The 52213-nt window shown below is 72.5% G+C and carries 42 protein-coding genes and 2 pseudogenes; 12 read left to right on the top strand and 32 right to left on the bottom strand.

Annotated features, from left to right (window positions below):
• A pseudogene (locus tag JHD21_RS01355) lies at positions 1-146 on the top strand (DNA polymerase IV); the annotation flags it as partial.
• Here JHD21_RS01355 and JHD21_RS01350 read toward each other — a convergent pair.
• Positions 145-606: pseudogene (locus tag JHD21_RS01350) on the bottom strand (SigE family RNA polymerase sigma factor); the annotation flags it as partial. The pseudogenes JHD21_RS01355 and JHD21_RS01350 sit on opposite strands and share 2 nt — an antisense overlap.
• Positions 603-1544: a hypothetical protein gene (locus JHD21_RS01345; RefSeq protein WP_292671028.1), complete on the bottom strand. Its 942-nt coding sequence runs from the start codon at positions 1542-1544 to the stop codon at positions 603-605. The gene JHD21_RS01345 and the pseudogene JHD21_RS01350, both read right to left, overlap by 4 nt.
• An 88-nt stretch (positions 1545-1632) precedes the next feature.
• Here JHD21_RS01345 and JHD21_RS01340 point away from each other — a divergent pair, with 88 nt between their 5' ends.
• The gene (locus JHD21_RS01340) at positions 1633-2634 is read left to right on the top strand and encodes a GNAT family N-acetyltransferase (RefSeq protein WP_292671027.1); all 1002 of its coding nucleotides are present in this window, start codon (positions 1633-1635) and stop codon (positions 2632-2634) included.
• Here the strand turns inward: JHD21_RS01340 and JHD21_RS01335 are convergent.
• The 3 genes from JHD21_RS01335 to JHD21_RS01325 form a co-directional block, all read right to left on the bottom strand.
• Positions 2621-3448 (bottom strand): biotin-dependent carboxyltransferase family protein, encoded by an 828-nt coding sequence (locus tag JHD21_RS01335; RefSeq protein ID WP_292671025.1) that lies wholly within the window; start codon positions 3446-3448, stop codon positions 2621-2623. The two genes, JHD21_RS01340 and JHD21_RS01335, sit on opposite strands and share 14 nt — an antisense overlap.
• Positions 3445-4056 (bottom strand): carboxyltransferase domain-containing protein, encoded by a 612-nt coding sequence (locus JHD21_RS01330; protein WP_292671023.1) that lies wholly within the window; start codon positions 4054-4056, stop codon positions 3445-3447. Before JHD21_RS01330 ends, JHD21_RS01335 begins: the two co-directional genes overlap by 4 nt.
• 673 nt (positions 4057-4729) lie before the next feature.
• Complete coding sequence (locus tag JHD21_RS01325) at positions 4730-5413, bottom strand: 5-oxoprolinase subunit PxpA (protein WP_292671021.1); 684 nt, start codon at positions 5411-5413, stop codon at positions 4730-4732.
• A 34-nt stretch (positions 5414-5447) separates the two neighbouring features.
• On the opposite strand from JHD21_RS01325, the gene JHD21_RS01320 reads away from it, so the two are divergent.
• Both JHD21_RS01320 and JHD21_RS01315 read left to right on the top strand, forming a co-directional pair.
• Positions 5448-7643 carry a S9 family peptidase gene (locus JHD21_RS01320; protein WP_292671019.1) on the top strand — a complete coding sequence of 732 codons (2196 nt, stop codon included), beginning with the start codon at positions 5448-5450 and terminating at the stop codon, positions 7641-7643.
• Between the two features lie 229 nt (positions 7644-7872).
• Positions 7873-8850: a sigma-70 family RNA polymerase sigma factor gene (locus tag JHD21_RS01315; RefSeq protein ID WP_292671017.1), complete on the top strand. Its 978-nt coding sequence runs from the start codon at positions 7873-7875 to the stop codon at positions 8848-8850.
• Between the two features lie 63 nt (positions 8851-8913).
• Here the strand turns inward: JHD21_RS01315 and coaE are convergent, their stop codons facing one another.
• The 6 genes from coaE to JHD21_RS01285 all read right to left on the bottom strand — a co-directional run bounded on the left by coaE (position 8914) and on the right by JHD21_RS01285 (position 14441).
• A complete protein-coding gene (gene coaE, locus JHD21_RS01310; RefSeq protein ID WP_292671015.1) occupies positions 8914-9498 on the bottom strand; it encodes a dephospho-CoA kinase in 585 nt (194 codons plus the stop codon).
• Positions 9499-9527: 29 nt separating this feature from the next.
• Positions 9528-10385 carry a hypothetical protein gene (locus JHD21_RS01305; RefSeq protein ID WP_292671013.1) on the bottom strand — a complete coding sequence of 286 codons (858 nt, stop codon included), beginning with the start codon at positions 10383-10385 and terminating at the stop codon, positions 9528-9530.
• The gene (locus tag JHD21_RS01300; RefSeq protein WP_292671011.1) at positions 10382-10930 is read right to left on the bottom strand and encodes an RNA polymerase sigma factor; all 549 of its coding nucleotides are present in this window, start codon (positions 10928-10930) and stop codon (positions 10382-10384) included. Before JHD21_RS01300 ends, JHD21_RS01305 begins: the two co-directional genes overlap by 4 nt.
• Positions 10931-11077: 147 nt before the next feature.
• The gene (locus JHD21_RS01295; protein WP_292671009.1) at positions 11078-11290 is read right to left on the bottom strand and encodes a three-helix bundle dimerization domain-containing protein; all 213 of its coding nucleotides are present in this window, start codon (positions 11288-11290) and stop codon (positions 11078-11080) included.
• 132 nt (positions 11291-11422) lie between these two features.
• Complete coding sequence (locus JHD21_RS01290; RefSeq protein WP_292671008.1) at positions 11423-12637, bottom strand: glycosyltransferase; 1215 nt, start codon at positions 12635-12637, stop codon at positions 11423-11425.
• Positions 12638-12722: 85 nt separating this feature from the next.
• Positions 12723-14441, bottom strand: a complete 1719-nt coding sequence (locus JHD21_RS01285; protein WP_292671006.1) for an alkaline phosphatase D family protein — start codon at positions 14439-14441, stop codon at positions 12723-12725.
• A 116-nt stretch (positions 14442-14557) separates the two neighbouring features.
• Here JHD21_RS01285 and JHD21_RS01280 point away from each other — a divergent pair, with 116 nt between their 5' ends.
• Positions 14558-15820: an AMP-binding protein gene (locus JHD21_RS01280; RefSeq protein WP_292671004.1), complete on the top strand. Its 1263-nt coding sequence runs from the start codon at positions 14558-14560 to the stop codon at positions 15818-15820.
• On the opposite strand, the gene JHD21_RS01275 is transcribed toward JHD21_RS01280, so the two are convergent.
• Both JHD21_RS01275 and JHD21_RS01270 read right to left on the bottom strand, forming a co-directional pair.
• Positions 15811-16623: a hypothetical protein gene (locus tag JHD21_RS01275; protein WP_292671002.1), complete on the bottom strand. Its 813-nt coding sequence runs from the start codon at positions 16621-16623 to the stop codon at positions 15811-15813. The genes JHD21_RS01280 and JHD21_RS01275 overlap by 10 nt on opposite strands.
• Entirely contained in the window at positions 16620-17588 is a 969-nt protein-coding gene (locus tag JHD21_RS01270) for a helix-turn-helix domain-containing protein (protein ID WP_292671000.1), read from the bottom strand. The genes JHD21_RS01275 and JHD21_RS01270 overlap by 4 nt, the downstream gene beginning before the upstream one ends.
• A gap of 75 nt (positions 17589-17663) precedes the next feature.
• Between JHD21_RS01270 and JHD21_RS01265 the strand changes: the two genes are divergently transcribed.
• The gene (locus JHD21_RS01265; protein WP_292670998.1) at positions 17664-17810 is read left to right on the top strand and encodes a hypothetical protein; all 147 of its coding nucleotides are present in this window, start codon (positions 17664-17666) and stop codon (positions 17808-17810) included.
• 13 nt (positions 17811-17823) lie between these two features.
• On the opposite strand, the gene JHD21_RS01260 is transcribed toward JHD21_RS01265, so the two are convergent.
• Both JHD21_RS01260 and rpsA read right to left on the bottom strand, forming a co-directional pair.
• Positions 17824-18867 carry a GDSL-type esterase/lipase family protein gene (locus JHD21_RS01260; protein WP_292670996.1) on the bottom strand — a complete coding sequence of 348 codons (1044 nt, stop codon included), beginning with the start codon at positions 18865-18867 and terminating at the stop codon, positions 17824-17826.
• A gap of 22 nt (positions 18868-18889) precedes the next feature.
• On the bottom strand, positions 18890-20389 hold the full coding sequence (rpsA, locus tag JHD21_RS01255) for a 30S ribosomal protein S1 (RefSeq protein WP_292670994.1): 1500 nt from the start codon (positions 20387-20389) through the stop codon (positions 18890-18892).
• Between the two features lie 289 nt (positions 20390-20678).
• Between rpsA and JHD21_RS21870 the strand changes: the two genes are divergently transcribed.
• Positions 20679-22937 (top strand): esterase-like activity of phytase family protein, encoded by a 2259-nt coding sequence (locus JHD21_RS21870; protein ID WP_365695300.1) that lies wholly within the window; start codon positions 20679-20681, stop codon positions 22935-22937.
• Here JHD21_RS21870 and JHD21_RS01240 read toward each other — a convergent pair.
• Positions 22927-23805 carry a phosphotransferase gene (locus JHD21_RS01240; RefSeq protein WP_292670992.1) on the bottom strand — a complete coding sequence of 293 codons (879 nt, stop codon included), beginning with the start codon at positions 23803-23805 and terminating at the stop codon, positions 22927-22929. The genes JHD21_RS21870 and JHD21_RS01240 overlap by 11 nt on opposite strands.
• A gap of 191 nt (positions 23806-23996) precedes the next feature.
• Here JHD21_RS01240 and JHD21_RS01235 point away from each other — a divergent pair, with 191 nt between their 5' ends.
• The gene (locus JHD21_RS01235) at positions 23997-25784 is read left to right on the top strand and encodes a hypothetical protein (protein ID WP_292670990.1); all 1788 of its coding nucleotides are present in this window, start codon (positions 23997-23999) and stop codon (positions 25782-25784) included.
• On the opposite strand, the gene JHD21_RS01230 is transcribed toward JHD21_RS01235, so the two are convergent.
• The 4 genes from JHD21_RS01230 to JHD21_RS01215 all read right to left on the bottom strand — a co-directional run bounded on the left by JHD21_RS01230 (position 25781) and on the right by JHD21_RS01215 (position 31231).
• Positions 25781-26608, bottom strand: a complete 828-nt coding sequence (locus JHD21_RS01230) for a class I SAM-dependent methyltransferase (protein WP_292670989.1) — start codon at positions 26606-26608, stop codon at positions 25781-25783. The two genes, JHD21_RS01235 and JHD21_RS01230, sit on opposite strands and share 4 nt — an antisense overlap.
• On the bottom strand, positions 26608-28932 hold the full coding sequence (locus JHD21_RS01225) for a transglutaminase domain-containing protein (RefSeq protein ID WP_292670988.1): 2325 nt from the start codon (positions 28930-28932) through the stop codon (positions 26608-26610). Before JHD21_RS01225 ends, JHD21_RS01230 begins: the two co-directional genes overlap by 1 nt.
• Before the next feature lie 7 nt (positions 28933-28939).
• Positions 28940-30094 (bottom strand): DUF58 domain-containing protein, encoded by a 1155-nt coding sequence (locus JHD21_RS01220; RefSeq protein WP_292670987.1) that lies wholly within the window; start codon positions 30092-30094, stop codon positions 28940-28942.
• Between the two features lie 84 nt (positions 30095-30178).
• Positions 30179-31231, bottom strand: coding sequence for a MoxR family ATPase (locus JHD21_RS01215; RefSeq protein ID WP_292670986.1), 1053 nt, complete (start codon positions 31229-31231; stop codon positions 30179-30181).
• Positions 31232-31293: 62 nt separating this feature from the next.
• Here JHD21_RS01215 and JHD21_RS01210 point away from each other — a divergent pair, with 62 nt between their 5' ends.
• A complete protein-coding gene (locus JHD21_RS01210; protein WP_292670984.1) occupies positions 31294-31989 on the top strand; it encodes a class I SAM-dependent methyltransferase in 696 nt (231 codons plus the stop codon).
• A gap of 17 nt (positions 31990-32006) precedes the next feature.
• Here JHD21_RS01210 and JHD21_RS01205 read toward each other — a convergent pair whose 3' ends face one another.
• The 5 genes from JHD21_RS01205 to JHD21_RS01185 are packed head-to-tail and all read right to left on the bottom strand — an operon-like array spanning position 32007 to position 37561.
• A complete protein-coding gene (locus JHD21_RS01205; RefSeq protein WP_292670982.1) occupies positions 32007-32378 on the bottom strand; it encodes a hypothetical protein in 372 nt (123 codons plus the stop codon).
• Positions 32375-33130 carry an ABC transporter ATP-binding protein gene (locus JHD21_RS01200; RefSeq protein ID WP_292670981.1) on the bottom strand — a complete coding sequence of 252 codons (756 nt, stop codon included), beginning with the start codon at positions 33128-33130 and terminating at the stop codon, positions 32375-32377. Before JHD21_RS01200 ends, JHD21_RS01205 begins: the two co-directional genes overlap by 4 nt.
• Positions 33130-33858, bottom strand: coding sequence for an ABC transporter ATP-binding protein (locus JHD21_RS01195; protein WP_292670979.1), 729 nt, complete (start codon positions 33856-33858; stop codon positions 33130-33132). The genes JHD21_RS01200 and JHD21_RS01195 overlap by 1 nt, the downstream gene beginning before the upstream one ends.
• Positions 33845-36154: an ABC transporter permease gene (locus tag JHD21_RS01190; RefSeq protein WP_292670978.1), complete on the bottom strand. Its 2310-nt coding sequence runs from the start codon at positions 36152-36154 to the stop codon at positions 33845-33847. The genes JHD21_RS01195 and JHD21_RS01190 overlap by 14 nt, the downstream gene beginning before the upstream one ends.
• Before the next feature lie 30 nt (positions 36155-36184).
• Positions 36185-37561 (bottom strand): ABC transporter substrate-binding protein, encoded by a 1377-nt coding sequence (locus tag JHD21_RS01185; protein WP_292671029.1) that lies wholly within the window; start codon positions 37559-37561, stop codon positions 36185-36187.
• Positions 37562-37776: 215 nt separating this feature from the next.
• On the opposite strand from JHD21_RS01185, the gene JHD21_RS01180 reads away from it, so the two are divergent.
• Positions 37777-38436: a TetR family transcriptional regulator gene (locus JHD21_RS01180; RefSeq protein WP_292670977.1), complete on the top strand. Its 660-nt coding sequence runs from the start codon at positions 37777-37779 to the stop codon at positions 38434-38436.
• 80 nt (positions 38437-38516) lie between these two features.
• Here JHD21_RS01180 and JHD21_RS01175 read toward each other — a convergent pair whose 3' ends face one another.
• The 6 genes from JHD21_RS01175 to JHD21_RS01150 all read right to left on the bottom strand — a co-directional run bounded on the left by JHD21_RS01175 (position 38517) and on the right by JHD21_RS01150 (position 47547).
• Positions 38517-39467, bottom strand: coding sequence for a DUF3068 domain-containing protein (locus JHD21_RS01175; RefSeq protein ID WP_292670976.1), 951 nt, complete (start codon positions 39465-39467; stop codon positions 38517-38519).
• Between the two features lie 146 nt (positions 39468-39613).
• Positions 39614-40792 carry a glycosyltransferase family 4 protein gene (locus JHD21_RS01170; RefSeq protein WP_292670974.1) on the bottom strand — a complete coding sequence of 393 codons (1179 nt, stop codon included), beginning with the start codon at positions 40790-40792 and terminating at the stop codon, positions 39614-39616.
• A complete protein-coding gene (locus JHD21_RS01165) occupies positions 40789-41580 on the bottom strand; it encodes a glycosyltransferase (protein WP_292670972.1) in 792 nt (263 codons plus the stop codon). Before JHD21_RS01165 ends, JHD21_RS01170 begins: the two co-directional genes overlap by 4 nt.
• A 34-nt stretch (positions 41581-41614) precedes the next feature.
• Positions 41615-41746, bottom strand: coding sequence for a hypothetical protein (locus JHD21_RS01160; RefSeq protein WP_292670970.1), 132 nt, complete (start codon positions 41744-41746; stop codon positions 41615-41617).
• Positions 41747-43501 (bottom strand): hypothetical protein, encoded by a 1755-nt coding sequence (locus JHD21_RS01155; RefSeq protein ID WP_292670969.1) that lies wholly within the window; start codon positions 43499-43501, stop codon positions 41747-41749.
• Positions 43498-47547: an alpha-(1->3)-arabinofuranosyltransferase family protein gene (locus JHD21_RS01150; protein WP_292670967.1), complete on the bottom strand. Its 4050-nt coding sequence runs from the start codon at positions 47545-47547 to the stop codon at positions 43498-43500. Before JHD21_RS01150 ends, JHD21_RS01155 begins: the two co-directional genes overlap by 4 nt.
• Positions 47548-47620: 73 nt before the next feature.
• On the opposite strand from JHD21_RS01150, the gene JHD21_RS01145 reads away from it, so the two are divergent.
• Positions 47621-48805 carry a glycosyltransferase family 4 protein gene (locus JHD21_RS01145; protein WP_292670965.1) on the top strand — a complete coding sequence of 395 codons (1185 nt, stop codon included), beginning with the start codon at positions 47621-47623 and terminating at the stop codon, positions 48803-48805.
• A complete protein-coding gene (locus JHD21_RS01140) occupies positions 48802-50067 on the top strand; it encodes a polysaccharide biosynthesis protein (RefSeq protein ID WP_292670963.1) in 1266 nt (421 codons plus the stop codon). Before JHD21_RS01145 ends, JHD21_RS01140 begins: the two co-directional genes overlap by 4 nt.
• Before the next feature lie 104 nt (positions 50068-50171).
• Here the strand turns inward: JHD21_RS01140 and polA are convergent.
• Positions 50172-52213 (bottom strand): DNA polymerase I (gene polA / locus JHD21_RS01135; protein ID WP_292670961.1); only part of this gene is annotated, 2042 nt, incomplete at its 5' end.

Genomic DNA, 52213 nt, shown 5'->3' with positions numbered 1-52213 from the left:
GGGGCTGGGTATGGGGCTCCGGACGAGGGGTGGTCACGGTGCGCTTCGAGACCGCGGAGACCCCTGCCGGCCCCGTCAGGTCGTACGCCGAGGACGACCCGGACCTGTCGGCCTGGGTTCCTCCAGCACCGCCTGGAGAGCGCTGATCGCCCGCGAGCTGTGGCTCTTGACCGTGCCGCCGCTGATCCGCAGCTCGCCCGCGGTCTCCTCGACGCTCAGACCGAGCCAGTGGCGCAGCACGACCACCTTGCGCTGCATCTCCGGCAGTTGCTGGAGCGCCTCGAAGAGCGCGGAGCGCTCCTCGACCGGCAACCCCGGGTCGACGGCACGGTCGTGGCCGTCCAGACCCGACCGTTCGCGCCGCCACGGGCGTCGCGACTCGTCGATCTGGCTGCGCACGATGATCCGACGGACGTAGGCGTCCGGGCTCCCCTCCCGGTGCACCCTGGGCCACGCGACGTAGAGCTTGGTCAGCGCCGTCTGCAGCAGGTCGTCGGCTCGATGCCAGTCACCGCACACGGCGTACGCGATCCGGCGCAGATGGGCCTGGCGCGCGGCGACGTAGTCGACGTACGCCGCGTCGCGATCGTCGCCGGACCGGCTCACCGCACCCCCTCGCCGGACTCCGTCTGCTGCGCGAGGTAGGCGAGCACGGCCGCCACCGTCGCCTCGGGCAGCACGTCGGCGTCGACCGGGACCGTCTCCGCCCGGGAGCCGTGGCCGCGGATGACGACGAACCAGGTGCGGCCCTCACGCACCACCTCGGCGACCCGGTCACCGGGCGACGTGTAGCCCTCGACGACCTCGATCTCCTGCACGTCCACCAGCGTGCTGCCAGGCCCCGCCACGACCTGGTCATCGGCACCCACGGACACCAGGGCGTCCGGCTGGGCCCCGCCGCTGAGCTCGACCGCGCTCGCCAGCCAGTCCTCGAACCGGCTGTAGCCCTTGCCGGGGTCCTCGGCGCTCGAGCCGCTCGAGAACTGGCCAGGGATCGGGTTGCCCTGCGGATCCACTGCGCGCTCGACCGTGAGGAGCATCCACCGGGTGCGCTCCCCGTCGGTCACCACGACCCCGAGCGAAGCCTCCGGGGGTTCGTATCCGACGGGCTCCTCCACGCGCCGGACGACCTGCCAACCGTCCTTGACCACCAGCTCCCCTCGCTGGTCGAACGCGGCCGGGAAGCTGTTGCTGACCAGGGCCTGGGCCATCTGGTCGGCGCGGGCGCGGGCCTCGGCCGCGAGCTCCGCCAGCGACCGCCGGAGCTGGGTCTCGTCGATCGCGCCCTCGGCGGGGGACGCGCTCGGCGGCGACATCGGCTGGGCGGTCTCCGGCCCACCGCCGCTCGGCCCCAGCACCACGGCGCCGCCGAGGACGAGCGCCACCGCGGCTGCCGACGCGGCGGTGCCCGCCCGGCGGCGGCGTCGCACGGCCGCCCTGCCGGCAGCGAGCCGGTGGGCAGGTGACGGCAGCGGCGGCCCGTCACCGACGCTGTCGTCGATCGCGGCGCGCAGGTGGGCGAGGGCCGGTTCGTCGAGGTGCATGACTCCTCTACGTAGCGTCCGGCGCCGAGGTTGTCCCGGCGCGATAACCAGTGTCGCCGCTCGTGCGTCCTCCCTAGGCTGGTCGCTCGTGGACATCAGGGAGATCGACCTCGCCGACGACGCGCTCATGGAGTCGGTGTACGGCGTCGACGTCCGCTCGTCCCACCTGGGGCGCGAGTCGATGCCGATGTGGACCCACCAGGAGTTCCTCGGTGCCTACCGCACCGGCGACAGCGGAGAGCGCCAGCTGCTCCTCGGTGCCTTCGAGGGCGACACGCTGCTCGGCTACACGGCCCTGTGGTTCCCGCTCCTCGACAACCTCGACAAGGTCTACGTCGAGCTGCACGTGGACCCGCCCGCACGTCGGCGCGGCATCGGTCGGGCCCTGCTCGCCGAGGTCGAGGCCCAGGCCCGCGCCGACGGGCGCAGGCTGCTGCTCGCCGACTCCAAGATGCCGCCGGGGCAGCGCGAGACCCACCCCTACCGCCGGTTCGCCGACGCCACCGGCTTCGAGTTCTCCAACGTCGAGGTCGTCAGGCACCTCCCGCTCCCGGTGCCCGAGGAGCGACTCGAGGCCTGGCTGGCCCGGGCCGCCGAGCGCCACGAGGGCCACACGATCGCGACGTACGTCGACGAGTTCCCCGACGAGCTGGCCAAGTCGCTGTGCACGCTGCTCGGCCAGCTGGCGGTCGACGCCCCCACCGGTCTGGTCGACTTCGAGGAGGAGGACTTCAACGTCGACCGCCTCAAGGAGCGTTACGCGACGACCGCCGCGATGGGCCGCTCGCTCTACGAGACCGTCGCCCTGAGCCCCGACGGCGAGGTGGCGGCCCAGTCGACGCTTGCGGTCGCCAAGGGGGAGGGCACCGACGTCTTCCAGTGGGGCACCTTCGTGCACCGGGACCACCGCGGCCACCGGCTCGGGCTGGCCGTCAAGGTCGCCAACATCAAGGCGGTCCAGGACGCCCATCCCGACAAGCGCCGGATCACGACACAGAACGCGGAGTCCAACGCGTTCATGGTCGACATCAACAAGGAGCTCGGCTTCGAGGCCGTCGAGGACTCCATGGAGTGGATCAAGCGGCTCTGAAGGGGGCGAACCGCACCGGCTCCCCCGGCCGAAGCTGCGCGCACTGCCACAGGTCGTCGGGATGGACGACGGCGACGACCGGGTAGCCGCCGGTCGGTGGGCGGTCGGCGAGCAGCACCACCGGCTGCCCGTCGGGTGGCACCTGGACGGCGCCGAGCACCATGCCCTCGCTGGGGAGCTCCGCGGGCCCAATTCGCGGCACCGCCGGACCGTCCAGGCGCAGACCGACCCGGTTGGACTCCGGCCGGACGACGTACGCCGCCGCGCACAGCCGCTCGAGAGCATCGTCGTCGAAGAAGCCCGGGTGCGGGCCGGCGAACAGCCGGAGCGGCCCGGGAGCCGGCGGCCGGGGCGTGTCCAGCGGCCTGGGCTCCCCCGCCGCCGGGCCGACCGGCAGGACGGTCCCGTCGGCGACCCGAGGTGGACCGACCCACGCCAGGGTGTCGGTGGCGCGCGAGCCCAGGACCGGGTCGACGCTGAACCCGCCGGCGACCGCCAGGTAGGACCGCACCCCGGCAGCCGGCGTACCGATCTCCAGCGTCGTGCCGGCGGCCAGCCACTGGGCGTGCGCGTGCGCGCGGTCGGCGCCGGTCACGGCGACCCACAGTCCTCTGCTGGCCCGCGCCGCGAAGCCGCCCAGCGTGACCTCCAACAGGGCGGCGTCCGGGCGGTTGCCGACGAGCCGGTTGGCGAGCTCCGCGGCCGGCCGGTCCAGCGGTCCGGCGCGCGGGACACCGAGGTGGGCCAGTCCTCGGCGGCCACGGTCCTGCACGGTGGTCAGCGCTCCCGCCGACAGCACCTCGAGATGGGTCATGCCGGCACCAGCCGCACCCGGGTGCCCGGCGCCAGCAGCGCGGGCCGGTCGCTCGCGGGGTCCCACAGCGTCGCCGTCGTGCGCCCGAGCAGGCGCCAGCCCCCCGGTGACGCGGTCGGGTAGATGCCGCACCACCGGTCCGCCACCGCCACGGAGCCGGCCGGCACCTCCGGGCGTGGGGTGCCCAGCCGCGGCACGGCCAGCTCGGCGGGCAGGCCGCTGAGGTAGGCGAAGCCCGGCGCGAACCCGCAGAACGCCGAGAGCAGGTCGGTGTCCGCGAGCCGGGCGGCGACCCCGGCCGCGTCGGTCGCCCACCGGTCCGCGACGTCGTCCAGGTCGGGGCCGTCGAAGACGACCGGCACCTCGACCAGGGGTCCCGGCTCGACCGCGGAGTCGTCCCCGGGCCACGACGTCAGCAGGTCCTCCAGGGACGCGAGGTCCGCGACGCCCTCGAAGAGGACGGTCCGCGCCCCCGGGACCACGTCCGTGGCGGCCACCCGCGCGGCCCGCGCCCAGCCGGCGAGGGCCAGCGCCCGGCGTACGTCGGCGACCTCGGCGCGCAGCGAGGCGGCTCCGACCCGGGTGAGTGTCACGGGTGTGTCAGGCACGTGAACAGTGTGCTGCGAGCCGCGCGCCGACTTGCGGCGCACGGGCGGAGTCGGCACGGTAAGGGCCAGAAAAGGGTGAGGGCCTCTTGATGGTATGAGCATCAAGAGGCCCTCGGCTTTGAGGCGGAAACGGTGACGCCCACCTCGACCGCACTGTCCGTGGGACCCCGCCGACCCCGTCACCGGGCCGACGCCGCGACCGAGGTCGCGGTGCGGGTCTTCGATCCAGCTCGGCCCCGGTCTCCCAGCGGCAAGCCGCTGCTCGACCAGAGTTGTGAGAGTCGCCTGGTGGTATGAGCACCAAGCGGCCCTCGGACCGCGACACCTCCGGCAAGCCGGCGATGCCTCGGGTGAGGAGGAGGTGACGCCCACCTCGACCTGGCCGGCACTGGGACCCCGTCGCCCCCGTCACCGGGCCGACGCCGCGACCGAGGTCGCGGTGTGGATCTTCGTGCCTGTCTGGTCCCCGGGCCCTCTGCGTTCCGGCCTTTCGGCCTTCCCGCTGGTGGCTCGGTGGGAGAGTTCTATGCCCTGCGTTCGACGGCGCGCAAGGGATTGCTCGAAGAAAGTTCGACATTCTTCTGGTCCCACAGACTGGTCCACAGAAGTGCGGCCGGACTCCACAGTTTCCCGGGGTTCTCCACATGTTCGTCCCCCTCCTGTGGAGGAAGGATCAGAGGCCCCGGGGAGTCCAGCCGGAACCCTCGAGCGCCCGCCGGACCGCGCGGGCGTGGGCGACCGCACCGGGGGTGTCGCCGTGCAGGCACAGGGAGTCGACGGTGGCCGCGAGCCGCACCGCGTGGTGGGCGATCTCGTCCGGGTCGTCGAGCACCGCGCCCGGCCGGTCGCGCGGCAGCAGCCGGCCGTCGGCCCCGTAGGCCCGGTCCGGGAACCCCTCGGACCGCACCACCCGTCCCGCCGCGGCGGCGATCCGGGCCAGGACACCCGGCATCGTGAGGACCGGCAGGGACCCGGACCCCTCGAGGACCGCGGCCGCCTGCGCCTCGTCGTCCAGGACCCGGTGGTAGAGGGCCCCGTGCGGCTTGACGTAGCTCACCGTCGTGCCGGCCGCGGCGGCGATCGCCGACAGCGCGCCGACCTGGTCGGCCACCTGGTCCCGGAGCACATGTGGCTCGACGTCCTGTGCCACCCGGCCGAAGTTGGCGCGGTCGTCGTAGGAGACCTGCGCGCCCACCGCCACCCCGAGGGCCGCGGCACGCTCGCACACGCTGGCCATGATGGCGGCGTTGCCGGCGTGGTAGCCGCAGGCGACGTTGGCGCTGGTCACGACGTCCAGCAGGGCGGCGTCGTCGGTGACCTCCTCCCCCAGATCGGCGTTCAGGTCGACGTACCGCACGGCACCCAAGGTAGGCCCGGATAGGTTCGCCAGGGTGCAGCCACCCATCGCCGAACGCCGCCCGGTCACCACGGAGCACCACGGCCGGACCCGCGTCGACGACTACGACTGGCTGCGGGCCAAGGGCTCCGAGGAGGTGACGGCCTACCTCGAGGCGGAGAACGCCTACACCGAGCACCGCACCGCCCACCTGGCCGGGCTGCGCCAGACGATCTTCGAGGAGATCAAGGCGCGCACGCTCGAGACCGACCTCTCGGTGCCGACCCGGAGCCGCGGCCACTGGTACTACGGACGCTCCTTCGAGGGCAAGGAGTACGGCGCCAGCTGCCGGGTCCCCGTGGCGGACCCGGAGGACTGGACGCCGCCCCGCCCCGACGAGGACGCGACACCGGACACGCCCGCACTCCCCGGTGAGGAGGTGCTGCTCGACCTCGACGCGCTCGCGGAGGGCCACGAGTTCTTCTCGCTCGGCGGGTCGAGCGTCAGCCCGGACGGCACGATGCTCGCGTACTCCACGGACGTGGTCGGCGACGAGCGGTACACCATCCGGGTCAAGGACCTCGGTGTCGACGCAGCCGCCGGCGAGCTCCACGACGAGGTCGTCGGGGTCATCGGGGGCGCGACCTGGGACCGGGCGGGCGAGAGCTTCTACTACACGACCGTCGACGACGCCTGGCGGTCCGACAAGGTCTGGCGGCACCGGCTCGGCACCCCCCAGGAGGAGGACGAGCTGGTGCACCACGAGACCGACGAGCGGTTCTTCGTCGGGGTGGGCCGCTCCCGCAGCGACCGCTTCATCGTCGTCGCGAGCGGCTCCAAGACCACCTCGGAGTACCGCTTCCTCGACGCCGACGCCCCGGAGGAGGGCTGGCGGGTCTTCGCCGAGCGCCGGGACGGCCTCGAGTACTCGCTCGACCACGCGGTGCTGGCAGGCGAGGACCGGTTCGTGGTCCTGCACAACGCCACGGGGCCCGACTTCGAGATCGGCACCGCCCCCATCGCGCCGACTCCGCCGGAGGAGTGGCGGCCGCTGGTCCCGCACGACCCGGCGGTCCGGCTCGAGAGCGTCGACGCGTTCGCGGGTCACCTGGTGGTCAGCCAGCGCAGCGCCGGGCTGACCCAGCTCCGGGTCCTCGAGCTCGGCGATGCCCGGTCGACCTCGGGCGGCGCGCCGGTGACCGACGACTACCTCGTCGAGTTCGACCACGAGATCTACACCGTCGGGTCGGGCAGCAACCCGGGCTTCGATCGGCCGACCGTGCGGCTGGGCTACACCACGATGGCGGTCCCCTCCTCGGTCTACGACTACGACGTGCGCACCCGGGAGCTCACGCTGCTCAAGCGGGCCCCGGTGCTCGGCGGCTACGACCCCGCCGACTACGAGGAGCACCGGCTCTGGGCGACGGCCGAGGACGGCGCACGGGTGCCGATCTCGATCGTGGCCCGTCGCGGCTCCCGGGGGGCTGCGTCCGACTCCGAGGCGGGCGGAGGCACCCGGCCGGTCCCGGTCCTGCTCTACGGCTACGGCGCCTACGAGCTGTCCATCGACCCGTACTTCTCGGTCGCGCGGCTGTCCCTGCTCGACCGCGGGGCGGCGTTCGCCATCGCGCACGTCCGCGGCGGCGGCGAGATGGGCAGGCACTGGTACGACGAGGGCAAGATGCTCGCCAAGCAGCACACCTTCTCCGACTTCGTCGCCTGCGCCCGGCACCTCGTCGACACCGGCTGGACGACCCCGGACACCCTGGTCGCCGAGGGTGCCAGCGCCGGCGGGCTCCTGGTGGGCGCCGTGGCCAACCAGGCTCCGGAGCTCTTCGGCGGGATCGTCGCCGGGGTGCCGTTCGTCGACACCCTCACGAGCATGCTCGACGCGAGCCTGCCGCTGACGGTCACCGAGTACGACGAGTGGGGGGACCCGGCCAGCGACCCAGCGGTCTACGACTACCTGGCGTCGTACTCGCCCTACGACAACGTCGCCGCCGTCCGCTACCCCCCGATCCTCGCCGAGACGTCCCTCAACGACACCCGGGTGCTCTACGTCGAGCCCGCCAAGTGGGTGGCCCGGCTGCGCGCGGTCGCGCTGAACGGAGAGGACGTGCTGCTGCGGACCGAGATGGCGGCCGGGCACGGCGGCGTCTCGGGCCGCTACAAGGCGTGGAAGGACCGGGCGTTCACGCTGGCCTGGGTGCTGGACCGGATGGGGCTGGCCGGGTCGCCCGAGCCGCGCTGACCAGCTGCCGACCGGGCATCTCGACCCATCCGCCGGACGCTCGGCTCCGGATCACCCCTGAGAAGTCCCTGAGATTCCTCTCATCAGGCAACTCCGCGGACTGCTCGAGCGTCGATCAAGGCGTAAGCACCCCCCAAGGGCCCGTGTGAGCAGGGAATCTTCGGGTCACCGGGGGCGTTGATGAGGACGTGTGACCTCCAGGGTCCCACGCAGGGCAAGGAGGGACCCCATGGCAACCGCAACGAAGGCGACGGCCACCGGTCGAAGCGTCGGTGCCACCCGCGAGATCGAGGGACGCGACAGCGTCGGCCTCTACCTCGACGAGATCGCGCGCAACCCCCTCCTGGACGCTGAGACCGAGGTCGAGCTGTCCAAGACGATCGAGGCCGGCCTGATGGCCGAGGCGCTCCTGAAGGAGGGCCGCGTCGGCCGCAAGAAGGGCGGCGCGCCGATGTCGGCCACCGAGGAGGAGCTCGAGTGGCTCGCCGAGGAGGGTCGCAAGGCGGTCGACACGTTCATCACCGCCAACCTGCGCCTCGTCGTCTCCATCGCGCGCAAGTACGGCCGCGCCCAGATGCCCATGCTCGACCTGATCCAGGAGGGCAACACCGGGCTGATCCGTGCGGTCGAGAAGTTCGACTACACCAAGGGCTACAAGTTCTCGACCTACGCGACGTGGTGGGTGCGCCAGGCGATCACCCGCGGCATCGCCCAGCAGGCCCGGGTCGTCCGGCTCCCCGTGCACGTCGTGGAGGAGCTCAACCAGGTGGGCGGTGCCCGCCGGACCCTGGAGCGCCAGCTGGGCCGCGACCCCGACCCGTCGGAGATCGCCGCGGAGCTGGGCATGGACCTCGACCGGGTCCTCGACCTGATGGCCTGGGGGCGCGAGCACGTCAGCCTCGACTCCCCCGTCGACGAGGACGGCGACACCTCGCTCGGTGACCTGATGGCCCAGCAGACGACGCCAGGGCCCGACCTCAACGTGCTCGACGTCGAGTCGCGGGAGCGGCTCAACACCCTGGTCGAGCACCTCGACGAGCGCGCCGCGGACATCATCCGGTCCCGCTACGGGCTGGTCGACGGGCGTCAGCACAAGCTCGCCGACATCGGCCTCAAGCACGGCATCTCCGCCGAGCGGGTCCGCCAGCTCGAGCGGGAGGCACTGCAGAAGCTGCGCCGGATCGCCGACCCCGACCTGGCGGCCTGACCACCGACTCGACCCACGAGACACGAGACCCCGGCCGGACGGCCGGGGTCTCGTGCTGTCACGTCACCTGGTGAGCTCGGCGTGGACCTCCCGCACCCGGGCCTCGAGATCGGCCAGCGAGCCGGTGTTGTCGATGACGTGCGTCGCGATCGCGAGCCGGTCCTCCCTGCTGGCCTGCGCCGCGATCCGGGACTCGGCCTCCTCGCGGGTCCAGCCGCGGTCGCGGACCATCCGCTCCACCTGCACCTCGACCGGGACATCGACGACGACCACCGCGTCGAAGGTGTCGGCGCGACCGGACTCCGCCAGCAGCGGGATGTCGTGCACGACCAGCGCGCCGGCCGGTGCCGCGGCCTCGAGAGCGGCGTACCGCTCGAAGATGAGCGGGTGGGTGATCGCCTCGAGCCGGTGCCGGGCGGCCTCGTCGGCGAAGACGATCCGCCCCAGCGCCGGTCGGTCGAGGTCGCCCTCGGGGCTCAGCAGCTCCTCGCCGAACTCGGCCACGACCTGCGCCAGCCCCGGTGTGCCGCGGGCCACCACCTCCCGGGCCAGCGCGTCGCCGTCGATGAGGACCGCGCCCAGGTCCACCAACATCGCCGCGACGGTGCTCTTGCCTGAGGCGATGCCACCTGTGAGTCCGACCCGCATGCGCCGACACTAGGCCGTGCCCCGCTCCCTCAGCAGCCGTGGTTGGCCTGGGCGCAGGTGTCGGTCCCCCACTCCAGCGTGAGCTCCTTGCGGACGCCCGACAGCGACACCGTCACCTCGATCGGCGGCTTCGCCGTCTCGTTGCCGCCCCCGTCGTCGTACTCGTAGACCATCCGCCACCACACCCGGCCCTGGTGATCGGTGATCTTCGTCGCCTGCTCGGTATGGCCGTCGGGGAACGTGTAGCGCACGTCGAGCTCCGCGTCGAGCGCCCCGTCGGGCAGCACGCCCGCCGCCAAGCGGATCGTCCGGTAGCCGCCGCCCTCGGTCGGCTGGTAGCGGCTGCTGACGCGGAACGTGGCGACGTCGTCGAGGTCCGGCGCGATCGGGAGCGGCTGGTGGACCGTGGTGCGCCCGCCCCGCTCGTCGCAGACCGAGAAGCGGCCGCCCTTGACCCAGATCGACGTCGTCCCACCCCCCTCCTCGGGGAAGACCACGGCCTGCTCGGCGTCGCGGAGCACATACTCGAGGGCGGTGACGCAAGCGGCACTGCCCGGCGGGGTCGGCGGGGCCGACGGGACCGGGTCGCCGTCGGTCGGCGTGGGCGTGACGCCGTCGTCGGGGCCGGCGGTGCTCTCGGGCGTCGGGGTGGCGGAGGTGCCGGTGGCCGGCCCGACGCCGTCACCGTCATGGCCGCCGCCGAGCAGACCGGTGGCCCAGCCGGTCAGGGCGGCCACCAGCGCGACCGAGGCGGCGGCCGCCGCCGGAACCACCCAGCGGCGGGCCCGGGCCGAGGGCTCCCGGGTCGCAGCGAGCAGCTCGGCACGGATCCGGGCCCGGGCCTGGTCTCCCAGCGGCTGGTCGGGCGGGGGCGTGGCGTCGGTCATCGTGCCTCTCCTTGCGTGAGTCGGGCGCGGGCCCGGGACAGCCGGGAGCGGACGGTGCCGACGGGGACCTCGAGCGCCACCGCCGCCTGCTCGTAGGACAGGCCGGACCAGGCGACCAACGCGAGCACCTCGCGCTCCCGGTCCGGTAGCGCCTGGACCGCGGTGAGGACCTCGCGCATCCGGGCCGTGGAGCCCAGCCGGTCGGTGACCCGCTCGGCGTGGTCGGGCTCGGCTGCGGGCGGCGGCAGCGACGCCAACGCACGGTGCCGCCTCCGGCGCGAGCGGGTGAGGTTGCGGCACACGTTGGTGGCGACCCCGTAGAGCCACGGCAGCACCGACCCGTCGTGCAGCCGCACCCGGTGCCGGTGCCGCCAGACCTCGAGGAAGACCGCCGAGACGGCGTCCTCGGCCTCGGCCCAGTCACCGGTCGCGCGGAAGCAGTGGTTGTAGATCCGGTCCGCGTGCCGGTCGAACAGCTCCGCGAGCGCGTCGGGGTCGTCGCGGTGCAGCCCGTCGACCAGACCCGCCTCGTCCTCGATGGCCACGGCACCTCCAGGTTCCATGCTCCTTCATGTCCGCTCCGACAGAGGAGTTCCCGGGAACAGCTGCGTCGACGTGGCGTGGCCCGGAGCAGGACGTCGGAGGCGCCGACGACCGGGTCTCCCGACGCGCCGCCGGCCGCGCGCGGTCGCCTACGCGGCGTCGTGGTCCGACGTGTGGAGCAGCGTCCGGAGCGCCTCACGCTCCACCAGCACCGGCAGGAAGTCCCGCACCCTGCTGTCGCGGTAGTGGCCGACGACGGCCGCCACCACCTCCTCCACCCGCTCCGGGGAGAGGTCCGGCAGCCTCACCAGCAGGCGCGCGGTCACGCGGGCGACGATCTGGGGTTCCGTCAGCGGCGTCATGCGTCCATTGCACTGGCATCCCCGACCGCACCCCAGGGCCGTTCTGCCCGAACCCGCCCTGGGCGGCTGTCACCTCGGACACATCGACCCGTCCGTGGAGGACGACGGGCCGGTCCCGGCCAGGACGGCCGGTCAGACAGCCGCCGTGAGGGCCTCAGGACGGGCGCAGGCCTCGATCAGGGCGGCGTAGGCGTCGAAGCAGCGCTGGTCGCTGAGCTCCTGACGGTGGTGACTGATCCGCGCGGCGTGCTCCGCTCGTTGCTCGAACGCCGCTGCCCAGGCGTCCGCGACGTCGACGGGGTCCCTGCCGACGACCAGACGGGAGTCGCCCACCAGCTCCGCTGCGTCACCGACGTCGGTGGTCACCGGGACCGCCCCGCAGGCCATGCCCTCGAGCAGGGCCAGGGGCGCGGCCTCCCCGAAGGCACTGGTCAGCACCACCAGGTCGGCCGCGTTGCAGAGCGCCGGCATGTCCTCGCGGATCCCGAGCAGGTGCACCTGCTCGTGCGCCCCGTCCCAGGCACCCAACGTCGCGGCCAGGAGGTCGGTGAGCGCGCGGTTGCCCGCCGACATGCCGGCGCCGCACAGGACCAGGTGCGCAGCGGGGTGGGTCCGGACCAGCTCCGCGGCAGCCCGCAGGAACAACGGCACGTCCTTCATCGGGTCGAAGCGCGCCGAGAGCAGCAGGACCGGCGCCGCGCCGCGCACGCCCAGCTCGCGCCGGCTCGCGGCACGCACGGCCGGGATCGGCCGGAACCGGTCCAGGTCGACACCGTTGGGGATGACCGGCAACCGCTCCAGGGCGATGCCGGTCGCCGCGTGGTACGCCGCCTGGGTGGACCGGGCGCAGCAGACGGCGTGGGTCACGACGCCCTCCCGGACGAGGCCGGCGAGGACCTCCAGGCCGCGGCCCTGCCGCTCGGGGTCCGACCGGTGCAGGCACGCGATGACCGGCCGGCCGCCCGCGCCGGACTCCTCCAGGGCCACGAGCGGCTGCTCCTTCAGGGAGAGCACGACGTCCGTCTCCGCGGTGGCCCGCCGCACCCTGGCCAGGTGAGATCGCCGCATCGGCTCCGCGGCACCCCGAGCGAGCGTGGTCACCGGCACGCCGGCGGACCGGAGCCGGCGGTAGCTGGGGTCGGAGCTCGCCGGCTGGACGGTCGCCTCCCGCACGGAGCGGTCAGTCAGGCCGAGGACCGCGTGCCGCTGGGCGGTCGTCGCGTGCAGGCTGCGGACCATCGACGTGTGCAGGATCCGCGCTCCCCCGCTGAAGAAGCCCTCGTAGAGCGACAGGACGCGCGGGCCGTCGTCGTACGGGACGGGTCGGTCTGCTGCGCCTCCCTGCATCTTCGCGACCGTAGGCCGGGCCGGGGTCGGGGACCGAGCGCCCCGGTGAACGTCTCGACAACCTCCGGTGACGGTGGGCCTCGGCTCAGCCGACGGGCGCCTCGGCCGGCTCCACCCGCTGCGAGCCCGACCTGGTCAGCCACGAGGCCGAGCAGTGCGCGGCGCTGTCGGCCCGGCGCTTGTCCGCGAGGACGTAGTAGTCCATCTGGGCCCGATCCGGTGTCACGTCCAGGACGGAGTAGCCGTGGTCGTCGAAGTTGAGGTGCTTGACGTGCCGGTTGTTGGTCTGGAGGACCGCCTCGAGCACCAGGGTGCTCGTGCGCGGCGGGGTGCCGGTGACGTCGTCGATGTTGTCCGAGGTCACCGAGGTGCACACGAACTCCACGCCGACGCTCCCGCTGAACGGATAGGTCGCGGGGTCCACGGGCAGGTCGTTCGCCCAGGCCGAGTGGATGTCCCCGGTGAGGAAGACCGCGTTGGCGACCCGGTTGTCCACGAGGTGCGCGTACAGCTCGCGGCGGTCCGCGGTGTAGCCGTCCCACTGGTCGAGGTTGAGAGGGGCACCGTCCGACGGGATCTCCCCGGTCACCTCGTTGATCGCCGCGACCGCCTCCTGGGGCAGCTGCGCGAACGACAGAGGCGCGATCATCACCGAGTTGCCGATCAGCTTCCAGCGGGTGTCCCGGCGCAGCAGCGCTCGCTTGAGCCACGCCATCTGCTGGTTGCCGGTGATCGTGCGTCCCGGGTCGTCGGCCTCGGTCTGCAGCTGCGGCAGGGGGAACGGTGCCGGCGTGCTGACCTGCTGGTCGCGGTAGCTGCGCAGGTCGAGCATGTTGATGTCGGCGAGCCGGCCCCACTGCAGACGACGGAAGAGCCGCGTGCCGTCGCCGGTACGGGCGGTGCGGCCCATCCGCACCGGCATCCACTCGTCGTACGCGCGGTGCGCACGGGCCTTGCGCGCCAGGTAGTCCCCCTCCCCGGCGTCGTGGTTCTCCGCGCCGGCAGCCCAGCTGTCGTTGGTCACCTCGTGGTCGTCCCACGTGACGATGAACGGCACCCGGGCGTGCAGGCGCTGGAGGTCCGGGTCGGTCTTGTACTGCGCGTGCCGGCGCCGGTAGTCCGGCAGGGAGACGATCTCGTGGGCGGGGTCGTGCGACCGGACGTCGCCCTCCCCGGGTCCACGCTCGTAGAGGTAGTCACCGAGGTGCAGGACGGCGTCGAGGTCGCGGCGGTCGGCGAGGTGACGGTAGGCGGCGAAGTAGCCGTACTCGAGGTGGGAGCACGAGACGACGCCGAGTCGCAGCCGCCGGACGTCGGCGGTCCTGGGCGGGGCGGTGCGGGTCCGGCCGACCGGGCTGGTGACCCCGCCGACCCGGAACCGGTACCAGTACCAGCGTCCTGGCTGCAGCCGGGTGGCGTCGACCTTGACGGTGTGGTCCCGTCCGGGGCCGGTCACGACCTGGCCGTGGCGCACCACATGGCGGAAGTGCTGGTCGGAGGCCACCTCCCAGCGGACCGACACCCGCGGTCCGCGCCCGGATCCCGGGACTGCTGCCGCGGTCGGGGTCACCCGGGTCCAGAGCACGACCGCGCGGGGCAGCGGGTCACCGGAGGCGACGCCGTGCCGGAACAGCCGCTGCGACTCGCCCCGGGCCGCTCCCGGAGCGGCTCCCGCGTCGGTGGACACCGCCCACGGAGCGAAGGCCGCGGCCCCCGCACCGGCGGCCAGCACGCTGCGGCGCCGGGCGGCCGGGCCGCGCGGGAGGCTCGAGGGACCGGCGACGTCGGGCGGGGTCGTCTGCATGCCCACCCAACGCGAGATCCGCGCGGCGGTGACGGCGCGGACCCGCCGTCCGACAGATGTTCACCGTGGCGTCACCCGGGACGGCCCGCTGCCACGGGCTGTGCTGGACTGGCGCCGTGGACGCCGGGCTGCGCGTGGGCGACCGGGTCGCACTCCTGGTGCCCGGCTCGGAGGCCTACCTCGACGTCGTCCTGGGCCTGCTGGCCGCCGGCGTGGTGCCGATCCCGCTCGACCCGCGACTGACCGAGCACGAGCGGGAGCGGATCCTGGCCGGGCTCGACCCGACGGTCGTGGTCGTCGACGAGGACGCGCTGGCGGCCCTGGCGGCGGCGTACGACTCCCCCGGGCTGCCGCGGGCCCGGCCCATGCACGTCACCAGCGGCACGACCGGTACGCCGAAGGGCGTGTGGAGCGGACTGCTCGGTCCGGACGCCGCCGCGGCCCTGGTCGCCGAGGAGCGCGACCTGTGGGGCTTCGCCGCCGACGACGTCAACCTGGTCCTCAGCCCGATCTACCACTCCGCACCACTGCGGTTCGCGATGGGCACGCGGCTGGCCGGTGGCCGGGTCGTGCTGCCCGGGCCCTTCGACCCCGTCCGGGTGACCACGGCGATCCGCGACGAGCGCCCGACCACGATGTTCTGCGTGCCCACGCACCTGCAGCGGCTGTTCGCCCACTGGGACGAGGCCGGCGTGCCCGACCTGTCCTCGTTCCGGCTGGTGGCGCACGCGGGAGCGCCGTGCCCGGAGCGCGTGAAGCGTCGGCTGGTCGAGCTCTTCCCTGACGGCTCGACCTGGGAGTTCTACGGCTCGACCGAGGGCCAGTTCACCGCCTGCCGCAGCGAGGAGTGGCTCACCCGGCCCGGCACCGTCGGCCGCGCTCGCCCGGGCCGCACCCTGCACGTCGACGACGACGGCACGATCTGGTGCACGGTCCCGCCGCACGCCCGCTTCGAGTACTACGGCGACCCAGACAAGACCGCGGCGGCCTGGCGGGAGCTGCCTGCCGGCCCCGCGTTCACCGTGGGGGACCTCGGCCGCCTCGACGACGACGGCTACCTCTACCTGGAGGGCCGACGCGAGGACCTGCTCATCTCCGGCGGCGTCAACGTCTACCCGCTCGAGGTGGAGCAGGTCCTGGAGCAGCACCCGGGTGTCGCCGACGTGGCCGTCTACGGCGTGCCGGACGACGACTGGGGTCAGCGCGTGTGTGCGGCGTACGTGGGCCCGGCGACCGTGGCGGAGCTGGACGCGTACGTGCGGGAGCGGCTCGCGCCGCCGAAGCGGCCGAAGACCTGGACCCGGCTCGACGCGCTCCCCCGGACCCTCACCGGGAAGGTGCGCCGCAGCGACCTCCCCCAGGACCTACCTCAGAGGTAGCGCATGCTCGGCCAGAGGGCCGGCAGGTCGACGTCGGGGAACCGGGCGGCGACCGCCTCGTAGACCGGGGCGAACCGCGCCACCAGACCACGGACCGTGTCCTCCGCGAGCTCGCCCTCCTTGGGCGACACGTTCACCTGGCGCCCGAAGTCCGGCTGGTGGAAGTCGAGGCCGAGGAAGCCGCAGAGGTCCCGGAGCGTGGCCTCGTCGAACAGCCGCTCGTAGAACCCGAAGAACACCTCGTCCCCGAAGGCGCGGTCCGCGGCCGCGATGGTGAGGTCGTAGCGCGTGCGGCGTTCGTACTGGTCGTCGGGGGCGATCATCCGCAGGCGGCCCTCGACGGCCCCCTCGTCGGTGTTGCCGCTGCGCCGCACGTCCATCCGGACCGCCGACCACGCTCGCTCCACCGGGTCCCGCATGAGGTAGACGGCCACGGGCCGGACGCCCCGCTGCTCGAACGACCGCCGGATCCCGGTCAGCCGGTCGACCGAGAGCCCGGCGTACGACGGGGTGATGTCGGCGGTGAGCCGGATGCCGTCGCGCTCCAGCAGGCCCGCGAAGTAGTCGACGTAGGCGCCCGGGTCAGACAGGAAGCGCGCCCGGTCGCCGCCCTGCTTCTCGATCCGCTCGCGGACCACCCGACCGGAGGGCAGGTCCAGGGCGTCCCACACGTGGTACTCCTTGCGGAACCCGGGGTCGCACTGGGCTGAGGACTCGAGGTAGCGGTGCATCCACGCCGTGCCGGCCTTCTGGGCGCCCAGGCCCAGGAGGAAGGTGCCCGAGGCCGTCGCCCCCGCAGTCATGCACAGAAGGTACGGCGGTACTGCTGGGGGCTCACGCCCCGCACCCGGGTGAAGTGGTGGCGCAGCGTCGCCGCGTTGCCGAAGCCGACCTCGCTGGCGATCCACTCGATCGACCGGTCGGACTGCTCGAGCAGCTCCTCGGCGCGTTGCACCCGCTGGCGGGTCACCCACGAGTGCGGGGTGGCCCCGGTCTCGGCGCGGAACCTGCGGGCGAAGGTGCGCGGCGACATCAGCGACCGCCGGGCCAGGCTCTCGACATCGAGGTCCTCGTGCAGGTGGGCGACGATCCACTCCAGCAGTGGTCCGAGGGTCTCGGCGTCGCAGTCCGGGACCGGCCGGGCGATGAACTGCGCCTGCCCGCCGTCACGATGTGGTGGCACGACGATCCGGCGGGCGACCGCGGCGGCCACGCCGGCGCCGTACTCGTCGCGGAGCAGGTGCAGCGAGGCGTCGATCCCCGCGGCCGCCCCAGCACCGGTCAGCACGTTGCCGTCGTGGCAGTAGAGGACGTCGGGCTTGACCTTCGCCTCCGGGAAGGTGCGCGCCATCAGGTCCGTGAAGCGCCAGTGGGTCGTGCACTCACGGCCGTCGAGGAGCCCGGCGGCACCGAGCTCGAAGGCGGCCGAGCAGTGCGCGTAGATCGTGGCGCCGCGGTCGTGGGCCGCCGTGATCGCTGCCAGGACCCGGTCGTCGTAGGTCGTGAAGGAGTGCTTGGGCGCGATGCAGACGAGGTCCGCGTCCTCGGTGGCCTCGAGGCCGCGGTCGACGTACAGGTCGAAGTCGGAGCGACCGCGCACCCGGCCCGGCTCGGGGGTGCAGATCCGGAAGTCGAACACCGGGGTCCCGTCCTCGGGATGCTCCGGCTCGCCCCACACCTCGACGAGGGACCCCAGGCCGAACGGTTCGGCGTCGTCCTGGACGACTACGGCGACGGTGTTGAGCGGCACGTCGCCATGGTGGCGCATGTCTGGCAGGAAATCAACGAAGGGTGGCATTCCTGCCACTCGTGGCAGGAATGCGTCGAGAGCATGATTACTGCCATGACCGCACTCCTCATCCTCCTCGCCATCGCGGCGGTCCTGGCCGTCCAGACCGTCCGCCTCTACGTCCACGACGGCATGGGCCCGACCCAGCCGCCCCGCTCGCACGCCGACGACCCGATGTTCCGGGCGCCGTCCGCCGGCTGACGTTTCCTGGACGTCAGGGGCGGAGCGACAGCCTGTTGGAGCGCACATCCAGCTCCGCGAGGTCCTTCCCCTTCCGGGGAAGAACGACGATCTGGACCCGCTCCCCCGGGGTCAGGCCCCGGACGGTGACCCGGCGCCGGGTCGTGTCACCGAGCTTCCTCCAGGTCTTGCTCGTCGCCGGACGGCGGACCAGCACGCGATAGCCGTCGGCCCCCGGGGACGACGTCCAGCGCAGCTTGACCCTGCCGTCCCGGACCTCGCCGTGCAGCACCACCGGGATCCGCGGGCCGACGGGAACAGCAGGCAGCGGCCTCGCGGCGGGTGCTCCGATACCGGTCACGGCCAGGGCGTCCGCCACGGCCGCCGCGATCTTGACCTCGCCCCGCGCGTTCGGGTGACTGTTGTCGTAGGTGTCCCGGCGCCGGAAGAAGCCGTCTGCCGTCTCCGCGACGACCACCCGGGACCCGGCCTCGTCGAGGTCCGCCGCGACCTCACGAAGCTGGGCATTGAGGTCGGTCGCACCCGGCAACCACGTCTGGATCAGCTCGCCGAGCACGACGGCCACCTCGGGGTTGACCGAGCGTGCGTGTGCGACGAGCCGCTCGACGTCGGCCCGCACGTGGGCGGGGTCGTGCCCCAGGAACACCAGGTCGTCGATCCCGAGGAGCTCGACCACGGCGTCGACCTGGTAGTCGGCGACGTACTGGGCGATGGGTCGCTCCGGGAACGCCAGGCTCAGCCCCCACCGGGCCGCGTGGTCGCGGTCGAAGGCCGGGTCGGCGTAGGTCTGGTGACCGTAGGTCCGCGAAGACTGGTCCCACAGGTCGTCGTGCGGGCCCACCAGGTCCACCTGGCCCGGTGCCGTCGCGTCGAGGTGCTGCCACAGCCGGTAGCGCCACGTCCAGTCACCCGTCGACCCCTGGGTGCTGGAGTCCCCGACGAGCATCACCCGGGCCGGCTCGGCCGGGGGCACGGTGGCGGGCGCCTGGCCCGGTACGCACACGAGTGCGGCCAGCACCAGGCTGGCCGCACTCGTGGCTGCGGTTCTGCGACCCACCGGGATCAGCGGGTGGTGGTGGTCAGCTCGCGCCGCCGGTGAGCTTCTCGCGGAGCGCCTGCAGCGCCTCGTCGGAGGCGAGCGAGCCGCTCTCGCCGCCACCCTCGCCACCATCACCACCGTCGACATCGGCGGAGTCGCTGGAGTAGGACGTGGCCTCGCTGGCCTCGACCTCGGCCTTGGCGGCCTCCTCCTGCTGCTTGACGTGCGCCTCCCAGCGAGCGTGCGCCTTGGCGTACTGCTCCTCCCAGATCGCACGCTGGTCGTCGAAGCCCTCGAGCCACTCGCCGGTCTCCGGGTCGAAGCCCTCGGGGTAGACGTAGTTGCCCTGGTCGTCGTAGGTCGCGGTCATGCCGTAGAGCGTCGGGTCGAAGTCCTCGACCACGGTCGCCGTGGCGGTCTCGTTGGCCTGCTTGAGCGACAGCGAGATCCGGCGACGCTCGAGGTCGATGTCGATGATCTTGACCATGACGTCGTCGTTGACCTGGACGACCTGCTCGGGGATCTCCACGTGGCGCTCGGCCAGCTCGGAGATGTGCACCAGGCCCTCGATGCCCTCCTCGACCCGCACGAACGAGCCGAACGGGACCAGCTTGGTGACCTTGCCCGGCACGATCTGGCCGATCTGGTGGGTCCGGGCGAAGTGCTGCCACGGGTCCTCCTGGGTCGCCTTCAGCGACAGCGAGACACGCTCGCGGTCCATGTCGACGTCGAGCACCTCGACGGTGACCTCGTCACCGACGGTGACCACCTCGGAGGGGTGGTCGATGTGCTTCCACGACAGCTCCGAGACGTGCACCAGGCCGTCGACGCCGCCGAGGTCCACGAACGCACCGAAGTTGACGATCGAGGACACGACACCCTTGCGGATCTGGCCCTTCTGCAGCTGGGTGAGGAACCCGTGGCGGACCTCGGACTGGGTCTGCTCGAGCCAGGCCCGGCGCGACAGGACCACGTTGTTGCGGTTCTTGTCGAGCTCGATGATCTTGGCCTCGAGGACCTGGCCGACGTAGGGCTGCAGGTCGCGCACGCGACGCATCTCCACGAGCGAGGCGGGCAGGAAGCCGCGCAGGCCGATGTCGATGATGAGGCCGCCCTTGACGACCTCGATGACGGTGCCCTCGACGACGCCGTCCTCCTCCTTGACCTGCTCGATGGTGCCCCAGGCGCGCTCGTACTGGGCGCGCTTCTTGGACAGGATCAGGCGGCCTTCCTTGTCCTCCTTCTGGAGGACGAGGGCCTCGACCTGGTCACCGACGGAGACGACCTCGGAGGGGTCGACGTCGTGCTTGATCGACAGCTCGCGGGAGGGGATGACGCCCTCGGTCTTGTAGCCGATGTCGAGCAGGACCTCGTCGCGGTCCACCTTGACGATGGTGCCCTCGACGATGTCGCCGTCGTTGAAGTACTTGATGGTCAGGTCGATCGCGGCGAGGAAGTCTTCCTCGGAGCCGATGTCGTTGACGGCCACCTGGGGCGCGTCGAAGTCCTGCAGGGTGCTCGGGTGGAGAGTGGATGTCATAAGGGGATGTGATCCTCGGGTGGGCAGATGTCGTGCGGGCGCGTGCGAGGTCCGTTTCACTATCGAGAGTGGAGCGCCACCGGATGGGCGACATCTTCAAGGGATCAATAGCGAGCGAGAGTCCACTCCGTCCGGGACGCAGGCAGACGTCTCACGCAGTCGCCAAGCGTACGCCGCCGCACGGCGCGCGGTCCAACCCGCGACCTGACCCACGCCCGCTCACCGGACGTTCACCTCGTCGTCCCTCGCCCGAGGCGGGGCCGACGCCGACGGCCGCCAGCCTCCCGGCATGCGCTTCTCCTCTCGGATCCCCCTCGCCGTCGCCTCCTCCGCCCTGGTGGCGGTCGTCGCGACCTCCCTCGTCACAGCGCCTTCTCTCGGGGCCGCGGCACCGTCACCCGACCGCGGCGACCAGCGCGGCAAGGTCGTCGTCCCGACCCTGACCGCCCGCGCCACCCTGTCCGCCGACCACCTCGAGACGGGGCCGCCGTCGGGCGCCCAGGCCACCCCGGCGAACGGACGCACCGGCCCCTTCGCCGGCCAGGTGATCCCGGGCTTCTCCGCCGTGGTCGAGGGCGAGAACGGCCGGCTGTGGGCGATGCCCGACAACGGCTTCGGCACCAAGACCAACTCCACCGACTTCCTGCTGCGGATCTACAAGGTCAAGCCGGACTGGGAGACCGCGGACGGCGGCCCGGGCCGCCTGGAGGTGCGCGGCTTCGTGTCGCTTTCGGACCCCGACGGCAAGGTGCCGTTCCCGATCGTCAACGGCGCGACGCCGGAGCGGCTCCTCACCGGGGGCGACTTCGACATCGAGTCGCTCGTCCGCGCGCCCGACGGGACGTTCTGGGTCGGCGAGGAGTTCGGGCCGTTCCTGCTGCACGTGAGCGCGAGCGGCAAGGTCCTGGAGGCGCCGTACGGGTTCCCCGACGGCAAGTCCCCGCAGCATCCCGAGCTCGGGTCCGAGACCCCGCGGATCCCGGCCAGCCGCGGCTTCGAGGCGCTCGCCGCGTCACCCGACGGCTCGCGCCTCTACCCGGTCGTGGAGGGGGCGCTCACCGACGACACCGACAAGCGGCGGCGCTGGATCTACGAGTTCGACACCCGCGCCGGCGCCTACACGGGGAAGCGGTGGGCCTACCAGGTCGACGACGCGGCCAACGTGGTCGGTGACGCCTTCACCGTCCGCAAGGGCCGGATGCTCGTCCTGGAGCGGGACAACTACGACGGCGAGGCGGCCGTCACCAAGCGCGTCTACGAGGTCGACCTTCGCCGCGCCGAACCGGACGGCTACCTCGAGAAGACGCTGACGCTCGATCTGCTCAAGATCGCCAACCCCGACGACATCGGGCTGGCGTCGTCCCCGGGCGCCTACGGGGTCTCGGACCCCTTCTCCTTCCCCATGGTCTCCGTCGAGACGGTCGTGCGCCTGCGGGACGGGCGGCTGCTCCTCGCGAACGACAACAACTACCCGGGCGACGACGCCCGGGTGCCGGGCACGCCGGACGACACCGAGATGATCGTGGTCGACCTGCTCAAGCAGCAGGCGCCCGCTAGGCATCGGGCCCTGGTCATCGGCCACCGCGGGTTCAGCGGCGCCCGCCCCGAGCACACCCTCGCTGCCTACGAGCGGGCGATCCTCGCCTGCGCCGACTACATCGAGCCCGACCTCGTCTCCACCAAGGACGGGGTGCTGGTCGCCCGTCACGAGAACGAGATCAGCGGCACGACCGACGTGTCGACCCGGCCGGAGTTCGCGGCCCGCAGGACCACGAAGACGATCGACGGGGTCCCACTGACCGGATGGTTCACCGAGGACTTCACCCTGGCCGAGCTCAAGACCCTGCGCGCGGTCGAGCGGATCCCCGGCGTGCGTCCGCGCAACGCGACGTTCAACGGGCTCTACGCCGTGCCCACGCTCGACGAGGTGCTGGACCTGGCGCGCCGGTCGAGGACCTGCACCGGGGACGAGGTCGGGGTCTACCCCGAGACCAAGCACCCGACCTACTTCGACGGGATCGGATTGTCGCTGGAGGAGCCGTTGCTCGGCACGCTGGACGCGAACGGCTACGAGGCCGGCGACCCGGTCTTCATCCAGAGCTTCGAGACCGGCAACCTGCGCCAGCTCGACCGGCGCACCGACTTCCCGCTGGTGCAGCTCACCGGGTGCTCCGGGCGTCCCTACGACCTGGTGGTCGCCGGCGACCCGCGGACCTACCAGGACCTGGTGACCCGAGCCGGCTTGAAGCAGGTCGCCAGGTACGCCGACGGGCTCGGTGCCTGCAAGGACCAGCTGATCCCCCGGGATGCCTCCGGCCGGCTGCTGACGCCCACGCCCGTGATCCGGGACGCCCACGACGCGGGGCTCGTCGTCCACCCGTACACGTTCCGCGTGGAGAACCAGTTCCTGCCCGCGCAGTTCCGCAGCAATGCTGACCCGAACGCGCCGGGCGACCTCGCCGGCGAGCTCAGGGCCTTCCTCCGGGCGGGCATCGACGGCTTCTTCACCGACAACCCCGACGTGGGCGCACGGGCGGTCACCCGGTAGCCGCCGCGTCCCTCCTCCGGGCGATCGTGCGCAGCAGCCGGTCGGCGCGCTCGGCCACAGGGTTGGCCGAGCGACGGGTCGCAAGCTCGACCAGGGCGAACAGGTCGGCCGACCGGGCCAGCGCCAGCGCGTCGTCCGGGGGAACGCCGCGGCGCCCGGCGTAGGCCTCCAGCACGGCCGAGGTGAGCACGGGGTCGCGGTCGAAGCGGAGCAGGTTGCCCAGGTCGGTGAAGGGGTGACCCGCGTGGGCGTACTCCCAGTCGACCACCGCGGTGAGCCCCAGCGTCTCGGGATCGACCAGCAGGTTCTTGGGGTTGAGGTCGCTGTGCACGAGGCAGGTCCGTGGCACGGTGTCGAGGAGCGTCTGGGCCTCGACCGCGACCTCGCGCAGTCCCTCCAGCTCGTCGACCGATAAGTGGGCCAGCCGCGGCTCCTGCTCGGCGACGTAGGCCGGCAGGTCGAGGTCCCAGGGGACGACGGTCAGGTCGGCGTCGACGAACATGCCGGGGCGCACCATGGGCATGCCGCCGAGGTCGGCCAGCAGACCACCCAGCACCGCACCGATCGTGCGCAGCCCCTCGGGTCCGAGCGTGGGCAGCAGCTCGTCGCCGCGGACCCCCGGGACGTACGACGTGACCAGCACGCCCGGACGGTCCTCGGTCGCCGAGGACGGGCGCACCTCGAGCACCTCGGGGACGGGCACCAGGCCACGCACCAGGCGCAGCACCGCCGCGTCGATCTCGGCCCCCACGCCCGATCGCTCGTCCGGCGGGTAGACCCGCACGACGGACCGCTCCCCCGCGACCTCGGCCAGGAACGTCCGCCCCGACCAACCACCCGTCAGGGGCACCAGCTCGGAGACGTCCACACGGCGATGCTGCCAGGCCGGTGACCGGTACGGTTCCGCCCATGCCCCTCGCGTCATCGGCCACCTCGGGGACAGCGACACCACCCATCGCACCAGCCCCGGGGCCGCGGCGAAGGAGGACGGAGCCACGCGCCGCGGTCGTCCGAACGCCCTCGACGGCGTTCCGGATCGGCTGGCTCACGATCCTGATCGTGACGACCGGGCTCCACCTGTTCACGAAGTCGCAGTGGTCCTTCTACCAGGACGACCTGCTCTTCACCGCCGAGGTCCCGACCACGGGGCTGCTGGACTTCATGTTCCGTCCGATCGCGAGCCACTGGGCACCGGGCACCCTCGGCCTCATCTGGGTCGTCACGACGCTCGACCCGATGTCCTACGCGTGGGCCACTGCGACCACCACCGTGCTCGCAGCCGGCACGGTGCTGGTGTGGGGCCTGTTGCTGCGTGAGATCTTCGGCGAAAGGCTCCACCTCCTGGCTGGGGTGGTGCTGCTCGCAGTCACCCCGGGGCTCCTCATGGACAGCCTGTGGTGGAGCCGTGGCCTGGGTGTCTACACGACCCTCCTCATCATGGGCCTCTGCCTGTGGTTCCTGGCCAAGATGCTCGTGCGCGGCCCGTCCGTGCTCGACGCGGTGGGTCTCGCCGTCAGCTATGCCTTCGGCTTGTTCATGTGGGAGAAGTCGCTCGTCGTCACCATCCCTCTCCTCTTCCTCTGCCTGCTGCTGGGACCGTCGGACCTGCGTGGTGCGGTCCGCCGGTGCGTGCGCTTGCTGTGGCCGGTCACGGTCCTGACGATCGTCTACATCCCCCTCTTCCTGTACGCCGTCCGAGACGCGCCGGAGGTGCACCCCGACGAACCTGTCCAGAGGTCTGTCGGCGCGGCGTTCTCGTTCCTCGCCCACGGGATCGTCGACCTCGCTCTGCCGACCATGGTCGGCGGGCCATTCACGGAGCCGACCGGTGTCTCCGGCTACTTCCCCGACGCCAGCGGGTCCCTGGCCCTCGGGTTGTTCTCGGCGACCGTGCTGCTGGTGATCCTGGCGCTGCGCTTCCGTCGCCGCGGGTGGCTTGCCATCGCCATGGTCGTGACCCATGCCCTCATCGCCTGGGGCCTGGTCTTCTTCACGAACCGCTTCGAGTTCGTGGGGGACCTCGCAATCCGCTCCCCGCACTACAGCGCCGACCTGGTCCCCGTGATGGTGCTCGCTGCCCTCTTCCTGGTCACTCGCACCGTGCTCGACGAGGAGGTGCCCGTCCGGACACCCGTGCGCCCAGAGACCTTGTCCTGGCTCCGGCGGGGGTTGACGGGCTACCTGGCGTTGGTGTGCGTCGTCGTCCCCGTCACGACCGGGCGGGTGTGGGACGACCTCAAGCCCGAGTCCCCCAAGCCCTACTTCGACACCCTGTTCGCCGAGGCACGCGACCTCGGGACGGTCGACGTCTACGACAGCCGGGTCCCCAAGGAGATCGTCAACCCCGCCCTGCTAGACGCCGGCAGCAAGATCTCGGCTGTGCTCCGGCCGCTCGACCTGCCGCTCAGGTACAACCAGCCCGCTGAGCAGTACGCGATGGTGGACGAGTCCGGCCACTTCCGCACGGCCGCGGTGGTCGGCGGGCACACCAACGCGGGACCAGGACCCGACGGCGAGTGCGGCTACGCCGTCAACGCCGGCGAGGTGACCAGGATCCCACTGACAGGTGACCTGTTCGCCTTGGAGTGGGCGATGGAGATCACCTACTTCACCGGCAGCGACGCCCGGATCGCCGTGCGCACCGACGACGACCGGGTCGAGCTCGACCTCCCGACCAACGAAGCCGGAGATGTCGGCCGGCGCCAGCTCGTCATCGCCAGCGAAGTGACCTCGCTCGAGATCGAAGGTCTCAGCGGGGAGAACACGGTGTGCGTCGCCGCCGTGAGGATCGGGCTCATCGAACCGACCGACGAGGTCCCCGACCAGCTGAAGGACGACGAGGACTAGGGCGTGGCGTGACGCCCCAGCGTCGCGCCGAAGATGGCCGAGCCCGGGGTGAACCTGCCCCGCAGACCGGACCAGCCGCCCCACACCCGCTCGTGCCCCTCGGGCCACTCGGGCTCCAGCAGGTCGGTGATGACGAACCCGGCTCCCGCCAGCACCCCGACCCAGTCGCCGAGCGTGCGGTGGTGCTCGACGTAGGCCACCCGTCCGGTCTCGTCGTCGACCTCGACGTAGGGGGTGCGGTCCCAGTAGGACTGGGTCGCGGTGAGACCGCCCTCCCCCGGGTCGTCGGGAAACGACCACCGGGTCGGATGGGTGATCGAGAACGCGAACCGACCTCCGGGCCGGAGCACGCGCGCCACCTCGGCGACCGCCACGTCGACGTCCTTGACGAACTGCAGCGCACCGAAGGACGAGAAGACGACGTCGAACGACTCAGCAGGGAACGGCAGCGAAGTGGCCGTGCCGAGGACGGAGGGGACCACCACCCCGGTCGTGTCGTCGATGCGCCGGCTGTGCTGAAGCTGGCGCAGCGACAGGTCCAGCCCGTAGCCGCGCCCGCCCTGGGACCTGACCCACCGCGAGCACTGGCCCGCCCCGGAGCCGACCTCGAGCACGTCGCGACCCGCCAGCGCCCCCAGGATGCCCGCCTCCTCCTCGGTCAGTCCCTCGGGACCCCAGACGAACCCCACGTCGCCGAGGAACTCCCCGTGCGTGGCCTGGTACTCGTCGGCGTACCGGTCCCAGTCCGGGCCGTTGGCCGCCCGGGACTCCCCTTCGGAGACCGGCCGCCGCTCGACCCGCACCCGTTGCGGCTCGTGGTCCATCAGGCACGCCCCGCAGCAGGACGGCGCCGCCCGGGGAGCGAGAGCGCAGGTCGGCGACGACGGGACAGCGACCCCGCGCGGCGCCGGACCTGGACCAGCAGCGACCTCGGGTCGTAGAAGGCCCGCACCTGGCGCCACAGGGGGTGCCGCTTCGCCAGGGCCCGCCGGGCTCGCTCGGCCTCGCGCCCGTAGTCGGTCGCGTCCGCGACGCCAGGCGGACCGATCGCGAAGATCAGGTCGTCGGCCCGGCCGGCCAGGTCCTCGGGCACGCCGAGCGCCGTCGCCTGCGCCTGGCGGGTTGCCCCTTCTGGCACGGGCACCCGCAGGTCCACACCGAGGTCGACCAGCTCGCGCCAGGCGCCCACCACCCGCGCTGACGGCCGCCGCCGACGCCGACGAACCAGCCGGCGGGCCACCTTGAGGCCGGGGACGACCTGGCTGAGCAGGGCGACCAGGAGGAGGCCCAGGGGCTTGCCGCTGACCGGCAGCACCGAATCCTCGCCGCTCTGCTCGCCCTCGTCCAGGTCCGCGTCGTCGTCGGGGAGCGGCACCTGCTCGGGCGAGTCGGGGTTGTCCGTGTCGTCCTGCGGGAGCTGGTCCTGCACGAAGTCCGCGAGCGACTGCGGCGGCTCGTCGTCCCGGCTCGGCCTCTTGTTGGACATGAAGGTCGAGGTCGGCAGGATCCGCCAGCTCCCGTCTCGGACCCGCAGCTCCACCCACGCCAGGACGTCGCGGCCCTGGACCTTGCCGTCCTTGGGCGTGAACGTCCCGACCACGACCCGGGCCGGCACCCTGAGCCGGTTGGCGGCGAGCGCCATGAAGGCGGCGTACTGCTCGTCGTTGCCGACGATCCGGTCCGCGCCGATGAACTGCGCGGCGAGGCGGTTGATGTTGTGGCCCGGAGGCACGTTGAGCGCGCCGGTGCCGTCGCTGTAGCGGCCGTTCTTCTGGAGGTAGCGCGCCAGCAGGAGCACCTGCGTGAGCGGGTCCCGGCCACTGCGGACGTACGGCTGGAGGAACTCGTCGAGCCGCTGGCCCGCGGGCTGGAGCGGCTCGTCGACCGGGTAGGCCTCGGAGTTCTTGGCGAGCTTGGTCGTGGGCAGCGTCGCGGTGAACGTGTAGTCGTCGTCGGGCCCGAGTCCGCCGGTCACCATCGCGCTGCCGGTCGCCGGGTTGTAGCGCACGTCCTCGCGCTGGGCGCGACCGTCGGCGAAGTCGAACTCGATGCTCGTCAGCTGCCCTGCCAACGGCAGCCAGGCCCCGGTGTAGGCCGCGCGCATCTCGACATTCACCTCGACGTCCTCACCGGGGAGCGAGGCCGCCACCTCGCTCCCGATCCGCTGGAACAGGTCGTCCTCGGCGTCGGGCACGGTGCGGTTGTCCGCACGCCAGGCGGTGCCGTCGTACTCGTCCAGGGTGACGAAGCGCATCGGGGACCGCTCCTCCAGTCCGGACACGACGAACAGGGTCTTGGCGAAGACGTTGTCGGGCGACCCGTCGTTCTGCGCGGTGTAGCGCCGGAACGCCGACAGGGGGTTGTCGAGCTGGTCGATGTCGGCCCCGCTCCCGATCCGGCCGCGCAGGACGGTGCGATCCCCGTCCAGCGAGTCGACCGGCACCAGCTGGGTGACCACCGTGACCGCCACACCGATGACGAGGCCGGCGGCCACGCCCCGGGTGAACCGTCCCCTCCCCGCGTGCCTGATCTCGGCGCCGCGAGCCGCCGGGTCGCCGGCGCGCCACGAGGCCCACCAGTAGGCCAGCGCCGCGAAGGCGGCGCCGACCACCAGGGTCCGCTCGCCCGACCGCAGGGGACCGAGCAGGATGACGGCCGCCTCGGCCATGAGCAGCGGCAGCACCGGCGCCAAGGTGCGCCGGGTGCGGAAGGCCAGCCACACCGACGCACCCGCGCCCAGGAAGCCGAGCGCGTACGGCAGGACCATGACCGAGCCGACGGGGTCCAGCGGCGGGATCGTGGTGAGCAGCTCCTCGGTCCCGGTCAGGGTCGCGGTCAGGACCTCGAGCAGCTCGTCGCCCGTGGGCACCCTGCCCTCTGCGAACGGCCGGAACGCCGTGACCGCGCCGACCGGCACGTACGCCGCCGCGGCGGCCAGCAGGAAGATGTCGGTCCGCGGCCCCCGGGCCGCGGTGACCGCCATGGCGATCAGCACGACCACCCCGGCCCCGGTCAGCCCGGTGGCGAGGTACTCACGACCGGAGAAGGTCTCGTCGAAGCCGAAGAGCACCAGCCCGGTCAGCACCAGGACGCACACCGCGTCGACCAGCCGTTGCTGGCCGGTGCGCACCTGGGGTGCGGTCGTCATGGCGCCGTCATGCCGCGACGCCGGAGCTGGTGAGGAGCGCCGGGAGGTCGTCGAGCCGTCCGAGCACGACCGGCCGGAACCCGCTGACCGTGGTGATGGTGCTCGGCTGCCCGAGCTCCACCCGCACCAGCACCCGCAGCGCGTCCGCGGGGAACTCCGCGCCCGCGGTCCGGAGCAGGGCCGGGTCGCACCCGGAGCCGGTGACCAGGACCACCAGGCTGCTTCCCGCGCCCGAGGCCGCGGCCCGTCTCGCCCGCTCGCGCAGGTCGGAGCTGCCCTGGGTGATCCGGCAGGTCGCGTCGAGCAGGACGTCGACCGACCTCGACGAGCTGTGGACGTCCCCGCACACCAGGGTCACGTCGAAGTCGTCGCGCATGGCGCGCACGGCCATCGACGCCGCCGCGGACACCGCCACCTCGAACTCCGCGCCGTCGGCGTAGGCCGCCACGTCGTCGTCGAGGAGGACGGTGGCCTCGCTGCGCCGGGTCTCGACGTACTGGCGGACCAGCAAGGTGGCGGCCTTGGCCGAGGAACGCCAGTGCACGTGCCGGAGGTCGTCGCCGCGCACGTACTCACGCAGGGCGTGGAAGGCCAGGTCGCTGGTGGCCGGATGGTCGCTCGGGACCCCCTCGAGGTCGCTGATCAGTCCCGGGTCCAAGGCGCGCAGCAGGGTCAGCCTCGGCCGCACCAGCAGCTCCTCGACGCCGGCCCAGCGCGAGCGCCGCCGCAGCAGGCCGAGCGGATCGGTGCGGAGGTGGATCATGGGGCCCACCGGGTGCACGCCGCGCGGGAGCGGCGGCACCTCGATGATCTCCGCGCGCTCGGCGCCGGGAAGGACGAGCGGCAGCCGGATCGACCGGGTCTCCCCCGCCACCTCGAGCCGCACGGTCGGGCTGACCAGGGGCACCCACCTGGCCCGCACCGACACCTCGGCGGCGGCCGGCTCGCCGGCGGTCACCCGGTTGGGCTCCACCAGCAACCTGCCGTGGGCGGGCTGCGGGAGCAGGACCAGGACGAGGGCGGCGGCCAGCAGGCAGGCACCGATGGCGGCGACGACGCCGAACTCCAGCCAGCCCAGCCAGTGGTGCACCGCCCAGGCCAGCAGGCTGATCAGCAGGACCGACCGTCCCACCGGGGTGACCGATCCGACGAGGGCGCGCACCAGTCGTCGGAGGCCGCGACCCACGCCGCGCACGCCCCGGAGCGCCGGCAGCCCCCGGGCCCGGGGGCCCGAACGCGCCATCTCTCAGGCCCGATCCAGTGGCGCCGGGACGGCTGCCATCAGCTGCTGGATGACGTCGTCGACCGTGACCCCGCGGAACGCCGCCTCAGCATCGAGGAGCAGCCGGTGGCACAGCACCGGCGAGGCGAGCGTGACCACGTCCTGGGGGACCACGTGCGTGCGCCCGTCGGCCGCCGCCCAGGTCTTCGCCACCCGGATCAGCGCCAGGCACCCGCGCGCCGAGAGGCCGAGCCGGACGTGCTCGAGGTCGCGTGAGGCCTCGGCCAGCTGGCGGACGTAGCTGATCACCGCCCGGTCGACGTAGACCCGGTCGGCGATCTTGCTCATCTCCTGCACGATCGCCGGGTCGACCACCGGTTCGAGCAGCGCCGCGCGGTCCCGGATGCCGGAGCTCATCAGCAGCTCCTCGGTCGCCTCCGCGTCCGGGTAGCCGACGGAGGTCTTCATGAGGAACCGGTCGAGCTGCGCCTCGGGCAACCGGTACGTGCCGGCCTGCTCGATCGGGTTCTGGGTCGCGATCACCATGAACGGACGCGGCACCGTGTGGGTGACCCCGTCCACGGTGACCTGCCCCTCCTCCATGACCTCGAGGAGGGCGGCCTGGGTCTTGGGCGACGCGCGGTTGATCTCGTCGGCCAGGATCAGCTGGTGGAACACCGGCCCAGGATGGAACTCGAACCGGTTGTGGCCCTGGTCGTACACCGTGACACCGGTGATGTCCGATGGCAGCAGGTCGGGCGTGAACTGGATGCGCGCGTGGGTGCCCGACAGGCTGTTGGCCAGGCCTCGGGCCAGCATCGTCTTGCCGGTGCCCGGGAAGTCCTCCAGCAGCAGGTGGCCCTCCGAGACCAGGCAGGTCAGGGTGAGCCGGATGACGTGCCGCTTGCCGAGGACGGCCTGGGCGATGTTGTCGGTCACCAGGTCGAAGGCCCCGCGGAACCAGGTGGCCTCCTCCGCGGTCAGCGGCCCGGTCGCCTGCGCGGTCGGCGGGGCCGGCGCCGGCTGCGCGGTCGGCGGGGCGACCGGGGTCGGCACGGTCACGGGCTCGGAGGACATGTCGGTCATCGTAGGGCCGTCCTGCGCCGACTAGGGTTCCCCGCGGAGGGAGGCCGAGCGACATGGACGACGACGAGCTGCGCCGCTCGGCGGCACTCGAGGAGCGCCACTGGTGGTACGCCGGCCGCCGTGCCCTCGTCCGCCGCCTGATGAAGGGCGTGCCCGCCGGCCGGGCGCTCGACGTGGGCCCGGGGCCGGGCGGCAACGCCGCCGTCCTGCGGGACCTCGGCTGGCAGGTGACCGGGGTCGAGCTCACCGAGGTCGGCGCCGAGCTGTGCGCCGCCCGAGGGCTCGACGTGGTGCGCGGCGACGCCACCAGGCTGCCGGCGGCGGACCAGAGCGTCGACCTGGTGATGTCGACCGACGTGTGGGAGCACGTCGAGGACCACGAGTCCGTGGCAGCGGAGTCGCACCGGGTGCTGCGTCCGGGGGGCCGTCTCCTCGTCGCCGTGCCGGCCGGCATGGAGCTGTGGAGCGGTCACGACGTCGCGCTCGGGCACGTCCGCCGCTACGAACGGCAGGACCTGCTCGACCTGGTCGAGCGACACGGGTTCGTGGTGCACGACATCGCCTCCTGGAACGTGCTGCTCCGCCCGGTCGCGCGGATGCGCCGCTCGAACAACGAGAGCGAGAGCGAGATGGAAGAGGTCGCAGCGCCGCTCAACGCCGGGCTGCGTGCGGCGCTCGCGGTCGAGTCGCTGCTCCCGGTCGGCCGGTTCCGCGGGCTGAGCCTGGTCGTGCGCGCTTTCCGCCCGTAGGGCGCGCCCCAGGTCTGTCACCTGCCCCTGAGCGCCTCGGTCAGCTGGTCCGCCCGGTCCTGGCTCTCGACGAGCTGACGCAGCAGCCAGAGCCGCAGCACCCGGGCGAGCGCTCCGACCACGTAGAGGCCCGTGCCGACCACGGTGACGGCGAGCCCGACGACGGCCAGGATCTCGTTGGACTGGATGTCACGCGCGTCGTCGAGGCTGCGCGAGTTCTGCCAGGCGAGGACGGTGACGAGGACGCCCACGACGATCAGGACGATGCCGAGGATCCGGGCGACCCGGTCGCCGGACGCCCCGTCGGCCTTGAGCTTCCGCTCGGACACGGCGGCGGTGAAGGCGGCGCTGCGGTCGGCGGTGCCGGGGGTGCTGGAGGTGCTGGTCATCTGGAGTCTTGTCCTCCCAGGTAGGCGGTCTCGAGGTCCGCGGCGATGTCGGCAGGGGTGCCGACCGCGGTGATGCGTCCGTGGAGCATGACCGCAGCGAGGTCCGCGATCGGCAGCACGGTGCGGGCGAACTGCTCGGCGACGAGGACGGAGATGCCCTCCTCGACGAGCCGGGACACGGTCTCGTACATCTCGGTCACGATCATCGGCGCGAGCCCCATGGAGAGCTCGTCGAGCAGGAGCACGACCGGGTCCGAGGCCAGGGCCCTGGACAGGGCGAGCATCTGCTGCTCGCCTCCGGACATGGAGCCCGCGAGCTGGTTGCGGCGGTCGGCGAGGATCGGGAACCGCGCGAACGCCGCCTCCTCGACCGCGGTCCGCGAGGGGCCGGTCCCGGTGGCGAGCCAGAGGTTCTCCCGGACCGTCAGGTTGGCGAAGACGCCCCGCCCCTCGGGGATCATGCACACCCCGAGGGCCGCGGCCTCCTGCGCGGTCACCCCGTTGACCGACCGGCCCGCGTAGCGGACGTCGCCGGCGGTCGCGGGCACCAGGCCGGCAGCGACCTTGAGCGTCGTCGACTTGCCACCGCCGTTGGGGCCGAGCAGCGCGACGACCTGACCCGCGCCGACCTGCAGGTCGACGCCGTGCAGCACCTCGATCGGGCCGTACGCGGCGGTGACGCCCGCGAGCTCGAGCACGGGTGCGGTGGTGGGCCCGACCACGGCCGGGGCGAGCACCTCGGTGCCGCTCATCAGATGACCTCCGCTCCGATGTAGGCCGCGACCACCTCGGGCGTGGCCCGCACCTCGTCCGGCGTGCCGCTGGCGATCAGCCGCCCCCGGTCGAGGACGTGGATGGTCCGGCACAGCGACATCACCAGCGAGAGGTCGTGCTCGACCAGGCAGATCCCCAGCCCGTCGTCCGCCAGTGCGCGCAGCATGGCCGCGAACACCTCCGTCTCCTGCTCGGTCTGGCCCGAGGCCGGCTCGTCGAGGAGGAGCAGCCGGGGGTGGGTCATCAGGGCTCGGGCCACCTCGACCACCCGGGCCCGGCCGGTCGGGATGTCCGCGACCTCCCGGTCGGCGATCTCGGCCAGTCCGGTGAGCTCGAGGACCCGCTGGGTCTCGGCCTCGACGTCGTAGCCACCGCGTCGCGACGCCTTGACGATGTCGCCCGCGACACGCACGTTGTCGCGCACGCTCAGGGAGAGGAACAGCTCCAGCCGCTGGAACGTCCGGGCCACGCCCAGCCGGCCCCGCTTCCCCGGGGACTTGCGCGTGATGTCGCTGCCGTCGAGCAGCACCGAGCCCGACGTCGGCCGCTGCATCCCGGTGATCACGTTGAACAGCGTGGTCTTGCCGGCGCCGTTGGGCCCGATCAGACCCGTGACCTGCCCGGACTCGAGGGCGAGGTCCACCGCGTCGACCGCCGTCGTGCCCCCGAAGCGGACCGTGACACCGCGCGTCTCAAGCAGGGACATGAGCCGGCTCCTGCTCCCCGACGACCGGATCCGGGTCGGCGCGGAGCTCCATGGCGGCCGCGGCCGCCGCCGGCAGACCCAGGCCGGCGTCGAGCTCGAGGCGCTCGTCGATCGTGAGCGGCACGTCCAGCCCGAGCATCTCGGGCGGGGTCTCGCGAGGTGTGGCCCGGGCGGCGAGCTGCTCGGGCGTGAGCACCCGCTCGGGCATGAACCGGGCACCGAGACCCGGCAGCGCGAACACCACGACCATGGTCAGCAGCGCGAACGCCCAGTCCCCCAGCACCCCGGCCAGGTTGAGCCCGACCAGCAGCGCGACCGCTGCCGCTCCGCCGGCCAGCACCGGTGGTGCCGCCCGCAGCGGCCGGTAGGCCGACGAGATCGCGTGCACCACACCGCTCGGGTTGTGGTTGACCCCGATCCCGGTCAGCGCGATCGCCAGCGCGCCGAGGTGGCTGAGGACCAGGAACGTCGGCTCCAGGTCCGGCATGTCCGCGCCCAGCCCGGCCGACGTGCCGTTGAGGGCGGACAGCCCCACCCCGACGACGACGCCACCGAACAGGGCCCCGCTGACGTAGCTGACGCCGCCCACGACGGTGAGCATGACCAGCACCAGGCTGGCCGTGATCAGGAAGTCGTCACCGGAGACCGACCCCTGGGCGGAGGCGATCAGGATGCCGCCGAGCCCCGCGATCGACGCCGAGAACACGAACACCCCGAGCTTCAGCCGGATCAGCGACTGGCCCAGCATGGCCGTGGCGGCCGGGCTGTCGCGCATGGCGACCAGGCGCCGGCCGTAGCCGCTGTTGCGCAGGGCGATGACGGCGATGCCCAGCACCGCGAAGACGATCGACAGCGCGATGAGGTAGGTGGTGTTCTCGTCCAGGTCCAGCGGCCCGATCTCCGGCCGCGGGACGATGAGCCGGGCGTTGGGGAACAGCGCGATGTCCAGGCCGAACCAGTGCCGCGGGTTGATCTCGCGCAGCACCAGCGTCGACATGATCCCGCCGAACGCCAGCGTCGCCAGGGCCAGGTAGAGGCCGCGGAGCCGCAGTGCGGGCAGGGCCACCAGCGCGCCGACCAGGGCGGTCGCGGCGATCCCGGCCACGATGCCCACCCAGGTCATCCGGGACTCGACACCGATCCCCTCGATGCCCGTGTGGTAGGCCACCATGATCCCGATCGCCCCGAAGGACAGCGGCACCAGGTTGATCTCCCCGGCATAGCCGGTGAGCGGCACCAGCGACAGCGCGATGATCGCGAACGCCATCGCGTTGACCCACGGGCCGATCATCCCGGGACCCGCGATCCGGCTGAGCAGCACGACAAGGCCGACGAAGACCGCGCCCCACACCACCGCCTGCTGGACCGACGGCACCCGGGGTCGCTCCCGGCCGCGGATCTGCGCCAGCCCGCGCAGCCGGTCCTGGGGCAGCACGAGCAGGACGACGAACAGCACGATCAGCGGGAGCGCCCCACGGACGTTCGACACCCAGTCGAACCGGGTGGGCGCGTAGCCGAGGAAGTACGTCGCGGCCAGGCCGAGCACCATCGCACCGACGAAGGTCCGCGGGATGCTGCGCAGCCGGCCGAACATGGCCGCCGCGAACGTGTCGATGATCAGCAGCGTCAGGGTCGTCGCCTCCAGCGACCCGCCCGCGATGGGCGTCACGACGGCTCCTGCGAACGCCGCCAGCGCCGACCCGATCGCCCAGCTGGTGAGGGCGATCCGGTCCGGGTTGAAGCCGTTGAGGCGGAGCAGGTCGGGGTCGTCGACGACGCCCCGCATCGCCACGCCGAGCCGGGTCCGGGTGAAGAGCAGCCGCAGACCCACGGCCAGCGCGACGGCCGCCAGGATCACGAAGATCTCGCCGTAGCGGATCTTCACGCCGCCGAGGTCGACGTAGTTGGCGTTGCCGAAGAGCAGCGCGACCGACCGCGGCTCGGCGGGGTCCCAGATCCAGGTGGCCAGCGAGACCATGCCGAGGAGCACGGAGACCGTGACGACGACCTTCGTGACCTCCTCGACGTCGCGCAGGCCCTTCATCAGCACCTGGTGCAGCACCATGCCGACGAGCGGTCCGAAGACGCCCACGACCAGCACGAACGCCACCAGCGGCGGGAGCCCCCACGGCACCGTGAGCTGCCAGTAGGTGAACGCCGCGAGCATCGCCTGCGCCCCGTGGGCGAAGTTGAAGATGCCCGAGGTGGTGTAGGTCAGGACCAGGCCCGACGCCGCGATGGCGTACACGGCGCCGAGCACCAGTCCGAGGAACGTGTAGGTGAGGAACTGCTCCACCCGCTAGTCCCCTCCGTTCGCCGCGTCGGGTCAGGCCTCCGGGACGATGACGTCGTCGGTCAGGTAGGTGGTGGCGATCCGGTCCTCGTTGAGCTCCACGCCCCACGAGCTCTCCGGGGTCTCCAGCGAGGAGTCGGCGCAGTAGAACTCACCCTTGGTCGCCGGGGCGATCTGCTCGTAGGTGCCGCCCTTGAGCGTCATCAGCAGGCTGCACTTCGGCGGCTCGTTGCCACCGGGGTTGGCCTCGGCGTGGAGCCCGCCACCGGTCCAGGACGTCACCTGCGACAGCTCGTTGACCATGCACTGCCGGGTCAGCTCGGACCCACATGCCTTGGCCGCAGTCGCCCAGAGGAGGAACGCGGACGTCGACTGCATCCCGAGCAGACCGGTCGCGGCGTCCTCGTTGGCGCCCATCACCGCGAGGTAGTCGGCGACGGCCGGGACCGCGTCGGCGTTCTCGAACGGCTGGAACTGCATGGTGACGTTGACGCCCTCGGTCAGGCCGTCGATGTTGGCGGACTTGACCACGTCGGCGTACCACGTGGCGTCGGTGAGCAGCGTCGGCTCGTAGCCCTCGACCCGCATGGCGTCGAGGAACGAGAACGTCGCCGGGGTCGGCGTGCCCTGGTCGAAGAGGACCGTGGTGCCGCACTCCTGGTAGCGCTGCACCAGCGCGCGGTAGTTGTCACCGCCGGCGGACTTGAGGACGACACCGCAGCCGGCCACCTCGGCGCCGGCGGCGGCCATGACGGCCTCCGTGCGGCCCTCGGCGAGCTGGGTGAACGGCGAGTCGTGCCCGATGAAGTCGAAGGACGCGGCCTCCGGGAAGGTCTCGAGGGTCAGCTCGGCACGCGCCACGCTCAGCTGGTCGACCGGGAAGGGCAGCGGCTGGTAGCTCATGGGCGCGTTGTTCGCGCTGCTGGACAGGGTGAAGCCGGGGACCGTGACCAGCTGGCAGTCGATGCGGTCGGCCTCCATGTCCTCGTCACCCGCGAAGCCCTGGCCGACCATCATGAAGTCCTGGCCACAGGCCTCGACGATGACCTGCGCCGCGTTGTCGAGGGCGGCGTCGTAGCGGTGGCCGACGATCTCGCGACCGTTGATGCCACCGACCGAGTTGCACCAGGCGATCATCGCGTCCATCGCGTCGCCCATCTCCTCGTTGAGGCCGGGCGCGTTGACGTAGCCGGAGTCGTCCCCGTAGCCGATCGCGATGGAGTCGTCGGTCACTCCCTGCTCGGTGGCACCGGAGGCGTCACCCTCACCACAGGGCGACTCGAGGTCACCGAAGGTGTCAGTGGGAAGGTCGGCGGACGCGCCGGACGTGCCGTCGTCCCCACCGGGGTCGTCGTCGGAACGGTCCGACGAGCACGCGCCGGCCACCAGCACCAGCGCCGCGGCTACCACGCTCAACCGGAAACCCTTGCCCCGGCGCTTCTGACCCATCCCTGCCCGCATGCTGACTTCCTCCCTCGATGTCGCCCCCTCCGTGACGGCGACCACATCAAACCCCATCGGTCGCGGGTTGGGAAGAAGAAGTTTGCGTGTCTGAACAAATTGTGGCCATGTTGTTGCCGGCCACGGATTCCTGCGACCCCCCGCAGCGACATAACGTCACCTCCGTGACCGTGCCTGCAAGGCGTCCCGGCCCCCGGAGCGACGTCGACGTCCCGGCCGCCCTGGTCGACGCGGCGGAGCTCCTGTTCGGTTCCGCCTCGGTCGACGCGGTCTCGCTCCGAGCCGTGGCCCGCGCGGCCGGCGTGGCGCCGGCGGCACTCACGCACTACTTCCCGGACAAGGCGGCCCTGGTCGAGGCGGTCCTGCGCCGGCGCGCCGACCCCGTCGGCGAGGAGGTCCGCGACCGGCTGGCGGCGCTGGTCGCCGCCGAGGACGACCCACGCCCCGTCGATCTCGTGGAGGCCGTGATCCGGCCGTTCGTGGCCGTCCTGGACGCCGACCCGGTGGCCGGCCTGGCGTGGATGAAGCTGTTCACCGCGCTCGGCCTGGCCGAGGAGCCGATGTGGCTGCGCGGCGTCGGGCGGGCCCCGAGCATCGCCGACCTCTACGCGCAGGTGCTCCAGAGGGCCCTCCCGGGCGTCCGTGGCGACGAGCTCTACCGGCGGGTGGGCATCGCCATGTACTCGATGCTGAGCGCCCTCGCCGGGGTCGACCTCGCCGGCTACGGCCACCCGATCAGCAGCGAGGGCGTCGACCCGCGGTTCGTCGACCAGCTGGTGGTCTTCACCAGCGCGGGCCTGGCCGCCGGTAGCTCCGAGCGCTGACCCCTCGACGTCCGAGCACCGCCCCACAACGCGACGACACCCCGGACCGACGGTCCGGGGTGTCGCAGGTGAGGCGTCGGTCAGGCGTCGGTCTTCGGGGGTGCCTGGGTGCGGTTGCGCCGCGAGAGCAGGATGCCGCCGAGGAGCACCAGCAGCCCGAGGACGATGCCCACCAGCGGGACGGTCGTCTGCACGGCCTGCAGCGACGAGGCCTTGCCCTTGTACTCGTCGACGTTCTCCTTGACCTGCTCGTCGGTGTACTGGAAGGTGCCGCCGGACGTGGTGATCAGGGTCTCGCCGTCGAGGGCCAGCGTGTTGGCGGTCTCGGAGACGCGGTCGATGACGACGCCCGTCGTGGGCTCGACCCAGTGCTGGGTGATGGTGGAGTACTGGATCTCCACCTCGAGCGCGTCGGTGCCGGTCTCGCCGACCAGCGACGGCGGCACCTCACGGGTGCCGACGGTGGTGGTCGGCACCTCGTACTTGAACTCGTAGACCTTGAGGCCCTCGATCTCGCTCTCCTTGACGAACTTGGTCGTCACGGCCTGGCCGAGCGTCGCGTCCCAGAACTTGTAGTCCTTCTTCTCGGTGCCGAAGGGGTACTTGCTGATCTGGCCGCTGCGCTTGACCTCCTCGCGCTCGCCGTCGGTGGTCTCCTCGAAGGCGCCGCAGCAGTTGATCGCCTCGCCGGTGTGCGCGTCGTGGGCGTAGCGCTCGGCGCTGCGGGACCGGATGTTGCCGATCTCGTCGCGGTAGGAGGTCGTCCCCGCCCACACCAGCGTGCCGTCACCCGCCTCCTCGGAGGCCTCGACGTCACCCACGGTGCGGTTGACCACCGACATGTCGGTGGTCACCTCCTTGAGGGTCGAGAGGTCGAGGATGGTCGCATCCTTCGCCTCCAGCTTGGTGACGCTGTTCTGGTCGATCGGGGCCACCGCGAGCGCCGGGTAGGCGTAGAACCTCGCGAGCACTCCGGTCACGATCAGGAACGCACCAATGCCGACCAAGATCGGCCCCAGCAGACGACGCATGTGAATCTTCCTCCCTACTCGCGCTACTCATTGGTAGCGCCAAGCCCGACCGGACCCTAGCAGCAGTGACGGCCGCCACCTAGCCTCGCGCGCGCAACAATTTGGCCACGCGGCCAGATCGCCGGGCCGAGGCCGCGGGCGGTCTTTCAGCGGGTCTCGAGCAACACGGCGCCGACGACCTCCACCGACTCCGCGCGCATCCTGGCCCACCCGAATTCCTCGGCCCAGGAGCGGCAGTGGCCGGCGACCTGCGAGGCGACCCGGGGGTCGGAGAGGGTCTCGAGCGCGTCCTCCAGACCGGTCCCCAACGCTCGCACCAGCTCGTCGGCGTCGCCGCCCGGGGACTCGGGGACGAGCCATCCGGTGCGCCCGTCGCGCACCGAGTCACGCACCCCCGGGACGTCGCGGCCCAGCGTCGGGACCCCGTGAGCCGCTGCCTCGAGCACGACCTGGCCCCACCCCTCCGCGTCCGAGGCGCACACGTGCAGGCGGGCGGCCCGGAGGACCGCGGCCTTCTCCTCCTCCGGGAGGAACCCGTGGACGAGCACGCTGTCGCCCAGCCCGAGCTCCGCGACGGCGGCGGAGACCGCCGGCATCCCCGGGCCCGTGCCCACGATGTCGAGGGTGGCTCCTGGCCGCCGGACGAGCAGCCGCGCGAACGCGCGCACCACGAGCTCGACCCGCTTGTGGGGCACCACCCGGCCCAGGACCACGACCCGCTCGCCGGTCCGCACCTCGGTAGGGGCCGGCGGGAGGTCGGTCCCGTTGTGGATCACCCGCACGTCGCCCCGCCAGCCGAGCTGGCGGCGCATCTCGGTGACGGTCGACTCGGACACCGCCACGGTGGTCACGTCCCGGTAGACCGCGGGCATCAGCCGCCCTTCGAGGAAGCGGCCCAGGTCGGAGACGGGACGGCGCATCGCGGTCCGGAACTGGTCCTGGTGGACGTGGTGGACGACGAGGACGACGGAGGTCCCGCGGCCGAGGAGCGGCGGGGTGAAGGAAGGGATCCCACAGTCCATGTCCAGCACGACGTCGGGTGGCCGCCGGCGGACCCGGTCGGCGACGAGCCGGGCCCACACGCCGGCGTAGAACGAGTACTGACCACCGCGTCGCCGTACGTCGATCCCGTCGGCGGTCTCCCGGGCGGACTGCCCCGCATCACGAGCTGTCCAGAACTCGACCCGCGCCCCGGCGTCGCGAAGGCCGAGGGCCAGCTCCCAGGCGTAGCGCTCGCTCCCGCCCGCCAGGTGGTGCCCCGGGTCACGCCAGTTGACGACGACGGCGCGTCGACCGTGGAGCGGTCTCGGGTCCGGCCCGGTCACGCCTCGACGGCGGGTGCCAGGTCCGGCGCGGGGGGCACGATGGGCGTGACCCGCGGCAGCACGGTCACCCCGGCGAACGTGGGAGCGCTCTTGAGTCGCCGGGCGATCACCGCGAGCTCCCAGAACGTCGATGCACCGTGCAGAGCGGGCAGGAAGGTGGAGCCTGGGACGTCGTCCCAGGTGACCGGGAACTCCACGACCTTGGCGCCCTGCCGCTGGGCCCGGCCCAGGACCTCGACGTCGAAGGAGAACCCGGTGGCCCGCAGGTCGGCGAACAGGGCTCGCCCCAGGTCGCCGCGGAAGACCTTGAAGCCGCACTGCGTGTCGGCGATGCCGGGGGCGATCTCCCGGGTGCAGCGACGGTAGAGGCGGGCGCCGAGCATCCGGGCGCCGCTGTGCCGCTCGGTGGTCACCGCACCGGGAACGGCTCGCGAGCCGATGGCCACGTCCGCGCCGGCCTCGATGAGGCGCACCGCATGGGCCAGCGCCTCGAAGTGCGTCGCTCCGTCGGCGTCCATGAAGCCGACGACGTCGGCGGTGGTGTGCCGGATGCCCTCGCGCACCGCGGCGCCCTTGCCCCGGGTCTCGCAGCGGACGACCCGCACCGGCATCGCGGCGGTGTGCGCACCGGCCGCCAGCCGTGCCGTGTCGTCGGTGCTGCCGTTGTCGACCACCACGACCTCGAGCGGGGCGGGAGCCTCACCCGCGGCGAGCACGAAGGCGCGCAGCATCTCCAGCGTGCGGGGTAGCCGCGCCGCTTCGTCCCGGGCGGGGATGACGAGCTGCATGAGCCGACGGTGGTCTCGGGCCGAAGGGCCCGGATCAGTTGTCGGCGTAGGTGTAGAGGCTGTTCTGGGCGACACCCTCGGGGTCGCCGTTGTAGGCGGACACTCCGCCGATGATGGAGAACAACGCCAGCACTCCACCGACTGCGCCGGCAATCGCCTCGTTCATTTAAGTACCCCTCCCAGAGTCAACAGCGGGCTCACCATACACCTGACGGCGCCGGATGCACGCCGCTGCGACCAGGCAGCCCAGGACGGCCATGACATCGCCCCCGAGGATCACCGCCCGACGGGTCGTTCCCCGGCTCGTCGTGACCACCGGGTCGTCGAGCGCGACGACGGTGAGCCGGCCGCCGTCGTGCAGCACGTCACCGACCGGGACCTCGTCGGCGCGCACCCCGTTGCCCTTCTCGACGAGGATCCGGGCCACACCCTGGTCCGCCAGCGCCCGGGCCGGGTCCTCGTCCTCGAGCGCGCGGGTGATCGCGGCGAGTCGCGGGTCCTCGTTGGCCAGGACGGCATCGTCGGCCTCGCCGCCGAGCAGGATGCGGTCGTCGATGAGGACCTCGCCCTCGAAGAAGCGCGGTGCGGGGTCGAGCTGGGCACGCGAGTCGTTCCAGTCGAACCCGCGGTAGGTCCCGCGCCAGGGCAGCACGACCGTCGCTCCCCCGCGGTCGGCCACGTCCCGGTCGACCACGGCCTTGGCGCGGAACCACTCGGCCGGGTAGGTCACGGGCCGCAGGTCACCGCCGAGACCCCACGCCATCGAGGGCAGGCACAGGGCGGGGAGGAGGGCGAGCCCGACCGCGGCCCCTCGCACGGCCTCCCGGCCCGGCCGGCCGGCGCGCCACAGGAACTCGCCGGCCGCGGCGACCCCCGGCAACAGGACCAGGACGGCGGGCCCGAGGAAGCGGTGCCCGTCCCGCAGCGCGGACAGGGCACCGAACCGTCGCGCCGCCGTGTCGAAGGCGTCCGTGAGCCCGGGCAGCGTCGGCACGACCGTCAGCGCCACCGCCAGCCCGGCCAGCAGGAGGAGCCCGTGCCGTGTCGTGCGGTCGGCCGGACCCACGTCCCGCCTGGTCCGCCACAACGCCAGCAGCGCCACGACGGTGGTCACGCAGGACAGCAGCACGACCAGGGCGACGGTCCGCTCCTGGGGCACGACCGACGACTTCCAGATCCCGCCGAGCGACGCGACGCTGGCGAGCAGTCCCGCCCCGGACTCGGCCCGCGCCGCGAACGCGTCGAACTGCCCGCCGGGCGCGTCGATGCGGTCGCCGTTGAGCAGCGACGGGACCAGCCACGGCAGGTTGACGAGGACCGCGCTGCCGAGCGTCACCAAGACCGCGCGAGGGCGGCGCCCGAGGACGACGACGCAGATCGCCGTCAGCGCCCCGACCAGCGCCGACGCGGGCGACCAGAGGGCGGTGAACGCCAGCCAGAGCGTGAGCACTGGCACGCCATCGCGAACCTCGTCCCGGACCCGGACGGCGGCGGTCACGACGAAGGGCAGGGCGGCGTACCCGACGACCGAGCCCCACTGGCCGATGCTGAGGCGCTCGAGGACCCAGGGGTTCCACATCATCAGCACGATCGCGGCCGCGCGGCCGACCGCGGAGTGCTGCGCCACCAGTCGTCCCGCTCCTGTCCCGGCCAGCACGAGGGCACCGAGGAGCAGCGCCTTTTGGAGCAGGTCGCCGGGCACGACGGTGGTGACCACCGACAGGACCGCGTCGCCCGGGACGAACCGGGGCGCGGAGCCGTCCAGCGCAAGCCAGGCGTCCTTCCACGGCTGGTGGGGCACGAGCACCATGTCTCCGCGCAGGGCGAAGCCTCGCCGGAACGTCATCGGCCCCAGGACCACCAGAGCCACGAGCACGGCGAGTCCCAGGTCGACGAGCCGGTCGCGGCGCGTGCCGGTCATGTCGAGGCAGTCTCCCCGCCGCGCCGGGGCGCGACCAGGATGCTGCCCAGCGCGAGGAGCAGTCCGGCGCCGGACAGCAGATCAGCGACCGGTCGGTCGAATCCGTCGCCGAGGTGCAGGGACACCGCCACCACCACCGGACCGGCGACGAGGAGCAGGGCCGCCACCGCCAGGGCAGGCCCGCGTCGTCCGATCAGCACGAACCCCGCCGCGAGGACGAGCCCCGCGGCCGCCGGTACACCGCCGAGCACCCAGGCGGGCAGCCCCGCGACGACGAGGAGCCCGGCCAGTGCCGCGCGCGACCGCCCCCGAGGACCCGCCCCGGTGGGCTGGCGCTCCGCAGCGAGCCGGGTCCGGACCAGGAGCACGAGCGCGAGCAGCAGGACACCCAACGCGACGGCCAGGCCGGAGAAGAGCAGCACGACGTAGGACCTCTCGGGCGCGTACCGGATGACCAGCGATCCCCCGTCACCTGCCGGCACCCGCCAGCCCTGGGCCCAACCGTCGACCCGCTGCACGGGCAGCGTCTCCCCGTCGAGCTCGGCGACCCAGCCGGTGTTGTAGTTGCGGGTCGTCCGCAGGATGGAGGCCTCTCCCGCCCCGAGTGTCAGCCGCTGCTCGCTCGCCTCGTCCGAGTGCACCGTGAGCTCGCGTGCGGTTTCGGCGGCGGGCCGTGTGGTGACCGGCCGGAGGGCGACGACGACGGGCTGGAACTCCTCGGTCGAGATCACCTTCAACCGGTGCTCGCCCGGCGTGAGGTCGAGCTCGCCGATCGCGATGCCCTCGTCGTCGCACAGCGCCAGGTCGAGCGGGCCGGCGGACACCACGTTGCCCATGAAGCCGTCCACCGCGGTGTCGTAGCGCTGCCCGTCGAGCTCGACGACCGGGCCGAAGCCGCACAGCGCCCCGGTCTCGGTGGCGCCGTCGAACGGCAGCGTGACCCCTCGCGGCCCGAGGTAGAGCTCGCTGAGCCCGATGGGAGAGAGGCCGCGGGTCGGGTTGCGGAAGGTGATGGTCACCCGACTCGTCCTCAGGGGCTCGAACGCCCCGAAGTCACCCAGGTCGACCACCCGTTCCTCGCCACCGCTGCGGAGCACCGCCTGGGTGGGTGTCACGGCGGGCTGTGCCGGCTGCGCCACCCCGATCCTGCTGAGGGTGCGCGGTGTGGCGAACTCGACGGTGAGCGTCGGCGTCGGGTCGAACGGGTCGGCGATCCAGCTGGTCGCGCCCGCCCCGTCGTACGCCATCCGGGCGGACACCGTGGGGTCGGAAGCGAGGGTCGACGAGGCCCGGACGACGACCGGCCCGCCGATCGGGTCGAGAAGCCGCTGGGCCGCCTGGCGGGGTCTCGCGATGACGGTGCCCGTCAGTCGGACCCGCCCCCCGGACGCCACGTCGAAGGTGCGGTCGATCCCCGCGCTCTCGTCGGACATCCGGCCGCGCCCGAAGCTGCAGTCCGGGGCGAGCAGGGTGGTGATGCACGCGCGCACCTCCGGCTGCGCGGTGAACACGTACGCCGCCTCCGGAGCCGTCTCCGCCGTCGGGACCACGAGGGTGCGCTCGGCGGCGGGGCCGTCGATGTCGACGTCCTGGATCGACACCGCCGCGTCGCCGCGGTCCTCGTTGACGGCCAGGACGGTCAGCTTGAGCCGGTCGTCGGTGACGCCGGTGAGGTCGAGCTCGGCCTGGCCGGTGAACGGGTCGACCTCGGCCCGGCGGACCTGTCCGCCGGCCTCGGCCTGCAGGCGGGTGATCTCCCCCACGACCGGGTTGGCCACGGTCGTGAGCACCCGGACCACACCGATCTCCTGGGCCTCGGCGAGGTGCACGTCGAGCCACTGACCGACCGGCTCCTCCAGGAAGCCGGAGCGCCAGGCGCTGGACCGGTCGCCGTCCACCGCCGCGAACGGAGCGTTCTCGGGCCGCACCTCACCGAAGCCGTCGGTGTAGGCCATCGAGGACGACGCGTCGACGTACCTCACGACGGAGTACCTGGCGGTCACCGGCTCCGAGCCGGGGTTGCCCGGGTAGTTGCCCACGACCCGGGTGCTGTGCCGGGGCTCTCCCGGTGCCAGCACGGCGCCTTCCGCGTTGTGGACCCGACCGAAGTTCCGCTCGCGCTGGCGGAAGGCGTCGCCCACGACGTCCGCGGGACGGTCCCAGCCGTCGTCGCCCCGCACGATCGCCGCCTGGTCGGGGGCCACGAGGTCGCGCCCCACCGCGTCGACGACGTCCGCGGACCCGCCCGCGACGGTGACGGTCTCGGCCTCCGGGACCACCGAGATCCCGCCAGCCGTCTCGTCGTCGACGGAGAACACCTCGATGGCCGGCCCGAAGTCGGCCTCACCGAGGTTCACCTCGGGCGAGACACCCTCCGACCGGGCCATGGCGATGGCGACCAGGTTGATGGAGGTGGCCTCGGCCAGCGACGGGTCGAGGTCATGGCGGACGACGACGTGGCTGATGCCCAGCCTGGCCAGCATGGCGCCGAGGTTGGGGGAACCGGCCCCCGAGGCGAGGAACTCCTCCAGCCGTGACAGCACCCGGATCGTCTCGGGTGGCACCAGCGGTACCTGCGACCGGGTGACCCAGGGGACGTCCGAGACCGCCGACATCGGCTCGTCCATGGTCCAGCCCCAGGTCTGCACGCCGAAACCCGAGCCGGGGATGATCCAGGCTCGCGTGTCGGGGCCCTGCTTCTCCAGGTAGTCAGCGGTCTGGTGCCAGTAGTCCGGCACCTCCGTCCAGCCGGGGGTCCTCAGGTTGAGGGCCACCGCGGGTTGCGCCATCAGCAGCACGAGGAAGGTCAGCCCGGCGATGCCGACGCGGCTGCCCACACGCCGGGCCCGGGGGCGACGGACACCGGCGAGCGCGTCGGCCGAGGCCCAGGCGGCCACCTGCGCGAACGCCGCGCCCACGCCGATCGAGAGCGGCAGCCGCACGATCGGGTCGATCTTGGAGACGTTGCGGAAGAGGTCCCAGTCTCCGTCGAGCATGTCCCGCACCGCGGTGGCGAGGGGCGAGCCCAGCGTGGCCGCGTGTCCGACGACGAGGCAGGCCATCCCGAGGATGAGGGAGAGCACGAGCGGGGTCCGCCACGGCGAGCGGAACGTCACCAGGCCCAGCACGCCGAGCGCGGCGAGCAGACCGCTCGCCGCGACCATCCAGGGCTCGTAGGCCAGCTGGAAGCCGGCCGGCCACGTGGGGTAGCCGCCGGTGGCGTTGTAGATGATCCAGTTCGAGGCGCCGCGCAGTGCCGAGGTGTAACCGGTCGTCTTGGTCGTGACGTCCGCGTCCTCGACGTAGTCGAAGAACGGCGGTGAGTAGATGCGCAGCTTCATCAGCGACGCCGCCCACCAGACCGAGACGAGCACGACGAGCCCGCACCACCAGCCCAGCAGCCCGATCCCGACCAGTCGGCGGCGCACACCCCACACGATGGTGATGAACACCAGCGGGAGGATCGCCACCGTCGCGGTCGCGTTGAGCGCACCGGTGAACATGTAGGCCGCGGCCGAGAGCAGCGCGGCCCGGCGGACGCCGAGCCGGCCGGTGAGCGCCAGGACGATCGGCAGCGCCACCCAGGGCAGTGCGGCCATGGGGAGGATCTCGCCGGTGCGGGTCCCGACCTGGCTGATCACCCGTGGGTTGAGCCCGTACGCCATCCCGGCGGCCCAGGCCGCCCATGGAGACATCGCCATCGACCTGGCGAGCCGCCGGCCCCCCTCGCAGCCGGCGACCAGGATCAGCCACGACCAGAGCCGCTCGCTGATCCACGGCGCCAGGTCGACCAGGTCGGCGAGCAGGTAGAACGGCCCCTGAGGGAAGAGGTAGCCGTAGGCCTGGTTCTGCAGCTCACCCAGGCTCAGGAGCGGGTTCCACAGTCCCAGCGAGCCCTCCAGGAAGGTGCCCGGCGCCTCGATGAGCGGCGTCTTGGTGTCGTTGGTCGTCTTGCCGAACTGCTCGAGCATCGCTGCCATGAGCAGGATCACGTAGACACCGACGGCGGCCCAGGAGCTGGGGTGGCTGGGCCGGGGGATCCTCATGGCCCGGCAAGGGTAGACGCCGGGGTGCTCGCGGGAACTCGCGGATGCCGCCCGGCCCGGTTAGGGTCCGCGCGTGCGTGACGTCGAGGCCCTGCGGGGGAAGCATGTGGTCTTCCTCAGCTGGCGCGACACCCGGCACCCCGAGGGTGGCGGGGCGGAGAAGTACCTCGAGATGGTCGCCGCCGGGCTCGTCGAGCTGGGTGCGCGGGTCACGATCTTCACCGCCGCCCATCCCGCAGCACCACCGGACGAGACCGTCGACGGCATCCGGTTCGTCCGCCGCGGTGGCCGGTTCGGCGTCTACCTCCGGGGGATGCTGGCGCTGCTGCGCGGCTCCCTCGGGACACCTGACGTGGTCGTCGACGTCCTCAACGGGCTGCCGTTCTGGAGCCGGCTGGTCACCCGGGCACCTGTCGTCGTCCTGGTCCACCACGTGCACCGCGAGCAGTGGCCGGTGGCGGTGCCCGGGCGGCTCAGCAGCGTCGGCTGGTGGCTCGAGAGCAGGCTGGCGCCGTTCGTCTACCGGCGGGACCAGTACGTCGCCGTCTCCCGGGCCACCCGCACCGAGCTGCGGTCCCTGGGGGTGCGCGGCCCACGGATCGCCGTGGTGCACAACGGCTCCGAGCGCGCGGTTCCCGTGTCGGGGGGCAAGGCCCCGGTCCCGACGCTTGCCGTGGTGGGCCGGCTCGTGCCGCACAAGCAGGTCGAGCACGCCATCGACACCGCGCTCGCGCTGCGCGAGGAGCTCCCGGGGTTGCGGCTCCACGTCGTCGGCTCCGGGTGGTGGGAGGGCGTGCTGCACGAGTACGCCCGCACCCGGGAGGCCGGTTCGACGGTGGTCTTCGAGGGGCACGTGGACGAGCGGCGCAAGCACGAGATCTACGAGAGCTCGTGGGTGCTGCTCCTGCCCTCGATCAAGGAGGGGTGGGGCCTCGTGATCCCCGAGGCCGGCATGCACGCGACGCCCACGGTCGCCTACCGGTCGGCCGGCGGCACCCGCGAGTCGGTCGCCGACGGGGAGTCCGGGCTGCTGGTCGACGACCAGGCCGGCTTCGAGGAGGCGACCCGTCGGCTCCTCACCGAGCCGGGACTGCGCACCCAGCTCGGCGTGGCCGCTCGGGAACGCTGCATGATCTTCTCCTGGGACCAGACGCGCACGTCGTTCGCACTGGTCCTGCTCGCCGCCATGCAAGGCCGTCGCATCGACGCCCAGGACCCGGAAGAGGGCGACCTGGGGCGTGCGAGACTCGCGCAGTGACGAGCACCGAGTCGCGACCGCGTCTGCTCGACCGGGCATTCCTGCGCAGCAGCGCGGTCATCGCCGTCGCCATCGCCGTCATGAACGTGACGACCTACGGCTACACGATCATCGCGGCCCACACCATCGGCAAGGACGCCTACGGCGCGTTCTCCGCGCTGATGGGGGCGCTGCTCGTGATCTCGGTGCTCTCGCTCGGGCTGCAGGCCACGGGGGCGCGCCGGATCGCGGCGCACCCGGGCCAGGTGGTCGCGATCGAGCAGATCGTGCTCGGCGTCGGGCTGCGCAGCGCGCTCGGCCTGGGCGCCATCTGCCTGGTCCTGGCGCCGGTCCTCAACTACGTCCTGCGGCTGGAGAGCCTCCCCACCGCGCTGCTGGTCTGTGTCGCCGCGGTACCGCTGACCTACATGGGCGCGCAGGCTGGTGTGCTGCAGGGAGAACGCCGCTGGGAACCGCTGGCGCTCGTCTACCTCTCCGCCGGGCTGGGCCGGATCATCCTCGGTACCGGCCTGATCCTGGTCAGCCCCGGCGAGTTCTCGGCGATGCTCGGCGTCGCGCTGGGCAGCTGGGTGCCGGTGATCGTCGGCTGGGTCGCCCTCCGGCGGCCCCGGGTGGAGCACCTCCACTCCGAGGGACACCCTGGCCTCGAGCTGATGCGCGAGGTCGGCACCAGCAGCCAGGCCCTGCTCGCCTTCTTCGCCCTCTCCAACGCGGACATCCTGATCGCGCGGGCGGTGATGTCCGACTCGGAGGCAGGGCTCTACGCCAGTGGCCTGATCATGGTCAAGGCGATCCTCTTCTTCCCGCAGTTCGTCGTGGTCATCGCGTTCCCGTCGATGTCGGAGCAGGGTGCGTCCCGCAAGACCCTCGCCTTCGCGCTGGGCGTCTCCGCGACGCTCGGGTCGCTCGGCGTGCTGGCGACGCTGTTCCTCCCGGACCTCGCGCTGCTGTTCGTCGGCGGTGACGAGTTCTCCGCGATCAAGGACGACCTCTGGAAGTTCGCGATCGTCGGCACCCTGCTCGCCATGCTCCAGCTGCTGGTCTACTCGGCGCTGGCCCGCCGTCAGGGCAGGGCGATCCTGATCATCTGGACCGCGCTGGCCGTGCTGGTCGGCTTCGCCCTGTCGATGTCGTTCGCCACCTCGCTGGTGCTGCTGGTCGCCGCGGTCGACGGCGTGCTGTTCGTGGCGCTGTTCTCCCTGGCCGCCAGCCAGCCCACGGTACGGCCGGCCACTCCCACGCTGACCGATCGATCCGACTGAGGGCCGAAGCTCCCGGGGTACCAAGCAACAGGACGGCCACCCGATCCCACGGACGCCTGGATCTGCGACCGGAGGGAGCGCCCCGCGAGCGCGGGGGTAGAAAGCTAGTGGGCAGCCTCGTGCCAGCTGAGCCCGGTCCCGACTGAGACGTCCAGGGGGACGAGCAGCTCGGCGGCCGACCCCATCTGCTCCCGCACCAGGGCGTCCAGTGCCTCCCGCTCCCCCGCGGCGACCTCGAAGACCAGCTCGTCGTGCACCTGGAGCAGCATCCGCGAGGCGAGGCCCGCCTCCCGGACCGCGCGGTCGACGTTGAGCATCGCGATCTTGATCAGGTCGGCCGCCGACCCCTGGATGGGCGCGTTGAGCGCCATCCGCTCGGCCATCTCGCGGCGCTGCCGGTTGTCGCTGGTGAGGTCGGGCAGGTAGCGCCGGCGGCCCATGATCGTCTCGGTGTAGCCGGTGCGCCGGGCCTGGTCGACGATGCCGCCGAGGTAGTCACGGATCCCGCCGAAGGTCTCGAAGTACTCGTCCATCAGGCCGCGGGCCTCGCTCGGCTCGATACCGAGCTGGCCGCCGAGCCCGAACGCGGACAGCCCGTAGGCCAGGCCGTAGTTCATCGCCTTGATCTTGGCGCGCATCTCGACCGTGACCTGGTCGGCCGGGACGTCGAAGACCCGGGACGCGGTGATGGAGTGGAAGTCGCGACCCGACCTGAACGCCTCGATCAGCAGCGCGTCCTGGGACAGGTGCGCCATGATCCGCATCTCGATCTGGCTGTAGTCGGCGGTCATCAGGCACTCGTAGCCGCTACCGACGACGAACCCCTCGCGGATCCGGCGGCCCTCCTCGGTGCGGATCGGGATGTTCTGCAGGTTGGGGTCGGTGCTCGAGAGCCGTCCGGTGGCGGCGATCAGCTGGTTGAAGGTGGTCCGGATCCGGCCGTCCGGGGACACCGTCTTGAGCAGGCCCTCGATGGTCTGCCGCAGCCGGGACACGTCACGGTGCCGGAGCAGGTGGAGCAGGAACGGGTGCTCGGTCTTGACGTAGAGCTGCTGCAGCGCGTCGGCGTCAGTGGTGTAGCCGGTCTTGGTGCGCTTGGTCTTGGGCATCCCGAGCTCGTCGAAGAGCACGACCTGGAGCTGCTTGGGCGAGCCGAGGTTGATCTCCTTGCCGATGACGGCGAAGGCCTCCTCGGCGGCGAGCTTCACCTGGCCGGCGAACTCGGCCTCCAGCGACTGGAGCTGGTCGACGTCGACCGCGATCCCGGTCTGCTCCATCCGGGCCAGCAGGTCGATGAGCGGCAGCTCGATCTCGGTGAGCAGCCGGGTCCCGCCCCGCTCCTCGAGCTCCTCGTCCAGGGCCGCGGCCAGGTCGAGGACCGCCCGGGCGTGCAGCATCTCGGTCTCGCCGACCGCGCCTGCCGCCGCGTCCCCCATGTCGAGGCTGAGCTGGCCGTCGTCGGCGGGCCCCTGCCGCAGCTCTCGCTTGAGGTAGCGAACCGTCAGGTCGGCGAGGTCGTAGGAACGCTGGTCGGGCCGGGCGAGGTAGGCCGACAGCGCCGTGTCGCGCTCGAGTCCCGCCAGCGGCATCCCCCGGGCGGCGAGGGCGAGCATCGGGCCCTTGGCGTCGTGCATCACCTTGGGGCGCGCGGGGTCCGCGAGCCAGGCGGCCAGGGCCGCCTCGTCGGCCGGGTCGAGCCGGTCGGTCGGGGTGTAGGCCGCTCCGGCCTCGGTCGCGAACGCCAGGGCCGTGACGTCACCGGTGCCGGCCCGCCAGTGCCCGAGCGGATGCAGGCCCACCCGCTCGCCCGAACCGGCGTGCTCGGCCAGCCAGCCGGCCACCTCGCCCGTGTCGAGCACCCGCATGCTCACGTCGAACCCGGCCTCGTCGACCGCGTCCTCCTCGGTCGGGATCGCCTCGAGCAGCCGGGTGCGCAGCACCTGGAACTCCAGCCCGTCGAACAGCGTGTGCACCGCCTGCCGGTCCCACGAGGTCCAGACCAGGTCCTGGGGCACCGCGTCGAGCTCGAGGTCGCAGACCAGGGCGTTGAGGTGCCGGTTGCGGATCACGTCGCCGAGGTGCTCGCGCAGCGCCTCGCCCTTCTTGCCGGTGATCTGGTCGGCGTGGGCGATGACGTTGTCGAGGC

Origin of the sequence: Nocardioides sp. (assembly GCF_016462705.1) — a bacterium.
Taxonomy (GTDB): domain Bacteria; phylum Actinomycetota; class Actinomycetes; order Propionibacteriales; family Nocardioidaceae; genus Nocardioides.
Note: the sequence above shows the minus strand (reverse complement) of the source record. Positions and strands in the feature narration are given on the sequence as shown.

Coding starts and splice junctions, on each gene's coding strand:
- JHD21_RS01150 (WP_292670967.1), bottom strand. CDS start 47,547: ATGAGGATCCCCCGGCCCAGCCACCCCAGCTCCTGGGCCGCCGTCGGT.
- JHD21_RS01285 (WP_292671006.1), bottom strand. CDS start 14,441: ATGCAGACGACCCCGCCCGACGTCGCCGGTCCCTCGAGCCTCCCGCGC.
- JHD21_RS01175 (WP_292670976.1), bottom strand. CDS start 39,467: ATGCGTCGTCTGCTGGGGCCGATCTTGGTCGGCATTGGTGCGTTCCTG.
- JHD21_RS01305 (WP_292671013.1), bottom strand. CDS start 10,385: ATGACCGACGCCACGCCCCCGCCCGACCAGCCGCTGGGAGACCAGGCC.
- JHD21_RS01270 (WP_292671000.1), bottom strand. CDS start 17,588: ATGCGCCACCATGGCGACGTGCCGCTCAACACCGTCGCCGTAGTCGTC.
- JHD21_RS01295 (WP_292671009.1), bottom strand. CDS start 11,290: ATGACGCCGCTGACGGAACCCCAGATCGTCGCCCGCGTGACCGCGCGC.
- JHD21_RS01345 (WP_292671028.1), bottom strand. CDS start 1,544: ATGCACCTCGACGAACCGGCCCTCGCCCACCTGCGCGCCGCGATCGAC.
- JHD21_RS01155 (WP_292670969.1), bottom strand. CDS start 43,501: ATGACCGGCACGCGCCGCGACCGGCTCGTCGACCTGGGACTCGCCGTG.
- JHD21_RS01315 (WP_292671017.1), top strand. CDS start 7,873: ATGGCAACCGCAACGAAGGCGACGGCCACCGGTCGAAGCGTCGGTGCC.
- rpsA (WP_292670994.1), bottom strand. CDS start 20,389: ATGACATCCACTCTCCACCCGAGCACCCTGCAGGACTTCGACGCGCCC.
- JHD21_RS01230 (WP_292670989.1), bottom strand. CDS start 26,608: ATGGACCACGAGCCGCAACGGGTGCGGGTCGAGCGGCGGCCGGTCTCC.
- JHD21_RS01205 (WP_292670982.1), bottom strand. CDS start 32,378: ATGACCAGCACCTCCAGCACCCCCGGCACCGCCGACCGCAGCGCCGCC.
- JHD21_RS01215 (WP_292670986.1), bottom strand. CDS start 31,231: ATGTCCTCCGAGCCCGTGACCGTGCCGACCCCGGTCGCCCCGCCGACC.
- JHD21_RS01335 (WP_292671025.1), bottom strand. CDS start 3,448: ATGACCCATCTCGAGGTGCTGTCGGCGGGAGCGCTGACCACCGTGCAG.
- JHD21_RS01200 (WP_292670981.1), bottom strand. CDS start 33,130: ATGAGCGGCACCGAGGTGCTCGCCCCGGCCGTGGTCGGGCCCACCACC.
- JHD21_RS01195 (WP_292670979.1), bottom strand. CDS start 33,858: ATGTCCCTGCTTGAGACGCGCGGTGTCACGGTCCGCTTCGGGGGCACG.
- JHD21_RS21870 (WP_365695300.1), top strand. CDS start 20,679: ATGCGCTTCTCCTCTCGGATCCCCCTCGCCGTCGCCTCCTCCGCCCTG.
- coaE (WP_292671015.1), bottom strand. CDS start 9,498: ATGCGGGTCGGACTCACAGGTGGCATCGCCTCAGGCAAGAGCACCGTC.
- JHD21_RS01210 (WP_292670984.1), top strand. CDS start 31,294: ATGGACGACGACGAGCTGCGCCGCTCGGCGGCACTCGAGGAGCGCCAC.
- JHD21_RS01290 (WP_292671008.1), bottom strand. CDS start 12,637: ATGCAGGGAGGCGCAGCAGACCGACCCGTCCCGTACGACGACGGCCCG.
- JHD21_RS01275 (WP_292671002.1), bottom strand. CDS start 16,623: ATGACTGCGGGGGCGACGGCCTCGGGCACCTTCCTCCTGGGCCTGGGC.
- JHD21_RS01225 (WP_292670988.1), bottom strand. CDS start 28,932: ATGACGACCGCACCCCAGGTGCGCACCGGCCAGCAACGGCTGGTCGAC.
- JHD21_RS01265 (WP_292670998.1), top strand. CDS start 17,664: ATGACCGCACTCCTCATCCTCCTCGCCATCGCGGCGGTCCTGGCCGTC.
- JHD21_RS01160 (WP_292670970.1), bottom strand. CDS start 41,746: ATGAACGAGGCGATTGCCGGCGCAGTCGGTGGAGTGCTGGCGTTGTTC.
- JHD21_RS01165 (WP_292670972.1), bottom strand. CDS start 41,580: ATGCAGCTCGTCATCCCCGCCCGGGACGAAGCGGCGCGGCTACCCCGC.